This window comes from Pseudomonas sp. Ga0074129 (genome assembly GCA_001465025.1).
In the GTDB taxonomy this organism is placed as follows: Bacteria; Pseudomonadota; Gammaproteobacteria; order Pseudomonadales; family Pseudomonadaceae; genus Aquipseudomonas.
The window spans coordinates 1-57,625 of sequence record LNDO01000052.1 but is presented as its reverse complement, the minus strand read 5'-3'; the positions used below and the strand labels follow the sequence as shown (position 1 = coordinate 57,625).

Annotated in this window: 49 protein-coding genes, 2 tRNA genes and 1 pseudogene; 31 read left to right on the top strand and 21 right to left on the bottom strand. The window is 59.9% G+C overall.

All coding sequences use genetic code 11. From position 1 onward, the window contains the following. Positions 1 to 128: 128 nt before the first annotated feature. From AUK77_RS04790 to AUK77_RS04750, 9 genes are all read right to left on the bottom strand, one after another. On the bottom strand, positions 129 to 1,853 hold the full coding sequence (locus tag AUK77_RS04790; protein WP_296126759.1) for a GspE/PulE family protein: 1,725 nt from the start codon (positions 1,851 to 1,853) through the stop codon (positions 129 to 131). Further along, positions 1,853 to 3,214, bottom strand: coding sequence for a tetratricopeptide repeat protein (locus AUK77_RS04785; RefSeq protein ID WP_296126756.1), 1,362 nt, complete (start codon positions 3,212 to 3,214; stop codon positions 1,853 to 1,855). The genes AUK77_RS04790 and AUK77_RS04785 overlap by 1 nt, the downstream gene beginning before the upstream one ends. Beyond that, the gene (locus AUK77_RS04780) at positions 3,211 to 4,140 is read right to left on the bottom strand and encodes an AAA family ATPase (RefSeq protein ID WP_296126754.1); all 930 of its coding nucleotides are present in this window, start codon (positions 4,138 to 4,140) and stop codon (positions 3,211 to 3,213) included. Before AUK77_RS04780 ends, AUK77_RS04785 begins: the two co-directional genes overlap by 4 nt. 4 nt (positions 4,141 to 4,144) lie before the next feature. Next, positions 4,145 to 5,737, bottom strand: coding sequence for a pilus (MSHA type) biogenesis protein MshL (locus tag AUK77_RS04775; protein WP_296126752.1), 1,593 nt, complete (start codon positions 5,735 to 5,737; stop codon positions 4,145 to 4,147). Positions 5,738 to 5,742: 5 nt separating this feature from the next. Continuing rightward, positions 5,743 to 6,066: a Type II secretory pathway component gene (locus AUK77_RS04770; protein ID WP_296126750.1), complete on the bottom strand. Its 324-nt coding sequence runs from the start codon at positions 6,064 to 6,066 to the stop codon at positions 5,743 to 5,745. Continuing rightward, on the bottom strand, positions 6,059 to 6,739 hold the full coding sequence (locus AUK77_RS04765) for a type II secretion system protein GspM (protein ID WP_296126748.1): 681 nt from the start codon (positions 6,737 to 6,739) through the stop codon (positions 6,059 to 6,061). The genes AUK77_RS04770 and AUK77_RS04765 overlap by 8 nt, the downstream gene beginning before the upstream one ends. Continuing rightward, positions 6,732 to 7,340: a PilN domain-containing protein gene (locus AUK77_RS04760; protein WP_296126746.1), complete on the bottom strand. Its 609-nt coding sequence runs from the start codon at positions 7,338 to 7,340 to the stop codon at positions 6,732 to 6,734. Before AUK77_RS04760 ends, AUK77_RS04765 begins: the two co-directional genes overlap by 8 nt. Further along, a complete protein-coding gene (locus tag AUK77_RS04755) occupies positions 7,340 to 8,215 on the bottom strand; it encodes an MSHA biogenesis protein MshI (RefSeq protein WP_296126745.1) in 876 nt (291 codons plus the stop codon). The genes AUK77_RS04760 and AUK77_RS04755 overlap by 1 nt, the downstream gene beginning before the upstream one ends. 566 nt (positions 8,216 to 8,781) lie before the next feature. Further along, the gene (locus AUK77_RS04750; protein WP_296126742.1) at positions 8,782 to 9,213 is read right to left on the bottom strand and encodes a hypothetical protein; all 432 of its coding nucleotides are present in this window, start codon (positions 9,211 to 9,213) and stop codon (positions 8,782 to 8,784) included. On the opposite strand from AUK77_RS04750, the gene trmL reads away from it, so the two are divergent. Next, positions 9,212 to 9,676: a tRNA (uridine(34)/cytosine(34)/5-carboxymethylaminomethyluridine(34)-2'-O)-methyltransferase TrmL gene (trmL, locus tag AUK77_RS04745; RefSeq protein WP_296126739.1), complete on the top strand. Its 465-nt coding sequence runs from the start codon at positions 9,212 to 9,214 to the stop codon at positions 9,674 to 9,676. The two genes, AUK77_RS04750 and trmL, sit on opposite strands and share 2 nt — an antisense overlap. A 110-nt stretch (positions 9,677 to 9,786) precedes the next feature. On the opposite strand, the gene secB is transcribed toward trmL, so the two are convergent. From secB to AUK77_RS04730, 3 genes are read right to left on the bottom strand one after another with little or no spacing between them, the layout of a single operon-like run. Continuing rightward, entirely contained in the window at positions 9,787 to 10,278 is a 492-nt protein-coding gene (gene secB, locus AUK77_RS04740) for a protein-export chaperone SecB (protein WP_296126738.1), read from the bottom strand. Positions 10,279 to 10,319: 41 nt separating this feature from the next. Continuing rightward, complete coding sequence (grxC, locus tag AUK77_RS04735; protein ID WP_296126736.1) at positions 10,320 to 10,574, bottom strand: glutaredoxin 3; 255 nt, start codon at positions 10,572 to 10,574, stop codon at positions 10,320 to 10,322. A 1-nt stretch (position 10,575) separates the two neighbouring features. Then, on the bottom strand, positions 10,576 to 10,989 hold the full coding sequence (locus AUK77_RS04730) for a rhodanese-like domain-containing protein (protein ID WP_296126734.1): 414 nt from the start codon (positions 10,987 to 10,989) through the stop codon (positions 10,576 to 10,578). A gap of 145 nt (positions 10,990 to 11,134) precedes the next feature. Here AUK77_RS04730 and gpmI point away from each other — a divergent pair, with 145 nt between their 5' ends. The 3 genes from gpmI to AUK77_RS04715 all read left to right on the top strand — a co-directional run bounded on the left by gpmI (position 11,135) and on the right by AUK77_RS04715 (position 15,457). Continuing rightward, positions 11,135 to 12,670: a 2,3-bisphosphoglycerate-independent phosphoglycerate mutase gene (gpmI, locus tag AUK77_RS04725; RefSeq protein ID WP_296126733.1), complete on the top strand. Its 1,536-nt coding sequence runs from the start codon at positions 11,135 to 11,137 to the stop codon at positions 12,668 to 12,670. Between the two features lie 197 nt (positions 12,671 to 12,867). Further along, positions 12,868 to 14,109 carry a murein hydrolase activator EnvC gene (locus AUK77_RS04720; RefSeq protein ID WP_296126731.1) on the top strand — a complete coding sequence of 414 codons (1,242 nt, stop codon included), beginning with the start codon at positions 12,868 to 12,870 and terminating at the stop codon, positions 14,107 to 14,109. A gap of 46 nt (positions 14,110 to 14,155) precedes the next feature. After that, a complete protein-coding gene (locus AUK77_RS04715; protein ID WP_296126729.1) occupies positions 14,156 to 15,457 on the top strand; it encodes a S41 family peptidase in 1,302 nt (433 codons plus the stop codon). 79 nt (positions 15,458 to 15,536) lie between these two features. Here the strand turns inward: AUK77_RS04715 and AUK77_RS04710 are convergent, their stop codons facing one another. The 9 genes from AUK77_RS04710 to hisB all read right to left on the bottom strand — a co-directional run bounded on the left by AUK77_RS04710 (position 15,537) and on the right by hisB (position 22,391). Continuing rightward, positions 15,537 to 16,292, bottom strand: a complete 756-nt coding sequence (locus AUK77_RS04710) for an ABC transporter substrate-binding protein (RefSeq protein ID WP_296126728.1) — start codon at positions 16,290 to 16,292, stop codon at positions 15,537 to 15,539. Positions 16,293 to 16,366: 74 nt separating this feature from the next. Then, a complete protein-coding gene (locus tag AUK77_RS04705; protein WP_296126726.1) occupies positions 16,367 to 17,122 on the bottom strand; it encodes an ABC transporter substrate-binding protein in 756 nt (251 codons plus the stop codon). 99 nt (positions 17,123 to 17,221) lie between these two features. Then, entirely contained in the window at positions 17,222 to 17,959 is a 738-nt protein-coding gene (locus AUK77_RS04700) for a transporter substrate-binding domain-containing protein (RefSeq protein WP_296126724.1), read from the bottom strand. A gap of 251 nt (positions 17,960 to 18,210) precedes the next feature. Next, on the bottom strand, positions 18,211 to 19,167 hold the full coding sequence (locus AUK77_RS04695) for a stealth family protein (RefSeq protein ID WP_296126722.1): 957 nt from the start codon (positions 19,165 to 19,167) through the stop codon (positions 18,211 to 18,213). A 60-nt stretch (positions 19,168 to 19,227) separates the two neighbouring features. Next, a complete protein-coding gene (hisF, locus tag AUK77_RS04690) occupies positions 19,228 to 19,998 on the bottom strand; it encodes an imidazole glycerol phosphate synthase subunit HisF (protein ID WP_296126720.1) in 771 nt (256 codons plus the stop codon). Between the two features lie 125 nt (positions 19,999 to 20,123). After that, on the bottom strand, positions 20,124 to 20,861 hold the full coding sequence (gene hisA / locus AUK77_RS04685; protein WP_296126718.1) for a 1-(5-phosphoribosyl)-5-[(5-phosphoribosylamino)methylideneamino]imidazole-4-carboxamide isomerase: 738 nt from the start codon (positions 20,859 to 20,861) through the stop codon (positions 20,124 to 20,126). A gap of 36 nt (positions 20,862 to 20,897) precedes the next feature. After that, complete coding sequence (locus AUK77_RS04680; RefSeq protein WP_296126716.1) at positions 20,898 to 21,158, bottom strand: DUF2164 domain-containing protein; 261 nt, start codon at positions 21,156 to 21,158, stop codon at positions 20,898 to 20,900. After that, positions 21,159 to 21,797 (bottom strand): imidazole glycerol phosphate synthase subunit HisH, encoded by a 639-nt coding sequence (hisH, locus tag AUK77_RS04675; RefSeq protein WP_296126715.1) that lies wholly within the window; start codon positions 21,795 to 21,797, stop codon positions 21,159 to 21,161. It lies immediately after the preceding gene. Then, positions 21,798 to 22,391, bottom strand: coding sequence for an imidazoleglycerol-phosphate dehydratase HisB (hisB, locus tag AUK77_RS04670; RefSeq protein WP_296126713.1), 594 nt, complete (start codon positions 22,389 to 22,391; stop codon positions 21,798 to 21,800). It abuts the gene before it with no gap. A 132-nt stretch (positions 22,392 to 22,523) separates the two neighbouring features. On the opposite strand from hisB, the gene AUK77_RS04665 reads away from it, so the two are divergent. The 27 genes and pseudogenes from AUK77_RS04665 to AUK77_RS04535 all read left to right on the top strand — a co-directional run. Then, positions 22,524 to 23,798, top strand: coding sequence for a nitrate regulatory protein (locus tag AUK77_RS04665; protein WP_296126711.1), 1,275 nt, complete (start codon positions 22,524 to 22,526; stop codon positions 23,796 to 23,798). A 388-nt stretch (positions 23,799 to 24,186) separates the two neighbouring features. Then, entirely contained in the window at positions 24,187 to 25,518 is a 1,332-nt protein-coding gene (locus tag AUK77_RS04660; RefSeq protein WP_296126709.1) for a CmpA/NrtA family ABC transporter substrate-binding protein, read from the top strand. 31 nt (positions 25,519 to 25,549) lie between these two features. Next, complete coding sequence (gene ntrB, locus AUK77_RS04655; RefSeq protein ID WP_296126708.1) at positions 25,550 to 26,422, top strand: nitrate ABC transporter permease; 873 nt, start codon at positions 25,550 to 25,552, stop codon at positions 26,420 to 26,422. A 10-nt stretch (positions 26,423 to 26,432) separates the two neighbouring features. Then, positions 26,433 to 27,215 carry an ABC transporter ATP-binding protein gene (locus tag AUK77_RS04650; RefSeq protein WP_296126706.1) on the top strand — a complete coding sequence of 261 codons (783 nt, stop codon included), beginning with the start codon at positions 26,433 to 26,435 and terminating at the stop codon, positions 27,213 to 27,215. A 372-nt stretch (positions 27,216 to 27,587) separates the two neighbouring features. Next, positions 27,588 to 29,810 carry an AsmA family protein gene (locus AUK77_RS04645; RefSeq protein ID WP_296126704.1) on the top strand — a complete coding sequence of 741 codons (2,223 nt, stop codon included), beginning with the start codon at positions 27,588 to 27,590 and terminating at the stop codon, positions 29,808 to 29,810. Next, positions 29,807 to 30,886, top strand: coding sequence for an A/G-specific adenine glycosylase (gene mutY, locus AUK77_RS04640; RefSeq protein ID WP_296126701.1), 1,080 nt, complete (start codon positions 29,807 to 29,809; stop codon positions 30,884 to 30,886). The genes AUK77_RS04645 and mutY overlap by 4 nt, the downstream gene beginning before the upstream one ends. Next, positions 30,883 to 31,155, top strand: a complete 273-nt coding sequence (locus AUK77_RS04635) for an oxidative damage protection protein (protein WP_296126699.1) — start codon at positions 30,883 to 30,885, stop codon at positions 31,153 to 31,155. The genes mutY and AUK77_RS04635 overlap by 4 nt, the downstream gene beginning before the upstream one ends. Before the next feature lie 351 nt (positions 31,156 to 31,506). Further along, positions 31,507 to 31,582 (top strand) — tRNA-Phe (locus AUK77_RS04630). Between the two features lie 130 nt (positions 31,583 to 31,712). Beyond that, entirely contained in the window at positions 31,713 to 31,880 is a 168-nt protein-coding gene (locus AUK77_RS04625; protein ID WP_296126697.1) for a hypothetical protein, read from the top strand. Between the two features lie 96 nt (positions 31,881 to 31,976). Then, positions 31,977 to 33,488, top strand: a complete 1,512-nt coding sequence (locus AUK77_RS04620; protein WP_296126695.1) for a type I restriction-modification system subunit M — start codon at positions 31,977 to 31,979, stop codon at positions 33,486 to 33,488. Next, positions 33,481 to 34,635, top strand: coding sequence for a restriction endonuclease subunit S (locus tag AUK77_RS04615; protein WP_296126693.1), 1,155 nt, complete (start codon positions 33,481 to 33,483; stop codon positions 34,633 to 34,635). Before AUK77_RS04620 ends, AUK77_RS04615 begins: the two co-directional genes overlap by 8 nt. A 300-nt stretch (positions 34,636 to 34,935) precedes the next feature. Further along, positions 34,936 to 35,601, top strand: coding sequence for a YecA family protein (locus AUK77_RS04610; protein WP_296126691.1), 666 nt, complete (start codon positions 34,936 to 34,938; stop codon positions 35,599 to 35,601). A 325-nt stretch (positions 35,602 to 35,926) separates the two neighbouring features. Next, positions 35,927 to 37,873, top strand: coding sequence for an ATP-binding protein (locus AUK77_RS04605; protein ID WP_296126689.1), 1,947 nt, complete (start codon positions 35,927 to 35,929; stop codon positions 37,871 to 37,873). Then, positions 37,870 to 41,139 carry an HsdR family type I site-specific deoxyribonuclease gene (locus AUK77_RS04600; RefSeq protein WP_296126687.1) on the top strand — a complete coding sequence of 1,090 codons (3,270 nt, stop codon included), beginning with the start codon at positions 37,870 to 37,872 and terminating at the stop codon, positions 41,137 to 41,139. The genes AUK77_RS04605 and AUK77_RS04600 overlap by 4 nt, the downstream gene beginning before the upstream one ends. Then, positions 41,139 to 41,867 (top strand): SprT family zinc-dependent metalloprotease, encoded by a 729-nt coding sequence (locus tag AUK77_RS04595; RefSeq protein WP_296126685.1) that lies wholly within the window; start codon positions 41,139 to 41,141, stop codon positions 41,865 to 41,867. Before AUK77_RS04600 ends, AUK77_RS04595 begins: the two co-directional genes overlap by 1 nt. 246 nt (positions 41,868 to 42,113) lie before the next feature. Continuing rightward, positions 42,114 to 42,887, top strand: a complete 774-nt coding sequence (locus tag AUK77_RS04590) for an ABC transporter ATP-binding protein (protein ID WP_296126683.1) — start codon at positions 42,114 to 42,116, stop codon at positions 42,885 to 42,887. A gap of 19 nt (positions 42,888 to 42,906) precedes the next feature. Continuing rightward, positions 42,907 to 43,659, top strand: a complete 753-nt coding sequence (locus AUK77_RS04585; RefSeq protein WP_296126682.1) for an ABC transporter substrate-binding protein — start codon at positions 42,907 to 42,909, stop codon at positions 43,657 to 43,659. Between the two features lie 52 nt (positions 43,660 to 43,711). Next, a complete protein-coding gene (locus AUK77_RS04580; RefSeq protein WP_296126681.1) occupies positions 43,712 to 44,407 on the top strand; it encodes an ABC transporter permease in 696 nt (231 codons plus the stop codon). Then, positions 44,404 to 45,093 carry an ABC transporter permease gene (locus AUK77_RS04575; protein ID WP_296126680.1) on the top strand — a complete coding sequence of 230 codons (690 nt, stop codon included), beginning with the start codon at positions 44,404 to 44,406 and terminating at the stop codon, positions 45,091 to 45,093. The genes AUK77_RS04580 and AUK77_RS04575 overlap by 4 nt, the downstream gene beginning before the upstream one ends. 37 nt (positions 45,094 to 45,130) lie before the next feature. Further along, positions 45,131 to 46,405 (top strand): methyltransferase, encoded by a 1,275-nt coding sequence (locus AUK77_RS04570; RefSeq protein WP_296126679.1) that lies wholly within the window; start codon positions 45,131 to 45,133, stop codon positions 46,403 to 46,405. A 249-nt stretch (positions 46,406 to 46,654) separates the two neighbouring features. Continuing rightward, positions 46,655 to 46,730 (top strand) — tRNA-Thr (locus tag AUK77_RS04565). A gap of 546 nt (positions 46,731 to 47,276) precedes the next feature. Then, a complete protein-coding gene (locus AUK77_RS04560; RefSeq protein WP_363079361.1) occupies positions 47,277 to 49,001 on the top strand; it encodes a DUF927 domain-containing protein in 1,725 nt (574 codons plus the stop codon). A 419-nt stretch (positions 49,002 to 49,420) separates the two neighbouring features. Further along, positions 49,421 to 51,916: a class I SAM-dependent DNA methyltransferase gene (locus AUK77_RS04555; RefSeq protein ID WP_296126678.1), complete on the top strand. Its 2,496-nt coding sequence runs from the start codon at positions 49,421 to 49,423 to the stop codon at positions 51,914 to 51,916. Further along, the gene (locus tag AUK77_RS04550; protein ID WP_296126676.1) at positions 51,909 to 53,228 is read left to right on the top strand and encodes a restriction endonuclease subunit S; all 1,320 of its coding nucleotides are present in this window, start codon (positions 51,909 to 51,911) and stop codon (positions 53,226 to 53,228) included. The genes AUK77_RS04555 and AUK77_RS04550 overlap by 8 nt, the downstream gene beginning before the upstream one ends. A gap of 1 nt (position 53,229) precedes the next feature. Further along, on the top strand, positions 53,230 to 54,891 hold the full coding sequence (locus tag AUK77_RS04545; RefSeq protein ID WP_296126674.1) for a crosslink repair DNA glycosylase YcaQ family protein: 1,662 nt from the start codon (positions 53,230 to 53,232) through the stop codon (positions 54,889 to 54,891). Further along, positions 54,888 to 55,400: an MltR family transcriptional regulator gene (locus tag AUK77_RS04540; protein ID WP_296126672.1), complete on the top strand. Its 513-nt coding sequence runs from the start codon at positions 54,888 to 54,890 to the stop codon at positions 55,398 to 55,400. Before AUK77_RS04545 ends, AUK77_RS04540 begins: the two co-directional genes overlap by 4 nt. Positions 55,401 to 55,503: 103 nt before the next feature. Further along, a pseudogene (locus AUK77_RS04535) lies at positions 55,504 to 57,531 on the top strand (HsdR family type I site-specific deoxyribonuclease); the annotation flags it as partial. Between the last annotated feature and the right edge of the window lie 94 nt (positions 57,532 to 57,625).

Here is a 57,625-nt window from a genome sequence, read left to right as displayed (position 1 = left end):
GATTTCGCGGTTTATCGGTCGAAAGCGGCTCATACAGTCAGGTTCCAGGAGCGATGCGCAATTCTACCGGCGAGGGGAAAAGTCCGACAGGCTGCTAGGCTGCCGCGCCAAGGCGAGAACCGCCCGCATTAGCCCAGCGCCTCATCGGTGAGGGTGGCGCAGACTTTCAAGACCTCATCGACGCTGGTCACACCCGCTAGGGCGTAGTCCAGCGCACAGGCGGCCAAGGGGCGATAACCGGCGCTGATTTGCGCCGCCTCGGCAAAGCCTTGCGGGTCGCTGCGACGGAGGGCGGCGATCATGGCCTCGTCCATTTCCAGCAGTTCATACACGCCGATTCGGCCGGCATAGCCGGTGTTGTGGCATTGGTGGCAACCCGTGCCGCGCTTAAAGCTGCGGCCTTGCAGCGAAGCTTTGTAGAGCACTTCCAGCCAGGCCAGTTGGCGCGGCTCAGGGCTGTGGTCTTCCATGCAGTTCTCGCACACGCGGCGCACCAGACGCTGGGCCAGCACCGCATTCAGCGAGGTGGCCACGAGAAAGGGTTCGGCGCCCATGTCGATCAGGCGCATGGCCGAAGTAAGCGCATCGTTGGTGTGCAGCGTGGACAGCACCAGGTGACCGGTCAGCGCCGCACGCAGGCCGATTTCAGCGGTTTCCTGATCGCGCATCTCACCGATCAGCACGATATCCGGGTCCTGACGCAGGGCGGCGCGCAGCACGCGGGCAAAGCTCAGATCGATCTTGGCGTTGACCTGCACTTGGTTGATGCGCGGCAAGCGGTATTCCACCGGGTCTTCCACGGTGATGATCTTTTTCTCCGGGCTGTTCAGCTCGGACAGCCCGGCATACAGGGTGGTGGTTTTACCCGAGCCGGTGGGGCCGGTGACCAGCACCATGCCGAACGGCCGTTGCAGCAGGCGGCGAAAGCGCACCAGCATGTCGGGCGGCATGCCGCTGGCGTCTAGGTTGGAGACCCCGGCCGTCTGGTCGAGTAAGCGCATCACCACCGATTCGCCGTATTGCACCGGCATGGTCGAGACCCGCACGTCGATGGCGCGGCCCTTGACGCGGATGTTGAAGCGACCGTCCTGTGGCAGGCGTTTTTCCGAGATATCCAGCCCGGACATGATCTTCAGGCGCATCACCAGCGCCGAGGCCACGCGCGCCTCTTTCATCACCTGCTCGTTGAGCACGCCGTCGATACGCTGGCGGATGCGCACCACGCCCTCGTCCGGCTCGATGTGAATGTCCGATGCCTTCATCTGCACCGCATCCTCGAACAGCGTCTGCAGCAGGCGCACCACCGGTGCTTCGGTGTTGTTGTCGGCACCCAGTTTGGACAGGTCGAAGTCACTGTCCTTCAGCTCGCCTTCCAGCTCGCCGGCAATCGAGGCAATCTCGCTGGTGCGTCGGTACACGGTGTCGAGGGTGGCCAGCAGCTCGGCCTCGCGCACCACGGCCGGGTGCACGCGGGTCTTGAAGATGCGCTCCATCTCATCGAGGGCAAACAAGTCCAGCGGGTCAGACATGCCCACCAGCAAGCCATCGCCTTCGCGTGACAGCACCAGCGCGCGGAAGCGCCGGGCCATGGCTTCTTGCAGCCGTTGCACCAGTTCTTGATCAAAGCGGAAATGCCGGAGGTCGATAAACGGAATCTTCAACTGCTCGGACAGCGCGGTGAGCAGCTTGACCTCGGCGACGAAGCCGAGATCGACCACCGTACGGCCCAGTTTGGCACCGGTGCGTTTTTGCTCCTGCAGGGCCAGTTGCAGCTGTGCATCGCTCAGCAAACCGGCCTGAATCAGCAGGTCGCCCAGGCGCACCTTACGCTGGCGAAGATCTTCCTGACTCATCAACGGCCTCCCAGCGCCGTGGCGCGTTCACTGGCGAAGCGGCGGGCGCTGTCGTCCAGACCTGACCCTTGCAGGGCCAGACGATAATGGCGGCCTGCTTCGGCCGGTTGATCAAGCTGCTCCAGAGCAATCGCCAAACCCAGCTGCCAGGTCGACTGGCTCGGTCGTAAGGCAATCATGCGTTGGTACAGCTCGGCGCTGTTCTGCCACTGCTCGGTTTGCTGGTAGCTGGCAGCGAGCAAGGCAAAGTAAGTAGGGTCCTGCTCTAAACGTGGCGGATTTTGCTCCAACGTGGCGACGGCGCTGCGGGTTTCTCCAGCGTGCAATTGCGCACGCGCGAGCAGCAGGCGCAGTTCACTGTCGTGCGGCTGCTGCGCCAGTTGGGCGGGCAGCCAGTCGAGCAAGCGCTGCTGGTCACCGGCCGCCAGATAGGCGCGCGCCAGCCAGCGTTTTGCCTCCGGGTTGCTTGAGCTGTGCTGCAACGGTTCAAGCAAGTTGATGGCGCGTGCACTGTCACCGTCCTGCAGGGCCTGCCGCGCCAGCGCTATGGCATCCGGCTGATGCGCGGCAATCTTCACCTCAGCCTTACGGGCGGGCGCAACGGGTGCGGAAATCGGGGCCTCGGCGCGTATTTCAGGCACGCGGGGTTCGGCAGTGGGCGCAGGAACCGGGGCGCTGACCCAGGCAGGCAACGCCGGCTCGGCAGCGGGCATATCCGCTTGCGCCGTGGGCAGGTGACCCAACACCAGCGCGGGTTCAGCGGCCTGTGCAATGGGGTTTAACGGCACCTCAAGCCAAAGCATCCAGCGTTCACCGGCAGGCTCAAGGCGATCACGCACGTCAAGGCTGTCACCCAGACCCACCACTAGAATCTGCACATCCGAGCCGGCGTTCTCGACGCGCCAGGACAGGCTGCGACCGTCACGCTGCACGCGGCCACTTTGCACATCGCCCTGCCACTGCGCACCACTGAGGCGCAGGCTTACCGAACCGTTTTCTTCAACCCGCTGATAGGTCGTACTGCGATCCAGCAACACCTGCAGCACCAGGCCTCGGGCGTCATGCTGCGGCAGTATGTCCAGAACCTGCACTGACTGCAGCGCTGCGGAGGGTTCGATCACTGTGGGGATAACAGTGGTCTCCGGCGCTTCGCCGACCACACGCCCGTAGAGCAAGCTACCCACCACTAACAGCAGAATAAGCACCAGCACCGCGATGCCAATGCGGCGCAGGCGAGCGCTACGATCACGGCGTGCGGCGGCGCGCTCGTCCACGGCATACAGGCCATCAAGTTGCAGCCGTTCGTTAGGCGCAGCGCGACGACTTTCTAAATCGCGCAGCATGTCGTTGACCAAGCTCATGGCAACCACTCCCGCCACTGCTCAAGCCAAGGCCAGGCGCTCAGCACGGCAACCGACACCGCGCCGGCAGCCACACCCCACCTCAGCCAAGGCGAGCGGCGCTGCAGAAAAGGCTGCGCGCCGTCGGTATCGACCACCGCTCGCTGTACATGGTTGACGCTAACCTGACGCACGCCTTCGCCGTAAGCCACCATCAGCGCTTTGTGCGCGAGGATATTGAGCAAGCGTGGAATGCCACCACTGCCTTGCACCAGCCGACGCACGGCGGCGCCCTCAAACAATGGATCGCCCCGGTAACCGGCCACAGCCAGGCGCTCGTTGAGGTAGCGGCTGGCGTCTCGTTCATCCAGTGCGCGCAGTTGATAGGAAAAGGTGATGCGCTGGCGCAACTGGCGAAACTCCGGGCGGGCCAGGGTGGCCTCCAGCTCGGGCTGACCGAACAACACCACCTGAATCAGCTTGGTCGTTTCAGTTTCCAGGTTGGTCAGCAAGCGCAGCGCTTCGAGGGTATCGGTGGGCAAGGCCTGCGCCTCATCGATCAGCAGCACCGTGCTTTTTCCAGCGGAGGCCAGTTCGATCAAGCGCCGGTGCAACAGGTCCAGCAGCGCCTGCGCGTCGAGGCCGTCGATCTCGACAATACCCAACTCACGCGCCAAGGCTTGGCGCAAGCCCAATGGGCACATGCCCGGGTTGGGCAGGTAGGCGAGCTGAAAACGCTCTGCCTCCAACTCATTGAGCAGGGTGCGGCATAGCAGGGTCTTACCGGTGCCCACTTCGCCCGTCACCTTGATAAAACCTTCGCCCTCACCCAGCGCCACGCGCAGCAAATTCAGGCATGCCTGATAGGGCGCCAGTTGCACCAGAAAGCCGGTGTTGGGGGTCAGCGCGAAGGGTTTTTCGTGCAGACCAAAGAAGGCTTCATACATCGGCCTATCTCAGCTCTTTGTAAGTCTGCGCACTTTTGCGCAGCTCATTGAGCCAGACGTCCTCGCTGACCACTTGCGGACGCATCAGGATCACCAATTCGCTTTGCTGCAAAGCCTTGCGCTGTTGTTTGAACAGGTTGCCGACAATCGGCAATGTGCTGGCCCAAGGAATACTGGCATCGGTGTTTTCGTTGTTGCTCTGCAACAGACCGCCGATCACCACCACCTGGCCGCTGCGCGCCCGCACGATGGAGTCGGATTGACGTGTGGTGGAGAGGGCCAGCGGCAGGTTGAAGACGTTGTCTTCGCCCAGGGTGATGGTCTTGTTCTGGTCGCGAACCCGGCTGACGGTTGGCCGTACGTGCAGCGTCACCGTGTCGTTCTGGTCGATCTGCGGGGTCACGTCCAGGGAAATACCGGAGAAGAACGGCGTCAGGGTGATGTCTTGCGTCGGCTCGGTGACACCGCCAGCAGTAGCCGTCGAGCCGGTGGACGACACGTTGGTGACAAAAAACTCGTCCGTGCCAACCTTGATCACCGCCTTTTGGTTATTCAGCGTAGAAATGCGCGGGCTGGACAGCACACGCACCTCACCTTGAGTTTCCAGCAACTCAATCAAACCGGTGAAGTCGCCCAAACTAAGAGCCATACCAAATACGCCGTCCACGCCCCGCGGGCCACTTAATGCCGCGCCCCCCAGGCTGCTGCTGACATCGCCACCGATCTGGTCCCAACTGATGCCGGCCTGAAAACCATCGGAAAGCTGCACTTCAAGAATCTTGGTTTCCAGAATCACCTGACGCTGGAGATTGAGCTGGGCCTGCTCAAGAAACCGCGCAACGTTCTCCTGCGCCGCGCTGTGGGCGCGCACCACGAGCAGGCTGGCCTGCGGGTTGATCATGACGCTGCTGTTTTCGCCCGCCACAATCATCTCGACAACCTGGCGCACTTCATTCCAAAAATCGACATTGCTGGAAGTGCTCACCTGGCTGGCATTGAGGGTGGTGACGGTGTTGCTGTTACCACCGCCAGTGTTATTGCTGGTGTTGCCGCCGCTGTTATTACTGGTGCTTTCCACCTGCCCCGAACTCACGCGCGTGTCGGTTTGCCCCATACGTTGCAGGTTGAGGTAATTGATATCGTAACTGCGGGTGATCACCTGATTAGGCAGGATCTGATAACCGTAACTGGTACGGCGGAAGTCATAGCCATAGCTGTCGCGCACCGCCGCCAGGACTTCGTCGAGGGTCACGCGGCGCAGGCTGAAGGTGATGGTGCCACTCACGTCCGGGTGCACCACCAGGTTCTGCCCCGCGCCATCCATCAAGCTGAGAAAGAACTCACGCGCGGGCATATCTTTGGCGGCTACGTCAAAGCGCGGGCCGCTGCTGAAACCGCCATCCAGCGGTGGGATCAGCGCCGCTTGCACCGCCAGTGGCGGCATGACCTTGGGCGCGGCTTCGGCCTGTTTGAGACTTTCATCGAGCAACTTGTTGCTTTGCTCATACAGTTGCGCATCGCCATCCTTGAACGTCTGGCAGGCTGCAAGCAGGCAGGTCAGGCTCAACAGGCAGGCAGTGGGCAAAATTCTGTTCATGGGCATCATCGGCTCGGTTGCATAACAGGTTCGGCCAAGCGCAGCAGCACGCGCTGCCCCTGACGTTCGATCAATACGGAGTGCGCATGAATGGCCAGCACCCGGGCATCGGCATAGCGCTCGCCCACCCGCAGGCTTTGTCCGCCAATTACCGCACGGCTGCCGTTGGCGCTGCGCATGATGGCTTGTAGCACCAATGGATGGCTGTCAGTGGCATCAACCGGGGCGGTCGGCAGCAATGCGCTCGGTGGCAATGTTGGATCGAGGCCCACCGTCTCAGCCAGCGCGGCGCTGCTGAGTAGCAGGCTTAACAACAGGGCTCTAAACACCTACCCACCCCGCATGCCGACTTAAGGTATAGAGTTTTAGCCGGATACTGGCCTTGGCCGGCCCGGCCTCACCGACCTGATAATCCAGGCTATCCCAGTTCAACTGCCAACCGCTGGCCTGAACGGCTTGCAGGTAATTGAGCAAGTCGAAATAACCGCCCTCCAACTGCAATTCCAAACCGTGGCGGTAAAGGGTCACGGCCGGCGGCGTAGGCGCTTGTGCAGCCGCAGATGGCGCGGGCAGCGGTTCAGCGGCAACGAGCTGCACCGGCTCACTGAAACTGCTCATGGCCAGCACGCTTAACTGCGGCTGCTTGCGCAGCAGTTCTTGCAACACCGTTTGCATTTTCTGCGGGGTAACCAACTCGGCCGTGTATTGGTCGATCTGCTGGATCAGCGCTTCGCGGCTGGCAGATGCGGTCAACAATGCACTGCGGTACTGAAGATTCGGATCGGCCGCCAGGCGCTGCTGCAAGTCTTGCAGCGCGGTGGCCGCTGCCAGCTCACGCGCCTGCGCCTCTTGCCAGCTGCTTTGCTGCTGACTCAAACGCGCGCTGAGCGGATCGCCAATCAGCAGCACATACACCATGCCGAGCAGGCTCAAGCCGACCCCGTAAGCCAGCCAACGCTCGCGCTCCGCCAAACCCAACCAGCGCTGCAGCCACTTATTCATCGGCGTCCTCCTGATCTTTCTGCTGTGAGGACAGGTCGAAGTGCAGCAACTGATCGTCGCCGCGCTGTACGTCAAAACGGGCGAAGTCGCGGCCGCTAAACACCGGGCTTTGCCCCAGGCGCTGCAAATACTGCGGCAACAATTCTTGATCCTGGCTACGCCCTTGCAGACGGATGTGCCGCCCGCCTTCGCGCAGGCTAATGACGCTCAGCCACAAGCCGCTTGGCGGGTGCTGCGCCGTCAGGGCTGTCAGCGGTGCAACAAAGCCTGCGTTGCGTTGGCTGCTAAGCAATTGCAGGTGGGCAATCAGGCGCTGTAATTCGCGGTTATCGCGTTCACGGGCGGACAACTCTTCCGGCAAACGGGTATCCAACTGCGGCTCAACAAATTGGCTACGCACCGCCTCCAGCTGAACTTCTTGGCGTTCGGCTTGCGCCAGCATGGTCTGCAAGCGCTGCGTGCTCTGTTGCAATTGCCACAACTGCCAGCCGGCATGCACCCCGCACAGCAGCAAGACGATGCCTAAGCCCAGCCACATCTGCGCCGGTCGTGGGCCGGTGCGGCGCTTGCGGACGATCTGGAAGAGGTTAAGGTTTTGCATCAACCGACCTCCTGCCGCAGCGCTGCACCCACAGCCCCGATGCAATAGGCTTGCTCCTGCTCGGATAATTCAGCGCAAGGCTGCCCAGGAAAGAGCTCGCGTAAATCCAGCGCTTGCAACTTGACCGCCAAACCGTTGGTCAACGCCTCCAGGGCAACAGCGCCACTGCGCTTCATCGGCAACATCAGCATGCGGTTGATATAGCCCTTGCCCAACTGGCTTTCGTAGTAATCAAGCGAGCGTTGAATCTCCAGCGTCACAGCAGAAAATGTCTGATCGGCCTGGTCCAGCCCCTGCTCAATACGCCGTGCCATATAGAGGTCTGCACCATGCTGTACGGTGATGACCCCTTCGGTCGAGCGTAAACGCAGCAGCGCCAGGCTCATGCCCTCGCTGCCGGCCAGCAGCCCCAAGTTGCGAAAGGCCATCTCGGTGACATCAATGCTCGTCAGCTTCAGTTCGGCGTGACGGCACATCGTGTGCCATGCCTTCATCCGCTCCTTCTGCAGCACGGCGCAATAGGCCATGCGTGAACGGCCGCGGTAAGCGTCTTCGGGAAGGTTGAAGGCGTCGACGACGACGTTGTCGATGGGCTCGCTGATCAGCTCTTTAACACGCCAGCGCATGGCATCGCGCAACTCGCTGGCCGGTACATCGGGGCTATCGAGCAGCAGCATTTGATAGGAGATGGGATGCAGCAGCAGGTTGACGGGCATCCCGACAAAACCCAATTCATGAATCAATCGCTTAAGCAGCGCCGGCTGCGCGGAGACATCAGCTTTGTGAAACTGACATTCGAGCAGGCGCGGTTGCTGGCCAGGCTCGCGCAGCACGTGGGCCAGGGCAATACCTTCGGGGCTGGTTTCGATACCCAAAAGTCCCTTGGCAGTTTTTGTTGTTTTTCTCGTGAACCACTTCAACTGCACAACCCCCATCCACTGCAGCCCAAACTATGCAACACGACGTGCACGTGAGAATAGCTGCTTCGGCTCTATTTTGAGCCTGATCAAGCCACTGCATCACACTGTTCAAGTGATCACTGGACTCGCACGCTGATGCCCCAACCGCCTTAGCAAATAACAACAGCGCCCAAACAGCAAAAACCCTTATAAATAAACGACATCAAAAGGCCATGCGTCACAAGCAAACTGTATAACACAAACCGCAAGACACAAGCCCACCGCGCTAGCGCAGGCGTTGCAGCGCCTTAACATCCGCAACCGCAAAATGCGCCAACGCAATGCACCATCCGTGCACCCATGCACAGCTACGGTTCACCGCAATCGGTTTATGGCGCAGCCAAGGTGAACGATAAGTCGCCCGAAAGGCAGTGTTTACAAGGCTTAGAACCTGCGTAATAAAACTGGCACACAGTCTGCATAGACTCAAGCAATCCCAGTTTTGGGGACCTTGGTACAGGCAGACCGGGGATTCCCCTCTTTTATTGCTCGCTCAGGCTGACCACCAGCCGCCAATCGCCGTCCACCTGCTCAGCGTGCCACACGCTGCGCAGGGGACGAGCCGCCACTACCCGCAAAACCAAATCCCTTCGTTCACGCTCAAAGCGCCAGTTGGCCTGGCGACCATTGACGCTAACCTGACCTTTAAATTGGCGCCCGAAACTCTGAAACCGCAGGTTCACCACGCCGGTGGCATGTTCTTCAAGCACGCTGGGTTCGACGTTGAACCACAGGTGCAAGGACTGATCGACCACGTCGACACGCTCAAGCCACAGTGGGTCGGGCTGTAGTGCACGACCGATCATCAAACCGATCAAAAACCCAAAGATACCCAATGAAGCAATCACCCGAGCCCACGGCCGCGGGCGCGTGCCTGTAGAATACTGCTCGCCTTCACGCTCGGAGCCGCGCATGTTTCATGTCATCCTTTTTCAACCAGAAATCCCACCTAATACCGGCAACATTATCAGGCTCTGCGCCAACAGCGGCTGCCAGCTGCATTTGATCGAGCCGCTGGGCTTCGAGCTGGATGACAAGCGTTTACGCCGTGCCGGTTTGGATTACCACGAATACGCCACACTCAAACGCCACCCGGATTTGGCCAGTTGCCTGGCAAGCCTTGGTGAGCCACGCGTGTTTGCCTTCACCACCAAAGGCTCGCAGGCGTTTCACGAGGTCAGCTATCAGCCTGGCGATGCCTTTTTGTTCGGGCCGGAAAGCCGCGGTCTGCCTCAGGAAGTACGTGACAGCCTGCCACCCGAACAGCGTCTGCGCCTGCCGATGCGTGAAGGTTGCCGCAGCCTGAACCTGTCCAACACCGTTGCCGTAGCGGTCTACGAGGCCTGGCGCCAACAGGGCTTTGCCGACGCTACGTAACGTGACAATCAACATAACGACAGCCAAGGATGGCAGGCCATAAAAAAACGCCCCGAAGGGCGTTTTTTTATAAGCGGTGAAGCTTAAACCGCTCGCTTGCCAGCCGCCGCTTAGTGAGCGGTCGCCACTTCGCCGGCCTGAGCCTGCTGCATGCGTTGCAGTTCTTGCGCGTACAGGGCATCAAAATTCACCGGAGCCAGCATCAGCGCCGGGAACGAGCCACGAACAACCAGGCTGTCGAGGGTTTCACGGGCATACGGGAAGAGGATGTTCGGGCAGAACGCGCCCAGGGTGTGGCTCATGGACGCTGGATCAAGCCCTTTGATCAGGAAGATACCGGCCTGCTGCACTTCAGCAATAAAGGCAGTTTCTTCGCCGGTTTTCACGGTCACGGAAAGGGTCAGCACCACTTCAAAGAAGTCGCCATCAAGGGCTTTTTGACGGGTATTGAGGTCCATGGCAACGCTCGGCGCCCACTCCTGACGGAAGATTTCCGGGCTCTTGGGCGCTTCAAAGGACAGGTCACGGACGTAAATACGCTGCAAGGAAAACTGTGGGTTCTGTTCGCCCTGAGCGGCGCCGTTGTTAGCTTGTTCAGTCATGGCAAAGCCTTTTTCTTGAGGTTCTTAAACAGGGATTAGGGTTAAGCCTGAAGCAGCGTATCGAGTTTGCCGCTGCGCTCCAGCGCGTGCAGGTCATCACAACCGCCAACGTGGGTGTCGCCAATCCAGATTTGTGGCACCGAAGTACGCCCGGCTTTACGGGTCATCTCAGCACGCACATCCGGCTGACCGTCAACGCGAATCTCGTTGAACGTAACGCCTTTGCTGGTGAGCAACTGTTTGGCACGAATGCAGTAAGGGCACCAATCGCTGGAGTAAATAACGACGGGGCGCATATCACTTCACCAACGGCAGGTTATCGCCACGCCAGCTGGCCACACCGCCAGCCAGTTTGGCGGCGTTAAAGCCGGCCTTTTTCAGATCACGACATACCGAACCGGAATGCTGGCCCATCGCGTCAACCACAATCACGGTCTTGGCTTTGTATTTTTCCAGCTCACTCATGCGCGCAGTGATTTTTTCCAGCGGAATGTGCAGGGCACCGACGATATGGCCAGCAGAGAAATCTTTCTGCGCGCGAATATCCAACACCACGCCTTGCTCGCTGTTCACCAGTGCTGTCAGCTCGCGGCTGCTCAGGCTGGCGCCACCTTTGCGCGCCTCAGTAAAAATCAGCAACGCCAGCAAGGTGACAAACATTCCACTCAGTACATAGTGGGTAGTAGCAAATTCAATCAGGTTGGCAAGCATTGTGCGGTTCCGGGGCGGTAAAATGGGGGCCAGTATACACAGCCACACAGGTCGGCCAAACCCCGCACGGCAGTGACCTTTAACGCACTTGGCCGTAACATGTGCAGCCTTGTTTCCGCCCCTCGACCGACAGCGAGCCTGCTTTATGAGCGCCACGCCCAAACCCCTGGTACTGATCATCCTTGATGGCTTCGGCCACAGTGACTGCCCCGAGTCCAATGCCATCATGGCGGCCAACACGCCCGTTTATGACCACCTGCGCGCCACGCAGCCGCATGGGCTGATTTCCGGCTCTGGCATGGACGTCGGACTGCCAGACGGGCAAATGGGCAACTCTGAAGTGGGCCACATGAACCTCGGCGCGGGCCGCGTGGTGTATCAGGACTTCACCCGCGTGACCAAAGCCATCCGCGACGGCGAGTTTTTCCACAACCCTGCTATCACCGATGCGGTGGACAAAGCAGTGAGTGCTGGTAAAGCCGTGCACATTCTTGGCCTGCTCTCGGACGGCGGCGTGCACAGCCATCAAGAGCACATTGCGGCCATGGCTGAACTGGCGGCCCAACGCGGCGCAGAGCAGATCTACCTGCACGCCTTCCTCGACGGCCGTGACACGCCACCGAAAAGTGCCCAGCCATCCATCGAGTTGCTGGACGCCACCTTCGCCAAACTCGGCAAGGGTCGTATTGCCAGCCTGACCGGGCGCTACTTCGCCATGGACCGCGACAACCGCTGGGATCGCGTCGAGCAGGCCTATGGCTTGCTGGTTGACGGCAGCGCTCAGTTCAACGCTGCGACTGCCGTGGACGGCCTGAATGCAGCCTATGCGCGCGGCGAAAGCGATGAATTCGTCAAAGCCACCACCATTGGCACACCCGTGCGCATGGAAGATGGCGACGCGGTGATCTTTATGAACTTTCGCGCCGACCGCGCCCGCGAACTGACGCGCGCCTTCGTCGAGCCAGGCTTCAACGCATTCGAGCGTGCGCGCGTACCGCAACTGGCCGGTTTCGTCATGCTTACCCAATACGCCGCCAGCATCCCGACACCCAGCGCTTATAAACCCGAGGCGCTGACTAACGTACTGGGCGAATACCTAGCCAATAATGGCAAAACCCAACTGCGCATCGCCGAGACCGAGAAATATGCCCACGTCACCTTCTTCTTCTCCGGCGGCCGTGAAGAGCCCTTTGCCGGCGAAGAACGCATCCTGATCCCGTCGCCAAACGTCGCCACGTACGACCTGCAACCACAGATGAGCGCGCCTGAAGTCACCGACAAGATCGTCGATGCGATCGAAAATCAGCGCTATGACGTGATTATCGTCAACTACGCCAACGGCGATATGGTCGGTCATACCGGCGTCTTTTCTGCGGCCGTGGCCGCCGTTGAATGCCTGGACAGCTGCGTGGGTCGTATCGTCGCCGCGCTGGACAAAGTGGGCGGTGAAGCCCTGATTACCGCCGACCACGGCAACGTTGAGCAGATGGCCGATGAAAGCACCGGGCAAGCGCACACCGCGCACACCTGCGAGCCAGTGCCTTTTATCTATGTCGGCAAACGTGCCGCAACCGTCCGTGCAGGCGGCGTACTGGCCGATGTGGCACCCACCCTGCTGACCCTGATGGGCCTGCCTGTGCCGGCAGAAATGACCGGCACCAGCATCGTCGAGCTGCACTGATGCAACCCCGCCTGCCGGTTACACACCCGGCAGGCGGGTTGATCGGCATCAACCCGCAACGCCGAACCGGCTGCCCGCATCAGCAACCGGCGTCAGCGAATAAGCTGAACACAGCCCAATACCTGCAACATGTAACGGCTACATGGCCAATTTTTAGGCATACTAGCCGCGTTCCTCCTTCAGGTAGCGTCAGCCCCATGTTTCGTGCCTTCGCCCTTCTCTTCCTCGCCCTCGTGTTAACGCCGACCTTCGCCGACGAAAAAGCGGCTGCACAAAAGCAACTGGACGCTGCTCGCGCCGATATCGCTGAGCTCAAACAGTTGATGGAAAAACTGCAGCGGGAAAAATCCGGCGTGCAGAAAGACCTGAAAAAAACCGAAAGCGAAATGGGTCAGCTGGAAAACCAGGTTAAAGGCCTGCAGAACGACCTAAAAAAAAGTGAGGAGGAAATCCTTCGCCTCAACGATGAGAAAAAAAAACTGGAAGGCGCCCGACTTGAACAGCAGCGCCTGATCGGCATCCAGGCCCGCGCCGCCTACCAAAGCGGTCGCCAGGAATACATCAAACTGCTGCTCAACCAGCAAAATCCGGAAAAATTCTCGCGCACCCTGACCTACTACGATTACCTCAGCGAAGCGCGCATGGAACAACTCGACGCGTTCAACGAAACCCTGCGCCAACTGGCCAATGTTGAGATCGCGATTACCAACCAGCAAAGCCAGTTGCTGGAACAGAAAAGCGCCCTTGATGGCCGCCGCGAACAGCTGGCAGGCGTGCGCAAAGAGCGCCAGGTGGCCTTGGCCAAGCTCAATAAAGAATTTTCCGCTCGCGACCAGAAGCTCAAAGCACGGGAACAGGAACGTGCCGAACTGGCAAACGTGCTTAAAACCATCGAACAAACCCTCGCCCGCCAGGCCCGCGAAGCAGAAGCGGCGCGCCAGCAAGCCTTACTGGCCGAGCGCGAAGCACAACGTAGCAGCCCTCAAACGACGGCCAGTGGGCCATTGGTCAGCGCTGGCGCAAGCGTTGGCGGCCCTTTTGCTCAGGCCCGAGGCAAGCTGCCCTGGCCAGTCAACGGTCGCCTGATCGCCCGCTATGGCACTCCGCGCGGCGGCGATGCGCGCACCACCTGGGATGGTGTGCTGATTGATGCCGCTGCTGGTAGTCAAGTACACGCCATCCATGGCGGGCGCGTGGTGTTTGCCGACTGGTTGCGCGGCGCAGGGCTTCTGGTCATTCTCGATCATGGCAATGGCTATCTGAGCCTCTATGGGCATAACCAGAGCCTGCTCAAAGATGCCGGCGACGTGGTCAAACCTGGCGAAGCCATTGCCACCGTCGGCAACAGCGGTGGCCAGGAAGATACTGCTTTGTATTTCGCAATTCGCCAGCAGGGCCGAGCAATCGACCCTGCACAGTGGTGCCGCGCGCAGGGTTAGCTGTTTAGTGAGTGCCGCGATTACCGATTCAGGACAGGAGTAAGACATGCCGCATCTGTTCCGCCTCACCGCACTGGTGCTGGCCACGACCCTGCTGGGCAGCCAGGCTGCGCAGGCCACGCCGGACTTGGCGACGGATACCGTTAGCGATAGCGCGCCACTGCCCTTGGATGACTTGCGCACCTTTGCCGAAGTGATGGACCGCATCAAATCGGCCTATGTCGAACCGGTCAGCGATAAAACCCTGCTGGAAAATGCCATCAAGGGCATGCTCAGCAACCTAGATCCGCACTCGGCCTATTTAGAGCCAGAAGCCTTCCGCGATCTGCAGGAAAGCACAAGTGGTGAGTTCGGCGGCCTGGGTATTGAGCTGGGCAGCGAAGATGGCTTCCTCAAAGTTGTCTCCCCGATTGATGACACCCCGGCCTCGGCGGCCGGCATTCAGCCGGGCGATCTGATCATTAAAATTGACGGCCAACCCACCAAAGGCCTGTCGCTGATGCAAGCCGTGGAGAAAATGCGCGGCAAGCCTGGCAGCGAGATTGAACTGACGCTGGTGCGCGAAGGCGGCAGACCGTTCGACGTCGAACTCATGCGTGCCGTAATCAAGGTCAGAAGCGTGAAGAGCCAGTTACTCGATGAGGGCTACGGCTACATCCGCATCACCCAGTTCCAGGTCAACAGTGGCGAGGAAGTCGGCAAGGCGCTGGCCAAGCTGCGTAAAGACAACGGCAAGAAGCTGCGCGGCATTGTTCTCGACCTGCGCAATAACCCCGGCGGCGTGCTGCAAGCGGCGGTAGAAGTCACCGATCACTTCCTCAAGAAAGGCCTCATTGTCTACACCGAAGGGCGTATCGCCAACTCAGAACTGCGCTTTAATGCCGACCCAGCAGACGCCAGCGAAGGCGCACCGTTGGTGGTACTGATCAACGGTGGCAGCGCTTCGGCCTCGGAAATCGTTGCCGGCGCCCTGCAGGATCACAAGCGCGCCGTGCTGATGGGCACCGACAGTTTTGGCAAAGGTTCGGTGCAAACCGTACTGCCACTGAATAACGACCGCGCCCTCAAGCTCACTACGGCGCTGTATTTCACGCCCAACGGCCGCTCGATTCAGGCTCAAGGCATCGTGCCGGATATCGAAGTCGCACGCGCTAAGCTCACCCGAGAGCAGGATGAAAGCGGCATCAAAGAAGCCGATCTGCAAGGCCATTTGGGCAACGGTAACGGCGGCGCGGACAAACCCAGCAAGGGCAAAACCGACAGCCCAGCGCGCCCCCAGGATGATGACTACCAACTGAGCCAGGCGCTGAATCTACTCAAAGGCCTGAGCGTTACGCGCGGCGACTAGAGCACGCACGTACGAAACCGCCGTAACAAAAAGCCCGGCCTTGATCACTCGAGGCCGGGCTTTTTAATAGCGCCTGAACTTACAGGTAGTTATTGATCATCTCGTCGATAAAGCCTTCGGCGCGCATCTCATCCAGGGCTTTTTGCAGACGCTGCACCGCCTCATCAGGGGTGTCTTTGTTCAACGCAAGGAACAGTTCGGCCTCGTTAAAACGCAACGCCGTGTTCAGCCCGCTGACGCCTTCCTGTTTGGCCAGGTAACGCCCGACCGGGTCGGTGGTGGCCCACAGGTCAATCTTGCCGCTGAGCAGCTTTTTGATGTTTTCCTGATCACGCAGCGCATTGACCGGGCTCAGGCCCTGGCTTTCCAAGTTCTGGCTGACGGCATCGTTTTTATAGGCGCCAATCTGATATTGCGCAGCGTCTTTAAGACTGGAAACGGTGACGTTATTACCCGGCGCCGCCAACAACACCCAGCCCGTCTTTGCCAGCGGCCCAACCCATTTAAACAGGGGCTGACGCTCGGCGGTGAAGGTCGTGGAGAACAGGCCGTAATTGGGCTTATCGAGGGTCAAGCGGTAGAGCCGATCCCAAGGAAAGCGCAGCGTCAGGGTGTAGTTGATGCCCGCACGCTTGAACATTTCACGGACGATTTCGGCACTGATGCCGTCAATCCCATCGTCACGGGCGTAGTTCTTGTCATCCACCGCCATGTTGAACGGTGGGAAATTCTCGGTCAGCAGGACCACTTTGTAATCGGCGGGCAACTCCGCCTGCGCGGCGCAGGCACTGAACAGGAGCCCGAACAACAGGCTGGCTTTCATGGTTTTCAACATAGGGTTTCGCTCGCTTGAATTGTGATTATGGCTAGCGGCGGGCCCGCTTATGACAAGCCCGCTGATTCTCGGCGTTACAGGTAGTTGTTGAGAATTTCGTCGACAAACCCTTCACTGCGCATTTTGTCCAACTCGGCTTGAAGTTTTTGCACCACTTCATCCGGTACTTCCTTGTTCAGCGCTAGGTACAACTCGGCGCTGTCAAAACGCAGGATGGTTTTCAGTCCACTGATACCTTCCTGCTTGGCCAGGTATCGCCCAGCCGGATCACCCGTAGCCCACAGATCAATCTGCCCAGCCATAAGCTTTTTGGCATTTTCCGTATCGCGCAGAACGGTAATCGGCGACAGACCTTTCTCGACCAAATGCTCGGCAATCGCGTCACCTTTATACGCGCCTACCTTGTACTGTTTGGCATCCTCCAGACTATTGAGGGTGATGCTGCTGTCCGCCTGCCCCAGCAGAACCCAGTCATCCGGCCCAATTGGGCCGACCCATTTGAACAGCGCCTCGCGCTCGGGTAAGCGTGCCGCGACGAATACGCCATAGCCCGGTTTTTCCAGGGCCAGCTTGTAAATCCGATCCCAAGGGAAGCGCAGGGTCATGTTGTATTGAATGCCGGCGCGCTTGAACATTTCGCGGACAATATCCACGGCAATGCCGTCAATGTTGTCTTCTTGGGCGAAGTTCTTGCCATTAATCGCCATGTTGTAGGGCGGGAAGTTCTCGGTAAGCAGCACCATGCGGTAATTCGGATCGATTTCGGCACGAGCACTGCCTGCAAGCACCATAAACGTGCCAACGAGGGCGGTAAGGAATTGTTTAACCATGATTTCTCACATCTTTAGTTGGGCTTCGGGAACAAGCATACCCAGCACAGCGGACTAAGCCCAGCCTAGGGTCAGCGCCCTGCGTCTAAGCGGGGCCGTTTAGAAATAACTGTTTTTGATGGCGGCCAACTCACCTTGCGCGCGCATGGCATCGAGTGCCGTCTGTAACTTCTGCACCAGCTCATCCGGCGTTTCCTTGTTTAAGGCCAGATACAAATCCGCACTGTTAAAGCGATGCACCACCTTCAGTGCCCCGAGCGGTGACTGCTTGGCCATGTAACGCCCAGCCACATCGTCGGTGGCCCACAGGTCGATTTGATCTTTCTCCAATTTGCCAAGGTTTTCTTTGTCTTGCAGGCTGGTTTGTACGGTGAGGCCTTTATCAATCAGGAACTGCGAAATGGCATCGTTACGGTAGCCACCAATGCGATACGCACCTGCCTGCTCCAGCGAATCAAGGCTGATAGAGCTGTCAGCCTTGGCCAGCAGCACCCAGTCACTGACTGCAATAGGCCCGACCCACTTGAACAACGACTCGCGCTCCGGCGTACGAATGGTGGAAAAAAGGCCATAGCCTTTGTTATCCAGTGCCTGTTTGTACAAGCGATCCCAAGGAAAACGCAGAATAAACTGGCACTCCAACTCTGCCTTTTGGCACAGCGCGCGCACGGTGTCGCTGCTAATCCCTTGCACATCCGCATCTTTGGCAAAATTGCCACCACTGGCGGCCATGCTGAACGGCGGCAGGTTTTCGGTTAGCAAAACCAACGGCTGCGCATGCGCCAGACTGGCAACACACAACAGCCACAAAACGATTAAAAGTCGGATAGCAGGCATAGAAACTCCGCGCATGGGCAAGGCCACTTATAAGAACAAGCGCGCAGAACGCAGATGTGCCAACTTCGATCTGTGCGCAAACGGAATAATTCTAGCGGGCGATGCCACATATTGCTGTCGACTCGCCCGCAGCAGTGGCTGGCTGATCGACTGTGCCGCATCGTTACGGCTGGAGCGCTCAAGCAGATGAGTTTTAAAGTGCCCGCAGTCTGTCAGGGGGCACGCGCCGAAATCAGTAATCGGCTCAGCACTTATGCGTTAGCCGAAACCCGAAGGCCTGATGACTCGAAGTTACTTGGGCGGGGGAAAAGCTCGGTGCGGATTCGGTCGAGCCTATCGCGCATGGTGGCGATGTCTGAGCGATCGTCAGTTGTGTCGTTGATGCAAACGCACAGGTGATGCCCGAGCGAGTCCACCAGCGAGGCGACCGTTTCATTCTCCACATCATCGGTTAGCAGGTATCGGCATTGCTCCCAGCCAATGTCGGCCCGACCATGGGTCGCACACCAGTCAAGATAGAGGTTGGCCAGGATGCTCTGACCGGTACGGCGCCTGAATTTTTCCTGACGCACCTCTTCAAAAATCTCTGGGTGAGCATGCTCCAGTTCCATCATCCAGCTTTTACGGATGGCTTTCGGGGCGTGCTCGGGAATGAACTCAATGGTCGATGCACCATAGGTTTGCTGCATCCAATGCCGTGCGTTACTGGCATCGTTATGCCCCGAGAGTTGCAACTCTGCGTCAATCACCGGGATTCGCTCACGGGTCAAAAAAACCATAGCGCTAGCCGCACTGAAGAAGTCTTTTGATTGAACAGGCCGCATCAGCATTTGATCGTCATTGAACGAGACGAAATGCTCTGCCAAGTCGGGGATGTGGTGGAGCACTGATTCGATAGCACGCGACGAGAAAGTCGGCAGATAGTGTTCAGCGAGAATTTCAGAGTGATCGACAATGCGCAGCCGAGGATGATCGGCGATAAAGCCCGGTATCTGCTGGTCGGTGACAATGAAGATATTGCCATCAATGCCCCAAAACTTTTCCATTGAGCGCAGCAGAAACAGTAAGTCGTCGTTATCCCGGTAACGCCCCTCACCGTTTGAGGAGGGCAAAAGGTCGAGCTGAGGCTCACGTGAGTGATGTTGCCGCTTGGCACGCCAATCAGCATCACCCCCATTAACCCACGTGATCACAGCATCAATTTGCATTGTTAATCCAGTTATCCATCCACATCGCTGTTTTTAGCAGCCGTTAAAATCCAACCCGCGTCAGCGCACCACGATACCGCGGCTGGCCATATAGGCCTTGGCCTCGGGGATGGTGTATTCGCCGAAGTGGAAGATGCTCGCCGCCAACACCGCCGCCGCCTTACCTTCGATGATGCCGTCGGCCAGGTGTTGCAGGTTGCCGACGCCGCCGGAGGCGATCACCGGAATGCCGACCATTTCGCTGATGGCGCGGGTCACGCCCAGGTCGTAACCGCTCTTGACGCCGTCCTGGTCCATGCTGGTCAGGAGGATTTCACCGGCACCGAGGTCTTCCATTTTCTTCGCCCAGAGCACCGCATCCAGGCCGGTCGGCTTGCGCCCGCCGTGAGTGAAGATCTCCCAGCGCGGGGTTTCGCCAGGCAGCGACACGCGCTTGGCGTCGATGGCCACGACGATGCACTGCGAGCCAAAGCGCGAGGCAGCTTCGCCCACGAACTCGGGGGTGAATACTGCTGCAGTGTTGATCGAGACCTTGTCCGCGCCGGCATTCAGCAGGTTGCGGATGTCCTGTACGGTGCGTACGCCGCCGCCGACCGTCAGCGGGATAAACACCTGGCTGGCCATGCGCTCGACGGTGTGCAGCGTGGTGTCGCGACCGTCGACGCTGGCGGTGATGTCGAGAAAGGTAATCTCGTCGGCACCTTGCTCGTCGTAGCGCCGGGCGATTTCCACCGGGTCACCAGCATCGCGGATGTTCTCGAACTGGACGCCCTTGACCACGCGGCCATTGTCCACGTCGAGGCAGGGGATAATGCGTTTAGCCAAAGCCATAACTATGTTCTCGTTGGATGGGGCGGGCGGCGTTCCGCTGAGCGCAGCGAGACCTATCGTCGCGCCAACGGATGACTCCAACGGTGGGTTACGCCGCAGCGCGACTAACCCACCCTACGTTCAGATCAGCCTTTGAAGGCGTCGCAGAAAGCCTGCGCCTCAGCCACATCCAAAGTGCCTTCATAGATGGCACGCCCGGTGATTGCACCGATGATGCCCGGCGAGCGCGCCAGCAGCAGCTTCTCGATATCACTCAGGTTGTGGATGCCGCCGGAGGCGATCACCGGAATGCGGCTGGCGGCTGCCAGGGCAGCGGTGGCTTCGACGTTGCAGCCCTGCATCATGCCGTCTTTAGCGATGTCGGTATAAACGATGGCCGAGACGCCATCGGCTTCGAAGCGCTTGGCCAGGTCAGTGGCTTGCACAGTGGAAACTTCGGCCCAGCCGTCGGTGGCGACGAAACCGTCTTTGGCATCCAGGCCCACGATGACTTTGCCGGGGAAGGCTTTACAGGCATCGGTGACGAACTGCGGATCTTTCACCGCCTTGGTGCCGATGATCACGTAGCTGACGCCAGCACGCACGTAGTGCTCGATGGTTTCCAAGGTACGGATGCCACCGCCGATCTGGATCGGCAGGGTCGGGTAGCGCTTGGCAATAGCGGTGACCACTTCACCGTTCACCGGCTGGCCTTCAAAGGCACCGTTGAGGTCGACCAGATGCAGACGGCGGCAACCGCCCTCGACCCACTTGGCGGCCATGCTCACCGGGTCATCGGAGAACACCGTGGAGTCTTCCATGCGGCCCTGGCGCAAGCGCACACAAGCGCCGTCTTTCAGATCGATAGCGGGGATAATCAGCATCGGTTGAACCTGCTCAAGTCGTGTGAATTCGGTGGGTCAGCTTTTTTCCAGCGCCCAAAGGTCGCTTTCGATGCTCTCGAACCGTTCTTTCAGGTGAGTCTGCACATCGAAAATCGCCCGGTTGTAGTAGTGCGGCGCAATCTCGCGGGCAAACAGTTCGAGCACCTCGGCGGCCTCGAAACTGCCCAATTCCAGCTCAAAGCGTTCCGCCATAAAACGCTTAAGCACCAAGCAGGCTTCACGCTCCTGCTCGGCGTTCAAGGTCATCAGCGGCGGCTTTTGCTTGGGCCGGCTCATTTACCAGCGGCCATCCCAAGCGGCGAAATTCTGCAGCAACTGCAGGCCGTGGGTGTGGCTTTTTTCTGGGTGGAACTGCACGGCAAAACGCGAGCCTTCGGCCAGCGCAGCGGCGAAATCCTTGCCGTAGTGGCCGCGACCAACCACCTGCTTAGGATTGCCGGCCTCGATGTAATAGCTGTGCACGAAGTAGAAGCGCGCCAGGTCCGGAATGTTGTGCCACAGCGGATGTTTGACCGACTGCGCCACCTCGTTCCAGCCCATGTGCGGCACCTTCAGCGGCTCGCCATCCTCGACCATGTCTTTGCCGAAGAAACGCACCTTGCCGGGGAACTGGCCGATGCAATCGACGCCATCGTTCTCTTCGCTGTGCTCCATCAGCGCCTGCATGCCCACGCAGATGCCGAGAAACGGCCGATCCGCGCTGACTTCACGCACCAGGCTGTCGAAGCCCAAGCGCTTGATCTCGGCCATGCAATCGCGGATCGCCCCCACACCGGGGAACACCACGCGATCCGCTTCGCGAATCACCTGAGCGTCGCTGGTGATCAGCACTTTACCGGCACCGACGTGCTCCAGCGCTTTGGCCACCGAATGCAGGTTGCCCATGCCGTAGTCGATTACTGCAACGGTTTGCACTTACAAGCACCCTTTGGTCGACGGCATCTGCCCGGCCATACGCTCGTCCAGCGTCACCGCCATGCGCAGCGCGCGGCCGAACGCTTTGAACACCGTTTCAATCTGGTGGTGGGTGTTGGTGCCGCGCAGGTTGTCGATGTGCAGGCTGACCAGGGCGTGGTTGACGAAACCCTGGAAGAACTCCTGGAACAGGTCCACGTCAAAACCACCGACTACGGCGCGGGTGAACGGCACCTGCATTTGCAGGCCCGGACGACCGGAGAAGTCGATCACCACACGCGACAGCGCTTCATCGAGCGGCACGTAGGAATGACCGTAACGGGTCATGCCTTTTTTGTCGCCGATGGCCTGAGTAAAGGCCTGGCCGAGGGTGATGCCGACGTCTTCCACGGTGTGGTGATCGTCGATATGCAGGTCGCCCTTGCACTGGATATCCATATCGATCAGGCCATGACGGGCAATCTGATCAAGCATGTGCTCAAGGAACGGCACGCCAATATCAAATTTGGCTTTGCCAGTCCCATCCAGGTTGATCGAGACCTTGATTTGGGTCTCCAGGGTATTGCGCTCGACGGATGCCGTACGTTCGGCCATCACCAGCTCCAGAAATTGCCAACGGAAAAGGGCTGGCATTATAGGCGCAAAGCGCCAAGGGGGATACGCACCCCCGCCGGATGGACTGCATCTTGCAGATGCACGCCTATTTGACCTGCCAAGGCCGCGCCCATGCCGCATAAGAAAATGCCCGCCACCCTGCGTTTTATGCTCGCCGCACGGCGCAGCGAGTTGCTTGGCCTGGAGGATCTAGCGCAGACCTGCGCGCTGGTGACCCGCGTCAGCCAACTGGTGCACGCCCTGCAAAAGGAGCGCGGCTACTCCAACCTCTACCTGAGCAGCAGCGCCGCACACCAAGGCGCGCAACTGGACAGCCTGAGCCAGGCGTCCATCGCGCTGGAACGGCAATTTCGCGACACATTGGAGCAAATGAATCAGGACGGCCTGGGGGCCGCCGACAAAACCCGGCTGTTCACTCGCATCGCCCACGCCCTGCATAACCTGGATGAATTGCCCAGCCTGCGTCGGCGCATCCGCGAGCGACGGGTCAACGCGCAGGACGCCACCGCCGCCCTGGTGCGCCTGATCAGTGGCTTGCTGGCCGTGGTGTTCGAAGCCGCTGACAGCGCGGTAGACCCCGACATCACCCGCTGCCTGGTGGCGCTGTTCAACTTTATGCAAGGCAAAGAGCTGGCCGGACAGGAGCGGGCGCTGGGCGTGCACGGCTTAACCCATGGTTACTTTGAGCCTGAGCAACTGGAGCGTCTAAGCCACCTGCAGGAATACCAAGAACGCAGCTTCAGCACGTTTAATCGCTTTGCCGACCCCGCCAGCCAGGCCTTGTGGCAAACGCTCTGCTCCAGCACCAGCAACCTGCAGGCCTGTCGCCTGCGTGATATCGCCCACAGCACCCATGCCGGCGCCACCGTTGATCCGCAACTCGGCGAGCTGTGGTTCGAACTGCACACCCAGCGTATCGACCTGATGCAGACGATTGAAAGCCACCTTGAAGAAGACCTGCTGCAGCGCTGCCAGCAAGGCATGCAAGGCATCCGTGACGAGTTGCACAGCCATCGCCGCGTACTGGAAAACCTCAGCGAACGGCAGGCCGCCGAACAACTGCGGCTATTTAGCGTGCAAAGCAGCAACCTCGACAGCACACCAGAAGACGGCCTGAGCGGCAATCTGGCGCGCTCCACCCTAGACCTTCTGCAACACCAGTCGCAGCGCCTGCAGGTGCTACAAGACGAGTTGCGCGATGCACGTCAGGCCATTGAAGAACGCAAGGTAGTCGAGCGCGCCAAGCAACTGCTGATCAAACAGCACGGCTACAGCGAAAGCGAAGCCTATGCCCTGCTGCGTCAATCGGCGATGAATCAGGGTCTGCGCATTGAAGACATTGCCCAACGATTGCTCAGCAGCAGCGCCGCCCTAGCAGGCCGTTGAAGCATTCAGCCCACACTGCGTTTAACGCAGGATGATCGCGCCAGGCGCTGTTCATAGACCTGTATTACGCCGCAACAGGACAGCACTGAAGTAAGGCGAGTCGAGAAAGTTGCGCACCACAAAAGAGCATTGCAACGCACAGATTGTCACGCGACCCAGCCCTGCGAGCATGCGCAGAGCCGCGCAAGCGTCTGATCTTGCTCACACAACAGGATTATTACCACGCTCAAACCGCCTCATACCGAGAGGCTGGCACGCCTTTCGCAGTTACGCCTTCAAGCCCGGCTACATGGCGGGCACCACAACCCCAAATGGACAACGGTGTCCACGCCCGCCGGCTCAGCCGGTCAGCGTGACATCGTTTTTTTTGCCCCGAGGAAACCGAGCCATGACCGATAAGCCGACCCACGACGACACCAACAGCCCGCTGCTGGCCTCGCGCCGCCGCTTCCTCAAACAATCCATCGCGGCCGCCAGCGGCATCGCCCTGTTCGGCGGCATGGGCCTGAGCAGCCAAAGCAGCGTCTGGGCTGCTACCGGCGACGTGGAGACCACCAAGGCCAAGCTGGGCTTTATCGCCCTGACCGATGCCGCACCGCTGTTTGTCGCCGCCGAGAAGGGCCTGTTTGCCAAATACGGCATGACCGAGGTGGAAGTGCTCAAGCAATCGTCCTGGGGCACCACCCGCGACAACCTGGTGCTCGGCGCGGCGAATAACGGCATCGACGGTGCTCATATCCTCACCCCTATGCCCTACCTGATCAGCGCCGGCATCGTTACGCCGAACAATCAGCCGGTGCCAATTTCCATCCTGGCTCGCCTCAACTTGGCTGGCCAATGCATCTCGGTGGGCGAGGAATACCGCGACCTTAAGATCGGCGTCGACAGCACGCCGTTCAAAGCCGCCCTCGAAGCCAAGAAAGCCAGCGGCAAAAAGGTCAACGCCGCCATTACCTTCCCCGGCGGCACCCATGACCTGTGGATGCGCTACTGGCTGTCCGCTGGGGGCATTGACCCGAACAACGACATCAGCACCATCACCGTGCCGCCCGCGCAGATGGTTGCCAACATGAAAGTCGGCAGCATGGACACCTTCTGCGTGTGCGAGCCGTGGAACGCCCAGCTGATCAACCAGAAGATTGGCTACACCGCCAATACCACTGGCGAGTTGTGGCACAACCACCCGGAAAAATCCTTCGCCCTGCGCAGTGATTACGTGGCCGCCAACCCCAAGGCCGCACAGGCGCTGACCATGGCCATAATGGAAGCGCAGATGTTCTGCGAAAAACCGGAAAACAAAGAAGAAGTGGCGAAGATCTGCTCGCAGCGCCGCTGGATCGGCGCACCTTACGCCGACATCATCGACCGCATGAAAGGCAACTTCGCTTACGGCACCGGCAAGGTAGTGGAAAACCATCCCGAGCAAATGCGCTTTTGGGACGATTTTGCCTCCTACCCGTTCCAGAGCCACGACCTCTGGTTCCTCACCGAGAACAAGCGCTGGGGCTACCTGCCAGCTAACTTCGACAGCCAAACGCTGATCGCCCAAGTCAACCGCGAAGACATCTGGCGCGCAGCGGCCGCGGCGCTGAACCTGCCGGCCGAACAGATCCCCACTTCGACGTCACGCGGTATCGAGAAATTCTTCGACGGCAAGGTATTCGACCCGGAAAACCCGCAAGCCTACCTGGACAGCCTGACCATCAAGGCCATGGTTTGATCACCCGGCATTGCCTGCAAGGAGAAACATGATGAATGCCAAGGTAAAAATTGAGCCCGCCGCCGTGGCCAGTCCGCCGACTGACACCACGCCGTCAACGCTCAGTCGTATCGGCACGCGCCTGCAGCAGACCTTGCTGCAGGACCTGCTGCCGCCGCTGGTGATTCTGCTGATGCTCGGCCTGATCTGGGAGATGCTCTGCTCGGGCGCAGGCGCAGCACTGCCGCCGCCCTCTCAGGTGATCAGCGAAACCTGGGAGCTGATCGTCGACCCCTTCTACGATAACGGCGGCAACGACGTGGGTTTGGCCTGGCAACTGCTGGCCAGCCTGCAACGTGTGGCGGTCGGTTACTTGCTGGCGGTCGCCGCTGGCGTTGCGCTGGGCGTATTGATCGGCCAGTCCGACTGGGCCATGCGCGGCCTTGATCCGCTGTTCCAGGTGCTGCGCACGGTGCCGCCACTGGCCTGGCTGCCGCTGTCTCTGGCCGGCTTTCAGGACAGTCATCCGTCGGCGATTTTCGTGATTTTTATCACCGCCATCTGGCCGATCATCATCAACACCTCGGTGGGCATCCGTAACATCCCGCAGGACTACCGCAACGTCGCCCAAGTGCTGCAGCTCAACGCCTGGGAATACTTCCACATCATCATGCTGCCGGCTGCAGCGCCCTACATCTTTACCGGTCTGCGTATTGGTGTGGGCCTGTCGTGGCTGGCGATTATCGCCGCCGAGATGCTGATTGGCGGGGTCGGTATTGGCTTCTTTATCTGGGATGCCTGGAACGCCTCACGCATCAGCGACATCATTCTCGCGCTCGTTTACATCGGCATCGTCGGCTTCTGCCTCGACCGCCTGGTGGCCTTCGTCGGCAAGCGCATTACTCGCGGCATTCCCGCCGCCTGAGGAGTCGGACATGAGTTATCTCAGCGTTGAACAACTGGACATGAGCTTTACCCGTGGCAAGGTCTCCTCGCAGGTGCTCAAGGGCATCAACCTGCGCATCGACCAGGGCGAGTTCATCTCCATCATCGGCCACTCCGGCTGTGGCAAATCCACGGTGCTGAACATCATTGCCGGCCTGCTGGAGCCGAGCATTGGCGTGGTCATTTTGGATGGCAAAGAGGTCAACGGCCCCGGCCCGGATCGCGGCATGGTGTTCCAGAACCACTCGTTGCTGCCCTGGTTGACGGTGTTTGAAAACGTCGAAGTGGCGGTCAACAAGGTGTTTAAACGCAGCATGGATAAACGCGAACGCCGCGAATGGGTGGAGCACAACCTCAAGCTGGTGAACATGGCCCACGCGCTGAACAAATACCCGCAGGAAATCTCCGGCGGTATGAAGCAACGTGTCGGCATTGCCCGCGCCTTGGCCATGAAACCTAAGGTGCTGCTACTCGATGAACCCTTCGGCGCACTCGATGCCCTCACCCGCGCCCACTTGCAGGACGAGGTGATGCGCATCCAGAAAGACGTGGGCAACACCATGATGATGATCACCCACGACGTCGACGAAGCGGTGCTGCTCTCGGATCGCATCGTGATGATGACCAACGGTCCCTCCGCCACCATCGGTGAAATCCTCAAAGTCGATCTGCCGCGCCCGCGCGACCGCATCGCCCTGGCGGACGATCCGGAATACAACCGCTGCCGCCGCGCGGTGCTGAGCTTCCTGCACGACCGTCATCGCCTGCACTGACAGGCGAGGCCACATCAAACGCATACACGTGAAGATAAGGGCTGCACCAGCAAGCAACAGGCCTCTTTGTAACGGCCTGGGTAGACGTCGGTCGGCCCAGGCCCACCCCTCAAGCTTGAAAATTAATCACAGCAAACAGAGCTGCCGCCTCGCCGCCGGGGAACCGGCGGCCACTTTGCTGATCCAAGCCGCCAGGCTTTGTCAGCCTCGCTAGCCCGGGCCTCCCGCATGACGATTGCCAAGGCCGTGAGCAGCAGGAATGGCACACCACACAACCCTGAACCTCAGTGCGACCAGCAAGGCGAATTCGCTTGGCTGTCGGCGCTATACTCGCTTGCCTTAATTCCAGTCATTCGAAGCAAGGATTCGTAGATGAAAGCGCTCGGCAAAATCCTCGGCCTGTTTTTTCTTGGCCTGTTGCTGATCATCGTGGCGCTGGGCTTTGCCCTCACCCACCTGTTCGATCCCAATGACTACAAAGACGAGATCCGCCAGATCGCCCGCGACAAGGCCAATCTGGAGCTGACCCTCAACGGTGATATCGGCTGGAGCCTGTTCCCCTGGCTGGGCCTGGAGCTGACGGATGCCAGCCTGGCCAGCCTCAGCACCCCAGAACAACCCTTTGCCGACCTGCGTTTGCTGGGCCTGTCGGTGCGCGTATTGCCGCTGCTGCGCAAAGAAGTGCAGATGAGCGACATCCGCATCGACGGCCTCAACCTCAACCTGCAGCGCGACGAAAAAGGCCGCAGCAACTGGGAAAACGTCGGCAAACCGGCCAGCGCCGCACCAGCGACCGCCGACGCCTCAATACCCCCTAACAACGACGCGCCAAGCACCACCCCGACAGACAGCAGCGAACCGCTGAAACTGGACATCGACAGCCTGATCGTCAATGGCGCACGCATCAGCTATCACGACGTGCAGAAAGGCCAGCAATTCAGCGCAGAAAGCATCCAGTTGACCACCGGCGCGATCCGCGAAGGCGCAGGCATCCCGGTCAAACTCAGCGCCTTCTTCGGCCTTAACCAGCCCGTGCTGCGCGCCCGCAGCGAGCTGCAAGGCGAATTGCGCTTCGACCGCGCCCTGAAGCGCTACCAACTGGAAGACGCGCGCTTGTCTGGGGAAGTGTCCGGCGAGCCTTTCGACGGGCAAACCCTCACCTACTCCGCTCAAGGCCAACTTCTCGTCGACCTCGCCGCCCAAGTGGCGGAATGGAACGGCCTGAAACTCTCCGCGAACCAGCTGCGCGCTTTAGGCGAGCTGAAAGTGCGCGACCTGGATAAACAGCCACAACTGAGCGGCGGCCTGTCAATTGCACCCGTCAACCTGCGCGAGTTCCTCGCCACCATCGGCCAAAAACTGCCGCCGATGAGCGACGCCAAAGCCCTCAACCAGTTCGAGCTGGTCACCCGCCTCAGCGGTACAGCCAACAGCCTGACCCTTGAAGACCTCAAACTGACCCTCGACGACAGCCACTTCAGCGGCCAACTGGCCCTGGCCGACTTCGCCAAGCAAGCGCTGCGCTTACAACTCAAAGGCGATCAACTGAATCTGGATCGCTACCTGCCCGCACCTGATAAAAACGCCAAAGACACCAACGCCGCGCGCACCGCCGAGGTCAAAGCCAGTGTCGCCAGCGCGGGGTCATCGGGCAGCACACCGTTGCCCGACGCGCCCACTCAGCACGCCTGGAGCAGCAGCGAAGTGCTGCCGATCGATACCCTGCGCAAGCTCGACATGCAGCTCGACCTGAGCCTCGATCAGCTCACCGTGCAGCAACAATCTATCAACGCTTTCAGCCTCAAGGCCCAAGGCAAAGGCGGCCTGCTAAGCCTGCAGGATGTGCGCGGCACCTTGGGTAATGGCAGCTTCGAGGGCAAAGGCAGCCTCGACGTGCGCCCGGCCGTCCCGCTGCTAAACGTACAAAAAACCCTCAAACGCATCCCACTGGAACCCTTCCTGAAAAAGCCTGAGCAGCCTTCGCCGATCAAAGGCCTGCTCGACCTAAGCGCCAACCTCAGCACCAGCGGCAACAGCCAGCGCGCCTGGGTTGATGGGCTCAACGGCAGCGCCAACTTCCAACTCAATGACGGCGTACTGCTCGACGCCAACCTGGAACAGCAATTGTGTCGTGGCATCGCCACCCTCAACCGCAAAGCCCTGACTACAGACCCGCGCGGTAAAGACACGCCGTTTGAAACCCTGCAAGGCAGCCTGAAGCTGATCAACGGCGTGGCCAGCAACCCGGATCTCAAGGCACGCATTCCGGGCCTAGCGGTCAGTGGCAAGGGCGATCTGGACCTGCGCATCCTCAGTCTCGACTACCGCATCGGCGTCAGCATCCTCGGCGACCAACGCGAAATGCCCGACCCAGCCTGCCAGGTCAACGCGCGCTATGTCGGCATCGAATGGCCGGTGCGCTGCCGTGGCCCACTGGAAATGGGCGGCAAAGCCTGCCGTTTGGATCAGGAAGGGCTTGGCAAAGTCGCCGCCAAACTGGCCGGCAACAAGCTCAACGATAAGATCGAAGAAAAGCTCGGCGACAAAGTCAGCCCCGAACTGAAAGACGCACTCAAGGGCCTGTTCAACCGATGAGTCCTGAGCAGTTTTCTAACGCGGTACTCAACTGGTACGACAGCCACGGGCGCAAAGACCTGCCGTGGCAACAGGGCATCACGCCTTACCGCGTGTGGGTGTCGGAAATCATGTTGCAGCAGACTCAGGTCAGCACCGTGCTCGGCTACTTTGACCGCTTTATGGCCGCCCTGCCAACGGTGCAGGACCTTGCCGGCGCGCCGGAAGACGAAGTGCTGCACCTGTGGACGGGGCTGGGCTACTACACCCGCGCCCGCAACCTGCAGAAAACCGCGCAGATTGTGCTGCGTGAACATGCCGGCGAATTCCCCCGCGATGTCGAACAACTCACCGAGCTGCCCGGCATTGGCCGTTCCACCGCAGGCGCCATCGCCAGCCTGAGCATGGGCCTGCGCGCGCCGATCCTTGATGGCAACGTCAAGCGCGTCCTCGCCCGCTATGTCGCGCAGGAAGGCTATCCGGGCGAACCGAAGGTGGCGAAACAGCTTTGGGATGTGGCCGAGCGCTTCACCCCGCAGGCCCGCGTCAATCACTACACACAAGCCATGATGGATCTGGGCGCAACGCTCTGTACCCGCAGCAAACCCAGCTGCCTGCTCTGCCCACTGAAAAGCGGCTGCCAGGCGCACCTGCTCGGCCTGGAGATTCGCTACCCCATCCCCAAGCCGCGCAAAACCCTGCCGCAGAAGCGCACCTTGATGCCCATTCTGGCCAACAGCAACCACGAAGTGCTGCTCTACCGCCGCCCTTCCAGCGGCCTCTGGGGCGGCCTGTGGAGCCTGCCGGAGTTGGACGACCTAAACGATCTGGACAACCTAGCCAACCGTCACGGCCTGCAATTGGCGCAAGCACAAGCGCTGGCCGAACTGACCCATACCTTCAGCCACTTCCAACTGGCCATCGAACCGCACCTGATTCGCGTCAACAGCGCGCCCGCCGCCGTGGCCGAGGCCGATTGGCTCTGGTATAACCTCGCCACCCCGCCGCGCCTGGGCCTCGCCGCCCCGGTTAAAAAACTACTGAAACGCGCGGCCGATGCACTGGCTATCCCACAGAACACTGGAGAACAACCATGACCCGCACCGTGCAGTGCCGCAAACACAAGCAGGAACTCCCCGGCCTGGAGCGCCCGCCGTATCCGGGCGCGAAAGGGGAAGACATCTTCAACAATGTATCCAAGCAAGCCTGGGACGAATGGCAGAAGCACCAGACCCTGCTGATCAACGAGCGCCGGCTGAACATGATGAACGCCGAAGACCGCAAATTCCTCCAGGGCGAAATGGACAAATTCCTCTCCGGCGAAGAATACGCCCAAGCCGAAGGCTACGTGCCGCCGAGCGAATAACTCGGCCACACCGTGGGAGGCGTTGGGCGGCATTGCGCTTTAGCGGCGACATCGCGCCCCGTCGCGGCTAAAGCCCCTCCCACATCCAAACGCCACAGCATGTGCAAATCCTACCTGTGGGAGGCGCTTTAGCGGCGAAAAGCGCTAACAGCAATCCCGCCGCCACCGCGCTGTAGCCCGGATGAAATCCGGGGAAAACCGCCACCGGTGAAAGCACCTCAGGATTGTATTCGGGCTACCCATAGCGTCGGTCTTTGCCCACCAGCCGAACCTAACCACCCGTAATAGTTAAATATTTTTCAAAATCACGCTTGACACTCCCCCTTCAAATCCGTCTAATAGCCGCCGTTGGCCCGGGTAGCTCAGTCGGTAGAGCAGGGGATTGAAAATCCCCGTGTCGGCGGTTCGATTCCGTCCCCGGGCACCAAATACAGAAAAGGCTCACAGCGATGTGGGCCTTTTTTCTATCTGCAGAACGCCAACTGCAGAAAAAGCTGGCGACCTCGCTCGCCGTGCGCCATGTTCGGCACCCTCAGCCACCAGGGACGCCCGCTGCCATGCATGATCCGATTCGCAACAGCACCGACGACGGCAAGCTCACCCTGCAACTGCGCGCCAGCGCCTGGGCAACTCAGCAGGCATTCGCCCAGCGGCTTATCAGCCTCCCCATCAGCAGCACGCCCAGTCGATACGCAGCGAGCCCCGCAGCTATCAAGCAACCCTGATCGTTCAGCCCATGGCCAGCCGCCAGATCAGCCGCCGCATCCAGCGCAACACAGCACTCACCGTCCGCCACCCCTGATTCAGCCAAGAAGAAGCCCATGAGCCATAGCCCCATCAGCCAGGACGACATCAACGCCATCATCTGGAAGTCCTGCGACACCTTCCGTGGCAGCGTGGATGCCAGCGACTACAAGAACTACGTGCTGACCATGCTGTTCCTCAAGTACCTGAGCGACGTCTGGCAGGACCACTACGAGGGCTACCAGGCCAAATACGGCAATGAGCCGGCGCTGATCGCCGCCATGATGAAGACCGAGCGCTTTGTGCTGCCCGAGTCCGCCAACTTCTACAGCCTGCATGACAAACGCCACCTGCCCGGCAATGGCGAGCGCATCGACGAAGCGCTGCACGCCATCGAAGACGCCAACAGCGCCAAGCTGCGCGGCGTGTTCCAAGACATCAGTTTTAACGCCAACAAGCTCGGCGAAGAAAAAAGCAAAAACAACCTGCTGCGCCACCTGCTGGAAGACTTCGCCCAGCCCGACATGAACCTGCGCCCCTCGCGCATCGGCAGCCAGGACATCATCGGCAACGCCTACGAGTTTCTCATTTCGCGCTTTGCCGCCGGTGCCGGCAAAACTGCCGGCGAGTTCTACACCCCGGCGCAAGTCAGCGACCTGCTGGCCGAATTGCTCGACCCGCAACCCGGCGAGCAGATTTGCGACCCGGCCTGCGGCTCGGCCTCGCTGCTGATGAAATGCGGGCGCAAGGTGCTGGAGAAAACCGGCTCGCGCAATTACGCCCTGTTCGGCCAAGAATCCATCGGTGCCACCTGGGCCTTGGCGAAAATGAACCTGTTTCTGCACGGCGAAGAAAACCACGACCTGCGCTGGGGCGACAGCATCCGCCATCCGCAACTGCTCGACGCCAGCGGCGGCCTGATGCACTTCGACGTGGTGACCGCCAATCCACCCTTCTCCCTGGAGAAATGGGGCATCGAACAGGCCGAGCACGACAAATTCGGCCGCTTCCAGCGCGGCATCCCGCCAAAAACAAAGGGCGACTATGCCTTTATCCTGCACATGATCGAAACGCTTAAACCGGGTACAGGCCGGATGGGCGTGGTGGTGCCCCACGGCGTGCTGTTCCGTGGCGGCAGCGAAGGCAAAATCCGCCAGGCGCTGATCGAAGAAAACCTGCTGGATGCGGTGATCGGCCTGCCGGAAAAGCTGTTCTTCGGCACCGGCATCCCGGCGGCGATTTTGCTGTTCCGCAAAACCAAGAGCACGCAAGACGTCATCTTTATCGACGCCTCCCGCGACTTTATGGCCGGCAAAAACCAGAACCAGCTCGGCCCGCAGCAGCTAGAACGCATCGTCAGCGCCTACCGCGCCCGCCAGCACCAGAGCCGCTACGCCGAATGCGTCAGCCTGCAAGCCATCCGCGACAACGACTACAACCTAAATATCCCGCGCTATGTGGACACCTTCGAGGCCGAGGACGAGATTGATTTGCTGGCGATCAAGGCTGAGCGTGAGGGATTGGAAGGGGAGTTGATTGAGCTGAAGCGGGAGATGGGTGGGTATTTGCGGGAGCTGGGTTATGAATAAGCTGCCAGCAGGCTGGAAATTATCGCGACTGGAAGAGCTCGCGACTGTTGAACGAGGAAAGTTTTCAGCGCGCCCAAGAAACGATCCTAAGTTCTTTGGTGGCGATATTCCCTTTGTGCAGACAGGAGAGGTCAGCGCTGCCGGCACTTATCTTATCAATCACAAGCAGACCCTCAACGAACTAGGCAAGACAGTCAGCAAGGTTTTCCCCAAAGACAGCATTCTAATAACAATTGCAGCAAATATCGGCGAAACAGCCATCACCACCTATGAAGTGGCGTGCCCAGACAGCGTAGTGGCAATAATCCCAAAGCCTGCAAAGGCTCACGTTTTCTGGCTGAAAAAAGTTTTAGAAACACTGAAAGATGACCTTGATTCCAAGGCCACACAAAATGCTCAGAAAAATATAAATTTGGAAGTTTTAAGGCCTCTAGAAATAGCAACTCCTCCAATTGAAGAGCAAACCAAGATCGCTCAAATCCTTTCCGCGTGGGATAAAGCCATCACCACCACCGAGCGCTTGCTTGCCAATAGCCAGCAGCAGAAGCAGGCCCTAGTGCAGCAGTTGCTGACAGGGCAAAAGCGCTTTGCGGGGCTGCACGGAAATTGGCAGATCGCGGATTTTCCATCGTTGTTTCTTGTAAAAAATGACAAGAAAACTCAAACGATATCCAGCAACTATCTAGAGCAAGGCAAAACCCCTGTTGTCGATCAAGGGCAAGCATTAATCGCAGGCTATACCGACAGCGATCAGGTCTATCGCGATGTCCCTGTAATCGTTTTTGGCGACCACACTCGCGCTATCAAATGGGTTGATTTTGAGTTCTCGCCGGGTGCTGATGGCACGCAAATTCTGAAAGCATCCGATCTGCTAGAAGCCCGCTTCGCTTATTACCTTCTGTCCAATGCGGATATCCCGAACCTTGGGTACAGCCGACATATGCGCGAGCTCAAGGAAATCGAGTTCCGCTACCCGACGGACAAAGCCGAACAACAAAAAATCGCCCAGGTCCTCTCCACCGCCGACGCCGAAGTCGCCAATCTGCAAGCGCAACTGGCCACGCTCAAATTGGAGAAAAAAGCCCTGATGCAACAACTGCTCACCGGCCAGCGCCGGGTCAAGCCGGACGCCGATGCGGCAGCCTGACCTCGACGCAGCGCCGTAGCCCGGATGCAATCCGGGGCCGCCTGCATAAACACCCCGGATTACATCCGGGCTACCACAACAGATCCGTAGGGTGGGTTAGGCGCCCGTCACGGTCGCAAAGGCCACGGCCAAACCCGCGCGCCGTAACCAACCATGGCGGCCTACCGATAAACCGCAACGGTGGGTTACGCCGCGCATAACCTGCGCGGCGCGGCTAAACACCACGGCCCGCGCCGCTAACCCACCCTACGTCGCGCCCAACCGCCCGGCGCAATCCAACCCGAACCACGAGACCCACGAATGAAAAGCGACCCACTCAGCGACGCCGAACTGGATTATGTCGAGAGCATCCTGCTCAAGTACGGCAACGATGATTCGATCCTGGACGCCAGCGAGCTGGATGGCTTTTTTACCGCGCTGATCTCCGGCCCCGAGATATTGCCACCCAGCCGCTGGCTGCCGGCGTTGTGGGGCGGCACCCCGCCCAAGTTCGGCAAAGACGCCGAGCTGCAACGCTTTATGACCCTGCTGATTCAGCACATCAACAACTGCGTATTGATGCTGATGGAATACCCAGCCGAGTTCGCCGCGCTGTTCAGCATCCGCGAGTACGAGGGCGAAACCCTGACCATCGTTGAGGAGTGGTGCTTCGGCTATATGCGCGGCGTAAGCCTGGGCCAATGGCCGGCGCTGCCAGAAGCTGAGGCCGCGCACCTGGCGGCCATCGAGTTGCACGGCAGCGAAGCCAACTGGCCGCGACTGGAGCAGATGAGCCAGGCCGAGCACCAGCAATCGGTCACGGCCATCGAACCCGCCGTACGCGCCCTGCACGCGTATTGGTTGGCACAGCGCAGCCAAGCGGCCAGCCCTGCACAAACCCCAGTGCAGGCCGCGCCCAAAGCCGGTCGCAATGACCCCTGCCCGTGCGGCAGCGGCAAAAAGTTCAAGCAGTGTTGCCTGCACTAAGCGCACCGCAATCCGTGGGCGGGGGCGGGCGGCGCTCCGCTTTAACCGCGAGGGTTTACTGCCATGCACGCAGTCGCGGCTAAAGCCCCTCTCACAAAAGCCTCAGCAGCCCCGTAGCCCGGATGCAATCCGGGGCGGCACGCATCTACCACCCCGGATTGCATCCGGGCTACCACGGCACTAGCGGCAACACCGCCACACTCGGCCTGGCTGGCGGCCTCTGGTATCGTCTGCCCATGCCCACGCAAGGAAGCTCCATGCCGCTCGCCAGCGTTCCGCCAACCAACAGTGCCCACGCCCGCGCACCACGCAATGGAGGCGTCCCATGTTGATGCAATCGGTTGCATCCCTTTTGGCCGAACTGCGCGCCCTCGACGAACACCCGCGCATCGAGGCCAAGCGCGCCAGCCAGGCTGGCAGCTCAATCATGCAAAGCCTCTGCGCCTTCGCCAACGAACCGGGGCTGGGCGGCGGTTATCTGCTGCTGGGGGTGTGCGAGCCGGATGCACTACACGATGCGTTCTGGCTGGAAGGCGTGGCCGATGTCGACAAACTGCTGAACGAGATTCAGGGCAACTGTCGCGAGCAGTTCGAAACGCCGATCCCGATACACAGCCAAACGGCGCTCATTGAAGGCCAGCGGATTATTGCGCTGTATGTGCCGGAGCTGGATGCGGCGGCCAAACCCTGCGTGTTCAAGGGCAAGTTCGACAGCAAGCACAAACGCAAAACCGGGGTTTGGCGGCGCGGCCTGAATGGCGATTACGAGTGCTCGCAACACGAATTGGAGCCACTGCTACTGGCCAAGTCGGGCATGAGTTTTGAGCAGGTGATTCTGCCGGACGCCGAGTGGGACGACCTGGACAGCGGCGCAATTGCCCTCTATCGGCAACTACGCACCCGCGTGCGCCCGCAGGCCGAGGAGTTGCTGGCCAGCGATGAGGAGATGCTGCGCGCGCTCAATCTGGTCAAGCAGCTCGACGGGCGCTGGCGGCCGAATGTGGCGGGCTTGCTGCTGTTGGGCAAACCGCTGGCGCTGCGTCGCCTGTTGCCGGCCGTGCGGGTCGACTATGTACGCATCCAGGGCACGCAGTGGGTCGAAGACCCCGAGCAGCGCTTCGCCACCACCCAGGATTTTCGCGAGCCGCTGCTGCGCCTGATCGCCCGCCTGGAGGCGACCATTCTGGACGATATGCCCCGGCACTTTCGTTTGCGTGAAGGCGAAACCCAGCGCTCCGACCAACCCTTGCTGCCGCAGAAGGTGATTCGCGAAGCGGTGGTCAATGCCCTGATGCACCGCGACTATCAGGTCAACCAACCGACCCTGGTGGTGCGTTACAGCAATCGTTTGGAAATCCGCAATGCCGGCTATTCGCTCAAGCCCACCGCGCTGCTCGGCGAGATGGGTTCACTGCTGCGCAACCCGGTCATTGCCGGGGTGCTGTATGACCTGGAGTTCGCCGAGACCAAAGGCACCGGCATCCGCACCATGCGCCGCCTGCTGCAAGAGTTGGGGCTAACCGCGCCAGTGTTCAGCAGCCATCAGCTGGAAAACCAGTTCAGCGCCATCTATTTGCTGCACCAGTTGCTAGGCGAGGCGCAATTGCGCTGGCTGCAGCAGTTCAGCCATCTACAGCTGACCGCCGACGAGGCCAAGGCGCTGATTCTGGCGGCAGAAACCGGCGCGGTGGACAACGCCGCCCTGCGCGCCATCAGCGACCTCGATACCCTGGCTGCCAGCCAGATATTGGGCCGCCTGCACCATCAACGCGGCTTGCTGGTAAAAGGCGGCGCGGGACCGGCAACCTACTACCAGCTGGCGGAGTTACCGGGCCTGCCGCTGTTCCCGGCAGAAGGCCCGGATGGCAGCGAGCTCGACGCAAATACGAGTGACCTCAGGGCAAATACGAGTGACCTCGGCGCAAATACGGGTGACCTCGACGCAAATACGGGTGACCTCGGCGCAAATACGGGTGACCTACCCGGGCCATTGCGCCATGCGCTGGCGACACTTTCACCCAAGGCGCGTCAGGACAAGTTGTGGCCGCTGATTCTCTGGCTGTGCGCCCTACGCCCACAACGTGCAGAGCAACTGGCCCAGCATTTGGGTCGACAAGTGAAAACCCTGAAAAGTAGCCACTTGAACCCGCTGCGTGAACAACAGGGCCTGCTGCAGTACCGCCATCCCGAAGTGATCAATCATCCGCAACAAGCCTATGTGACCAGCGCTGCCGGTCGCCTATGGTTGGCCGAACAAGGAATAGTGCTGTGACCACTGCCGTTGCCCACCCCAAGTTTCAGGAAGAATTCAGCGCCAAGATCCCCGCTCTGGCGCTGCTGGCCAACCTCGGTTTTACCTACCTGAGCCCAAGCCAGGCGCTGGCGTTACGCGGCAGCAAGGAGCGCGTGGTGCTGGCCCCAGTGCTGCGTGCCGAGCTGGCTAAGCGACGCTTTTTCAGCAATGGTGTGGAGCATGGCCTGAGTGAGGCGGCGCTGAACAAACTGGTGGCCGAGATCAGCCATCCGCCACTCAATGAGGGCTTGCAGGCGGCCAACCAGCGTCTGTCCGATCAGTTGCTGTACGGCGTGAGCGTGGGCGACTTTGTGGCCGGGGCCAAGGTCAACCCGACCATTGCGCTGATCGACTGGAACACGCCGAGCAATAACAGCTTCCACCTCACTGAGGAGCTGGGCGTAGGCTGCACCAGCGGTATCGGCCAGCGCATCCCGGACATCGTGCTGTATGTGAACGGCCTGCCGCTGGTGGTGATTGAGGCCAAGCGGCCGGACTCCAACAGCGGTAAAGACCTGATCCAACAGGGCATCTCGCAGATGCTGCGCAACCAACGCGCCGATGAAATCCCCCAGCTGTTCGCCTTTAGCCAGTTGCTGCTGGTGGTCGATGGCAGTGGCGGGCGTTACGGCACGGTCGGCACCACGGAGAAGTTCTGGGCGGCCTGGCGTGAGGAAGAAATTGGCGAGGTGGAATTCGCCGAGCTAAAGAATCGCCCGCTGGCTGCCGCCCAGGAGCAGGCGATATTCGCCCAGCGCTGCGCCGCCAGCCTGGCCTGGTACCGCAGCTGGCTGGCCGGCGGTCTGGTGGCCAGCCAGCAAGACAAACTGTTGGCCAGCCTGTGCCGGCCGGATCGCCTGCTGGAGCTGGTGCGCTTTTACACCTACAGCGACAGCAAGCACGGCAAGATCGTCGCCCGTTACCAGCAGGTGTTTGGCATCCGCGCGCTGATTGCACGCATTCAGCAGCGCGATGTGCGCGGCGCACGCCAAGGCGGGGTGATCTGGCACACCACCGGCTCGGGCAAGTCGATCACCATGCTGCTGCTCTCCAAGGCGCTGATCTTCCACCCAGAGCTGCAGAACTGCCGGGTGCTGGTGATCACCGACCGCACCGACCTGGAAGCGCAGCTGAGCAAGACCTTCGCCAGCGCCGGGGTGTTGACCGAGCGCGATCAGCAGGAGGCCCTGAGCCAGTCCGGCCGGCACCTGTCCCAGCAGATCGGCAAGGGCACGGCGCGGGTGATGTTTAGCCTGATCCAAAAATTCAACTCGGCGGCCAAGCTGCCGGAATGTCGCAACGACAGCAGCGACTTTATCGTGCTGGTGGACGAAGGCCATCGCTCGCAAGGCGGCGAAAACCATGTGCAGATGCGCCTGGCCCTGCCCAACGCGGCCTTCGTCGCTTTTACCGGCACGCCGTTGCTGCAAAACGAGAAAACCCAGAACAAGTTCGGCCCCATCGTGCATGCCTACACCATGCAGCGAGCCGTGGAAGACGGCACGGTAACGCCGCTGCTGTACGAGGAACGCCGCCTGGAGCTGGACGTCAATGATCGCGCCATCGACAGTTGGTTCGAGCGCCATACCCAAGGCTTGAGTGAGGCGCAGCAGGCCGATCTGAAGAAGAAATTCGCCAAGAAGGGTGAACTGTACAAGGCGCTGGGGCGCTTGGAGCTGATCGCCCATGACATCAGCGAGCACTTCAGCAGTTCGGTGCTGGAGGGTTTGAAAGGCCAGGTGGCCTGCGACAGCCGAGTGTCGGCGATTCGCCTGAAGGGCTTTCTCGATGAGATCGGCAAGGTCAGCTCGGCGCTGGTGATGTCCGCCCCAGATAGCCGCGAGGGCAATAGCGACAGCGACGAGGACAGCAAGTCGGTGGTGCAGGCTTGGTGGGATAAGCATGTCGGCAAAGAAGACGGCACCGTCTACAAGCAGCGCATGATCGATGCCTTCGCTCAGGATGACGGCCCCGACCTGCTGATCGTTATCGACCAGTTGCTGACCGGCTTCGACGAGCCGCGCAACGCGGTGCTGTATATCGACAAGAACCTCAAGCAGCACAACCTGATCCAGGCCATCGCGCGGGTCAATCGCCTGCACCCGAACAAGAAACACGGCCTGCTGATCGACTATCGCGGCATCCTCGGCGAGCTGGACATCACCATCGCTCAGTACCAGGACCTGGCCACCCGCACCCAGGGCGGTTACAACATCGAAGACCTGGACGGCTTGTATAGCCCGATGAGCACCGAATACAAAAAACTGCCGAGCCTGCACCAGCAATTGTGGGCGATCTTCGCCGAGGTGAAGAACACCCAGGACATCGAGCAGATGCTGGCGGTGCTACTGCCGCGCCTGCAGGAACTGGACGGCACGCAGGTGGATACGCGGCAGAAGGCCCGCGATGACTTCTATGCGCTGCTCAGCGAGTTTGCCGCTTGCCTGGCGATTGCCCTGCAGTCGCAGGCGTTCTTTCAAGACAAGAGCGTTAGCGAACAGACCCGCCGCCAGTACAAAGAGACGGTCAAGCAGCTGTCCAACCTGCGCCAGCGCCTCAAGCAGGCCACTGGCGATACCGTGGATTACGACGAGTACGCGGTGCAGGTGAAGAAGCTGATGGACAAGCATGTGCTGGGCATTGGCGTGCGCGAGTCCAAGGGTGCCTATGTAGTCGGCGATATGGGGGCGCACAAACCCGAGACTTGGAGCGAGGAAAAAACCCGCAACGAGAAGGACATCATCCAAACGCGGCTGACCAAGGAAATCGACCAGCTGCTGGACGATCCCTATGCGCAGAAACGCTTCTCCGAGCTGCTGCGCCAGGTGATTGCCGAGGCCGACGCGCTGTTCGACAACCCGCTCAAGCAGTTTCTGTTGTTCAAGGACTTTGCCGAGCAGGTGCAACAACGCCAACTCGACGAACTGCCCGACGCGGTGCGCGGCAACCCCCATGTGCAGGCGTATTTCGGTGCCTTCAAGCTGCTGCTGGATGAACAGCGCGTGGTCGCCGAGACCATCGACACCGCGCAATGGGTAGCGCTTGCCGAGCAGACCGACGCCGTCGTCAGCCAGGCGGTGCGCGAGTTTTCCATCAACCCGTTGAATATCGAGGCCGCCGTGCGCCAGCAACTGCTGCCGCTGTACTTTATGGCGCTGAAAGCCCTGGGATTGGGTATGGATCAGGTGCAGGCGCTGGTGGAACAAGTGGTGCATATCGTCCGCGCCGGGGCGCGCAAAGCCTGATGGCCAGCCTGTATTACGGCGGCGAGACAATTGCCTATAGGGTGCAGTACGCGCCACGCCCGGCACGCAAGCTGACCATCAAGGTGCAGCCCGATGGCCAGGTGCTGGTGCTCGCCCCGCAGGACGCCAGCGCCGAACAGGTCACCACTGGAGTGAACAAGCGCGCCCGCTGGATCTGGGAGCAGCTGCAACCCATTCGCGAACGCCTGCTGCATGTGCGACCGCGCCAGTACATCAGCGGCGAGAGCCACTTTTATCTGGGCAAGCGCTACCCGTTGAAAGTGCTTGAAGATGCCAGCGCGCCGCAGCAGGTCAAGCTGCTGCGTGGCACGCTATGCGTCACCCTGCGGCAGAACCGCCCGGCTAAAGTGCGTGCCTTGTTATTCGCCTGGTACAAGGTGCGCGCCCGTGAGCAGTTCAAGCAACGCCTGGCGCGCTTGACCCCGCAGGCCCGCTGGCTGGAGCAAATACCGGCCTTGCGCCTGCTGACCATGCAGACGCAATGGGGCAGTTGCTCGCACTCCGGCACCCTGACGCTCAACCCGCATCTGGTCAAAGCTCCGCCCGAATGCATCGACTATGTGCTGCTGCACGAGCTTTGCCACCTGGCCGAGCACAATCACTCAGAAGCCTTTTGGCGTTTGCTCGATCAATTGATGCCGGACTGGCAGCCGATCAAGGCGCGCCTAGATGAGATGGTCGAGCTGTATTTGAACGATGTGCGTTAAGCCATGCTTTATAGCCTGCCATCCATGGCGGCCACCCTTCGGGCCGTCGCTGCGCGACGTGAAAAATGTTTCCCGTCCATTTTTTGCATCTACGCGTCAGCAAACTGCAGCCAAGCGACAGCGTGACCGGGTGAGCGCCCGCAGGCCGGTAAACGGCTTGGCGGTCAGCGAATCGCTATGCTAGCTTGACGCCTCGCCAGGGAGGCCGTGTAACGCCGTCATGCATTTATAAGAAGAGGACACCCAATGGCCGAGGCCACGCCCGCGCTGGAAATTCGCGACCTGCACAAACGCTACGGCGACCTTGAGGTACTCAAGGGCATCTCCCTCACCGCTCGCGATGGCGATGTGATTTCCATCCTCGGCTCTTCCGGCTCCGGCAAGTCGACCTTCTTGCGCTGCATCAACCTGCTGGAAAACCCGCACAAAGGCCAGATCATCGTGGCCGGTGAGGAACTCAAGCTAAAGGCCGCCAAGAATGGCGATCTGGTCGCCACCGACAATCGCCAGATCAATCGCCTGCGCAGCGAGATCGGCTTCGTCTTCCAGAATTTCAATCTGTGGCCGCACATGAGCGTGCTCGACAACATCATCGAGGCACCACGCCGCGTACTCGGCAAGAGTAAGGCTGAAGCCATTGAGATGGCCGAGGCACTGCTGGCCAAGGTCGGCATTGCCGACAAGCGTCACGTTTACCCCAATCAGCTTTCCGGCGGCCAACAGCAGCGCGCCGCCATCGCGCGCACCCTCGCGATGCAACCGAAAGTCATCCTGTTCGATGAGCCCACCTCGGCGCTCGATCCGGAGATGGTACAAGAAGTGCTTAATGTGATCCGCGCACTCGCCGATGAGGGGCGCACCATGCTGCTGGTAACTCACGAGATGAACTTTGCTCGTCAGGTGTCCAGCGAGGTGGTGTTCCTGCATCAGGGGCTGGTTGAAGAGCAAGGCTCCCCGGAGCAGGTCTTCGACAACCCGAACTCGGCGCGCTGCAAACAATTCATGTCCAGCAACCACTGAAAACACGGAGCAACTACGCATGCAGAACTATAAGAAGATCCTGCTGGCCGCGGCCGCCACATTGGCCTTCGGCACCAGCGCCGTCGCCGCCGACAAACTGAAACTGGGCACCGAGGGCGCTTACCCTCCTTTCAACCTGATTGATGCCAGCGGCCAAGTCGGTGGTTTTGACGTGGAAATTGGCCAAGCCCTGTGCGCCAAGATGAAAGTTGAATGTGAAGTGGTCACCTCTGACTGGGACGGCATCATTCCGGCGCTGAACGCGAAGAAATTCGACTTCCTGATCGCCTCGATGTCGATCACCGAAGAGCGCAAGGTTGCTGTGGATTTCACCAACCCTTACTACACCAACAAGTTGCAGTTCGTTGCCCCCAAAGGCAAAGAATTCAAGACTGATAAAGCCAGCCTGCAAGGCAAAGTAATCGGCGCTCAGCGCGCTACCATCGCGGGCACCTGGCTGGAAGACAACCTGGACGGCGTGGTTGAACTGAAGCTGTACGACACCCAAGAAAACGCCTACCTGGACCTGTCCTCGGGTCGTCTGGACGGCATCCTGGCAGACAGTTTCGTACAGTGGGAATGGCTCAAGAGCGATGCCGGTAAAGGCTTCGAATTCAAGGGCGACCCTGTGTTCGACAACGACAAAATCGGCATTGCCGTGCGTAAGGGTGATGAACTGCGCGTGAAGCTGAATGCTGCGCTGGCTGAAATCGTCGCCGACGGCACCTACAAGAAAATCAACGACAAGTACTTCCCCTTCAGCATTTACTAAGCTGCCGGCACTGCGTCGCCCGCCCCAGGGCGGCGCAGGCTTCTGAGCCCCTATGAATTTCGACCTCTACGGATTCGGCCCAGCCCTGGCTGCTGGCACCCTGATGACCATCAAGCTGGCGCTCAGCGCGCTGTGCCTGGGTCTGGTGCTTGGCTTGCTCGGCGCTCTCGCCAAAACTTCCCCGTACAAGCCGCTGCAATGGCTTGGCGGTACGTATTCGACCATCGTGCGCGGCATTCCCGAATTGCTCTGGGTCTTGCTGATCTATTTCGGCACGGTGCAGCTAATGCGCAATCTGGCAGACCTACTCGGTATCGAAAGCCTTGAGCTGAATGCCTTTGCCGCCGGCACCATTGCCCTTGGCCTGTGCTTCGGTGCTTACGCCACGGAAGTATTCCGCGGCGCCATTTTGGCCATCCCCAAGGGCCACCGCGAAGCCGGCCTGGCCTTGGGCATGTCCAAGCCGCGGATTTTCTGGCGACTGATTCTGCCGCAAATGTGGCGCATCGCCCTGCCCGGCCTGGGCAACCTGTTTATGATCCTGATGAAAGACACTGCACTGGTTTCGGTCATTGGCCTGGAAGAAATCATGCGCCGCTCGCAAATCGCCGTGACCGCCAGCAAAGAACCCTTCACCTTCTACATGGTGGCTGCATTCATTTATCTCGGCCTGACCGTACTCGCGATGATCGGCATGCACTTCCTTGAAAAACGCGCCAGCCGTGGCTTTGTCAGGAGCGCCTCATGAACTGGGAAGTGATCATCAAATGGCTGCCGCGCCTGGCTGAGGGTGCGATGCTGACTCTGGAACTGGTGGCCATCGCCGTTATCGCCGGGCTGATTCTGGCGCTGCCGATGGGTATCGCACGCGCTTCACGGCACTGGTATGTGCGCGCACTGCCCTACGGCTACATCTTCTTCTTCCGCGGCACACCGCTGCTGGTTCAGTTGTTTTTGATTTACTACGGCCTGGCGCAGTTCGATGCCGTGCGCGAAGGCCCGCTGTGGCCCTACCTGCGCTCCCCATACTGGTGCGCCGTACTGACCATGACGCTGCACACCGCTGCCTATATTGCCGAGATTCTGCGCGGCGCGATTCAGGCCGTGCCGCCGGGTGAGATTGAAGCGGCGCGCGCACTGGGCATGTCGCGAGCCAAGACGATGTTCTATATCGTCCTGCCGCGCGCGGCGCGCATCGGCTTACCGGCTTATAGCAACGAAGTCATCCTGATGCTCAAGGCCAGCGCCCTGGCCAGCACCGTGACCTTGCTGGAGCTGACGGGTATGGCACGCACGATCATTGCACGCACCTACTTGCCGGTAGAAATCTTCTTCGCGGCAGGGATGTTCTACCTGCTGATCGCCTTCCTGCTAGTACGCGGCTTCAAGCTGCTGGAACGCTGGCTGCGCGTCGACGCCTGCCAAGGCCGCTGATGAGCTGAGGGCCATGCGCCCTCAGCCCTGACCCACCATGCCGACCAGCACACACCCGCCAATTTTGGAAAATGCCGACCTGTTGGCGCGCTTCAACGCACTCGACGCGTTTCTCGACGAGCACGCGGGGCTGTGGCGGCCTCGACCTTTCGTGCATTACCCCGCACTGCCTTGGGAAGCCCAACACCCGCAATTAGCGGCTTGGCTCAGGGCACAAAGCCTGGAACACGCAGAAGCGGCGCATAACCAGCCGCATTTATTGCCCGCGCCTGCGCCCTTCCCGCAACTGGCCACCCAGGCACACGCATTAAGCTTGATCGGCGAACTGCCACAACGGCCCGCCCTGAGCATACCTGCGCAATTCAAAACCGACGTTCCGGGGCGTAAATGGCAACAGATTGATGCCTTTGCACGCAGCCTGAACTTCAACCAAACACCGCAGCACTGGCTGGACTGGTGCGCGGGCAAAGGTCATCTTGGCCGCCGGCTGGCCCACGATGGCGGCGCGCTAACGTGCCTGGAATACAATCCGCAACTGGTGAGCAGCGGCGAAAAACTCAGCAGCAAACTCAGCATTCACGCACAGCACATTGCGCAGGATGTGTTGGCCGACACTGCCGCCGCCCTACTGCATGCGCAACACACGCCCGTGGCATTGCACGCCTGTGGCGACCTGCATGTGCGTCTGCTGCAACTGGCCAGCCAGACCGGCTGCCAGCAATTGGCCGTTGCGCCGTGCTGTTACAACCGCATCAGTAGCTCGCATTACCAAGCACTGTCGAAACGCGCACAGGCTTCGACACTGCAACTGTCGATTGACGACCTCGGCCTGCCCTTGAGTGAAACCGTCACGGCCGGTGCACGCGTGCGTCGTCAACGCGATCTTTCCATGGCGCGCCGACTGGCTTTTGACGGATTACAGCGACACATTCGCGGCATAGATGAGTACCTGCCAACGCCGTCCCTACCAGCCGCTTGGCTAGACAAACCCTTTGCCGACTACTGCAAAGACCTCGCCGCGCTCAAACAACTGCCGTGCCCCGGCGCGCAAAACTGGCAAGAGCTTGAGCAGCAAGGCTGGCAACGCCTGGCTCATGTGCGCAACCTAGAGCTATTACGCGGCCTATTCCGCCGCCCACTGGAACTCTGGCTGCTGCTCGACCGCGCGCTCTTCCTGCAAGAACAGGGCTATGAGGTGCGTTTGGGCACCTTCTGCGCACCCGAGCAAAGCCCACGCAACATGCTGTTACTGGCAGAACGCCATTCAATCTTACCCACAACATCTGTGGATAACTCTGTTGACAGATTCTGAGCAAACGCCGCGAACGCGCACCGTTACACGCCAAAAAGCACTTGATCACTTTTTAGCCGAATAAATAATCTCATTAAAAACATGAGCTTATAAAAATCAGTGAACCAACGCACAAACACTGCGCACAGTCACACAGCACGCCCCGCGAATGTGCATAAGCCAAATCAGGGTGATAACCGAGACTGCAAATATCTAGCGACAAGTGGCTTTACTCAGCCAAATGAATAGATATAATGGCGACCCTCAAAGGCCGGTATAGCTCAGCTGGTAGAGCAACTGACTTGTAATCAGTAGGTCCCGGGTTCGACTCCTGGTGCCGGCACCATATAAATCAACGACTTAGGCTCACCGCAAGGTGGGCCTTTTTCGTTTTTGCTCAACACTTTGCTCAACACTTCCCAACAGCTACCCGCTAACCCCTGCCCCGCCCGCCCCCGCAATCAGTCCTAAAACTGACAAGGAAGTGGTCGAATAGCCGCCCAAATCGCTTTCTAGAAATGTCACTTTACTTCCAGATCAACACTGGAGGTACGCCAATGACACACCCCTTCCACACAAACGACGAGTTCTGCGGGATTCTTCGCTGCAGCCCTACAACGCTTTGGCGTCTGCGCCGCACCATCCCCGGCTTTCCCCAGCCATTCCGTATTGGGCGCCGACTGCTATGGAGTCACGATCAGGTTGAGCAGGCCATCAGCCTGATCTGCTAATCGCCTGCCCTCTAATCGAGTTCTGACCCTGCATTAGGGGGCTCCCCTTTCCAAAATTTTCCAGACCTATGAATGGTTTGCGGGCGTTAGTACGCCTTCGAATCAGGGGATCGTTTATGCAAAAAAATGATAGCGACGCTCACCACGCCCAACCAAGCCCTCTGGCAAGCAGCATTAACACGGTCTTTTCGCGGCCTTGCTACCAGGTGTTTGACAACCCCACTCCCCTGGATGGGAAGCTCTTGAAACCAGGCGTTTGGCATCTTGGCAAGAAATCCAGCCGAGGCGAGGAGGAAGCGCCAACTCATGAGTGGCTGTGCGGGCCATTGCATGTTGATGCCATTACGCACAGCCAGTCTCAAAACGCAGACTATGGCCGCTTACTCCGAATTCAAAATCGAGACGGTCACTGGCTTACCTGGGCAATGCCCGAAGAACTGCTGGCAGGTCGTCCACAGACCATTTTGGCCAAGCTTTACAGCATGGGGCTTGAAATCGACTACCAGAGCCATCGCCAGGTGATGCTCTATATTGCCAGTCAGGCACCAGAGCAACGCATCATCTGCACCCCAGTCACTGGCTGGCATGGTGCATCCCTGTTCGTCACTCCATTGGAGTGCATTGGCCAGGGCCAAGCCATCTATCAAACTGGGGACGAAGCCGTTGGCGAATATGACAAGGCCGGCACTCTGGACGGCTGGCGTGAAACTATCGGAGCAGCGCTATCAGGTAACCCCCTGCTGCAACTGGGCATCGGAACTGCGCTGGCGGCCACGCTGCTGGCCCCGCTGAACCTTTACTCAAGCGGCGGCTTCCACCTGCTGTGGGACAGCTCCAATGGGAAAACCGTCGTTGTCCAATGTGCCGCATCTGTGTGGGGACATGGCGTTCACTTCACATTGAAATGGAATGCGACGGCCAATGGGCTGGAAGGCATCGCCGCCCTGCGTAACGACTGCCTGCTAGCACTGGACGAGTTAGGCCAAGCTGACCCGCACTCGGTCGGCGATGTGGTCTATAGCATGGCAGATGGTATTGGCAAACAACGCGCCGGCAGCTCGACTGCTGCAAGGCAAGTACGCCGCTGGCGGGTCATGCTGCTATCGAGTGGCGAAGTGACACTCGAAACGAAAATGGCCGAAGCAGGTAAACGCACTCGTGCGGGGCAAGAGGTGCGGCTAGTAACCCTATCGGCCGGGAGAACCCATGGGGCGTTTGACAACCTGCACAAACACCCAGATGGTGCCACCTTTGCAGAAGCATTGGTGCTCGCCAGCGTCAGCAACTATGGCCACGTCGGCCCAGAGTTTGTCCGCCGCCTGATTGCCAGCGGCGACATGGAAAAGCTGGCGACAATGCTAGCCACCATTCGCGCTAATTTCCCCGCCAATACAGGCCAGTCAGCACGTGTTGCAATGCGTTTCGCGCTGGTTGCCCTTGCACTGGAGTTGGCCGTAGACATGGAGTTGTTACCGATTGCCAGCGGCGAGGGAACTAGCAGCATGATTGAGCTGTTCAAGAACTGGCTGGCAGAGCGTGGGGCTGGCCCCTGCGAGGATAAACAAATACTGCGCGCTGTACGCGACTTCATCGACCGCCACGGCAGCACCCGTTTTCAGTCGCTGATAACGGGTGAAAAAGGTGTGCGTGACCGTGCCGGCTACCTGGAGAACGGCCCCAACGGCCGCTGGTACCTATTCAACCGCAGCGGCCTAGAAGAGGCGACTCGCGGCTTTGAACTGACCCGCGTCACCCGCACCCTGGATAAGGTGGGTGCGCTTGTTAAAAAAGAACCAGGCAAAATGCAGCACAAAAAGCGCCTCCCAGATGGCAGCAGCCCGGGGCTGTATTGGATCGACCCGACCCGCCTGGAGCCATCAGACTGATTGCTCCTTAGCGTTTCGGACAGGGAACACAGCGAACAGCGGTAACAACCCAGAGCCATAAGCTCTCCAGCTGTTACCTAGCCGGATACAGCTCAGGGAACTGGGGGAACACCAGTGCGAACTGTTCCCTTAGTTCCCTACCAAGGAAAGAGCCAGGGAACAACTACAGACTGCCCCATGCTTGTCCTGTCCCTCTGCTCCCGCTGTTCCCTACGCGAAATCAGGGGGCGCATCACCATTTATCTGATAGACGAAAGAGCCCGGCAAAAGCCTATAAGGCCCTCCAGTACTTTCACCCAGTGAATCAGTACATTCGCCCCACCCACCTGCAGCCCACCACCCAGCCTGGGATACAATCTCCGGCATTTATGCCGTCAGAATCGGCACCCTGCCCTAGGGTGCCCACTAGGGATTCCGCAATGCCTCTCACGCTGCAACAACTGGAACGCCACCTGTTCAAGGCCGCCGATATTCTGCGCGGCAAAATGGATGCCTCGGAATTCAAGGAATATATTTTTGGCATGCTGTTCCTGAAGCGCTGCTCCGATGTATTCGAGGAGCGCTATGAGCAGGTCGTGGCTGAAGAGATAAACGCCGGCAAGAGCAAGGCCGAGGCTTTTGTCACGGCGGAAAATCCGCGCTGGTATAAACGCGATGGCAATTTCTGGGTGCCCAGCCAGTCTCGATTCAAGCATCTGGTCAACGAAGCGCATATCAACGTCGGCGACCTGCTGAACAAAGCGCTGGGCGGCATCGAGGAAAATAACGCCTCCCTGGAAGGGGTGCTTGAACACATTGACTTCACCCGCAAGGTCGGCCAGAGCAAGATTCCCGACCAGAAGCTGCGCCAGCTCATCACCCACTTCGGTGAAGTGCGCCTGCGCAACAGCGATTTCGAATTCCCCGACCTGCTGGGGGCTGCCTACGAGTACCTGATCGCCGAGTTCGCCGACTCAGCCGGCAAGAAAGGCGGCGAGTTCTATACGCCGCGCTCAGTGGTGCGGTTAATGGTGCATCTGCTCAAACCGACCCTGGCCCACGATGTCTACGACCCCTGCTGCGGCTCGGGCGGTATGTTGATCGCGGCCAAGGAGTACATCGACGAGCACGGCGAGGACGGTCGCAAGGCCAACCTGTTCGGCCAGGAATTCAACGGCACCGTCTGGTCCATCGCGCAGATGAACATGCTGCTGCACGGGATCAGCAACGCCTGGCTGGAGAACGAAGACACCCTGGCCGACCCTCGGCATATCGAAGGGGGCGAGCTACGCCGCTTCGACCGCATCCTCACCAACCCGCCGTTCTCCATCAACTGGGGCCATACCGAGAAAAACCCGGATGGCAGCCTGGCCTGGAACCCGACCTTCCGTGAGGAGCGCTTCCGCTTCGGCGAAGTGCCTTTGGGATCGAAAAAGGCCGACCTGATGTTCCTCCAGCACATGCTCGCCGTCACCCGCGACGAGGGCATGATCGCCACCGTACTGCCCCACGGCGTGCTATTCCGTGGCGGTGAGGAACGCGGCATCCGCGCCGGCATCATCGAGAACGACCTGCTTGAAGCGGTGATCGGCCTACCGGCCAACCTGTTCTATGGCACCGGCATCCCGGCCTGCATCCTGATCCTGCGCCAACAGAAGCAGGAAGGCGCCAACCGCATCAGTGCCAAACCAGCCGAACGCCAGGGCAAGGTGCTGTTTATCAACGCCGACCGCGAATATTTCGAAGGCCGCGCGCAGAACTACCTGCTGCCCGAGCATATCGAGAAGATCACCACCGCCTTCGACGAATTCCGCCGCATCGACGGCCTCAGCGATGTGGTGGACATCGCCACCCTGCGCGCCAACGACTACAACCTGAATATCCGCCGCTATGTGGACAACGCCCCGCCGCCCGAGCCCCATGATGTGCGCGCCCACCTGCTCGGCGGTGTGCCGAAGGCCGAAGTTGAAGCGAAAGCCCCGCTATTCACCGCCCACGGCCTCGACCCGCACGACCTCTTCGTCGCGCGCGATGCACAGTATTTTGATTTTCGCGATGAGCTAAGCCGCCGCGCCGACCTCAAGCCGGCCATCGAAGGCAATGCCGGCATGCAGGCCAAGGAAGCCGCCCTGCGTGAGGCCTTCGAGCAGTGGTGGAATGAACACAGCCCGCGTATCACCGCCCTGGTTGGGAAGCTGGATAACAGCGCCGCCCTGGTCGAACTGCGCGGCGAACTGCTGGCCAGCTTTAGCCAGACACTGGAAGGCATCGGCCTGCTCGACCCCTTCCAGGTCCGCGGCATCGTCGCCGGCTTCTGGTACCAGAGCAAATACGACTTTCTCGGTTTGATGGCCCGCGGCAGCCGGGGCGTAATCGATGCCTGGCGCACCAGTATCATCACCGCTCGTGAAGACAAGGCCAGCAAGCAGAGCCCGCTGGAGCACAAGCTGGTGAAGTTCCTGCTTGGCGATTTCGTGGCCGAGCTGGCCGAGCTGGAAGCTAAAAAGGCCGAACTGGACAGCCAGCTCAAGGCCGCCGCCCCAACCAAGGGGGAAGATTCCGACGAGGCCGACGGCGAGGCAGATGCCGACAACGAGGAAAACCCCATCGACGAAGTCCAGCTGAAGGCATGGAAGGCCGAGTTGGCCAAGGTGAAAAAGCAGCTCAAAACCCAGCAGGAAAACTTCGCCAACCATCTAAACCAGGCAGTCGACGGCCTGGACGAGCCCCAGGCCGCCGAGCTGCTGCTGACCATCCTGCATAACGATATGAAGGACATTGTCGAGCGCTATATCGCCGCCCAGCGCAAGCAGATAGTCGCTGCCTTCGAGAACTGGTGGGACAAGTACCGGGTGACGCTGAACGAGATCGAACACAAGCGTGATGCGGCGGCCGAAGCGTTGCAGGGGTTCTTGAAGGGGTTGGGGTATGTCTGAAACTCTGTATGAGCAGCGTCCTTTAGGGGACGCAGTAGAACGGCATATTGGCGGCGGTACGCCCTCACGGCAGGTGCCGTCCTACTGGAAAGGGGAAATTCCCTGGGCCTCAGTCAAGGACTTCCCTGAGCAGAAGGGCGTGATTCAGGACACCGAGGAGCACATTTCCTCTGCAGGCCTTCATGCCAGTGCCAGCAACCTGATTCCTGCACAAACGCCGCTGGTCTGCACTCGGATGGCGGTCGGCAGGGCTGCGCTGCCGGTGATCCCCATGGCGATCAATCAGGACGTGAAGGCGCTTTTTCCTGCCTTGGGTGTATACGCCGAGTACTTATTGAAACTGATTCAATACATCCAGCCGCTTGCCGAGGGCAGGGCCGTTGGTTCCACGGTGAAGGGCATCCGTATTCAGGACTATCTGAATATTCCCGTGCCACTGGCGCCTCAAGCAGCCCAGCCTGTCATCGCCCAAATCCTCGACACCCTCGACACGGCCATCCGCGAAACTGAGGCGCTGATCGACAAGCTCAAGGCCGTCAAACAGGGCCTGCTGCACGACCTGCTGACCCGCGGCATCGACGCCAAAGGCCAACTGCGCCCACCACAGAGCGAAGCACCGCAGCTCTACAAGGAGTCGCCGTTGGGGTGGATTCCGAGGGAGTGGGAGGTAGTGAAGTTGGGGGCAGTACTCAGCGAGCTTGGTCAAGGATGGAGTCCTGACTGCCCATCCGAGCCAGCTGGCGCCGGTGAGTGGGGTGTTCTTAAGACGACCTCGGTTGTATGGGAGGGGTATAACGAAGAGGAAAATAAGCAGCTACCCGTCCCGTTTAAGCCACGACCTGATCTTGAGGTCAAAAGTGATGACATTCTGATTACCCGCGCAGGCCCAAAAAGTCGCGTTGGAGTTGTGGTTCATGTTCCATCCACACGCCCTCAACTGATGATCTCAGACAAGATTTATCGCTTGCGGCTGCTTAGCTCTGAGGTGCCTGCTTACTTTGCCTTGGCGTTATCCGCAGGGTACATGCAGAGTGCAATCTCTCGAACAGTCAGTGGTATGGCTGAGTCGCAGACAAACATATCTCAAGGTGTAATCAAGGGGCTTGCGATCCTACGTCCCATACGAGAAGAGCAACACGCAATCGTTGCGCATGCCCGGGCTTTTGATGAGAGGCTAAGAGCCGAAGCACTCTGCTTGTCGAAATTGCAGGCACAGAAAAATGGCCTAATGGACGACCTCCTCACCGGCCGCGTGCGCGTCACCCCGCTGCTGGAATCTGTGCAGCAAGCTAATGCAGCAACGGGAGCCTGACATGACCCAGCGCCTGCCGCCCCGCGAGTCCCTAACCGTCGAGTTCAAAAGCGACCGCAGCAAGCTCCCCGATCGCGAGCTGATCGAGGCGCTGGCCTGCCTGGCCAATGCCGAAGGCGGCGAACTGTGGCTGGGCGTGGAGGACGACGGCATACCCAGCGGTCTGCATACCGAGCATCGGATGCTGGAGGGCCTGGCCGGTATGGTCGCAGCGCGCACCTCGCCGTCGCTGAATGTGCAGGTCGAGGCGGTCGAGCTGGACGGCGTGACTGTGGCGCGCATCCAGGTGCCCAAGGCTCAGGGCGAAGTAGCCACTACCGGCGGTGTCTACCTGCGCCGCCGCCTCAAACATGACGGTACACCCGAGTGCGTGGCCATGCTGCCCCATGAGCGCAGCAGCCGCGCGAGCAGCTTCGGCCTGCTCGATGTCTCCGCCCAGCCGGTGGCCGGCGCCACCCTGGCCGACCTCGACCCGCTGGAGCGCGAACGCCTGCGCCAGGCCGTGCAGCAGTACGGCGGCGACCGCGTGCTGCTGGAACTGGACGACGAAGCCCTCGACGGCGCGCTGCTGCTCACCGCGCGGCAAGCCGATGGTACGCGCGTGCCGACCCTCACCGGTCTGCTGCTGGTCGGCCGGGAAACCTCGCTGCGGCAACTGGTGCCCACCCACGAGTTCGCCTTCCAGGTGCTGGCCCAGCAGGCAGTGCGCTTCAACGAATTCCGCCGCTTCCCGCTGCTCAAAGCGCTGGACTGGCTGGAAACCAACTTTCGCCCCTATAACCCCGAGGAAGAACTGCAGGTCGGCCTGTTCCGCGTGCCGGTGCCCAAGGTCGACCTCGGTGCCTTCCGCGAAGCCGTGGCCAATGCCCTGGTCCACCGTGACTACCACGGTCGCGGCGCGGTTCATGTGCGCCTGGAGGACGATGCCTTGGTGGTCAGCAACCCCGGCGGCTTGGTCGATGGCGTGACCCTGGCCAATCTGCTGGTGACCGAACCGCGCCCGCGCAACCCGGCCCTGGCCGATGCCATGAAACGCATTGGCGTGGTCGAACGCTCCGGCCGTGGCGTGGATAAGATCTTTCGCGGCATGCTCAAGTTTGGCCGCCCGGCGCCGGATTACAGCCACACCAGCGCGCAGAGCGTGGTGCTGCGCCTGCCCACCGCAGAGGCCGACCTGGACTTCCGCCGCCTGGTGGTCGAGCACGAACGCGCCACCAATGCCGAGCTGCCCATCGACAGCCTGATCGCCCTCGCCGCCCTGCGCGAAAGCAAGCGCGTCACGGCTGATGAGTTGGCCGTGCAGATCCAACGAGACACCACCAGCGCCAAACGCACCCTGGAAGCCCTGACCGAAGCCGGTCTGGTGGAAGCCCATGGCTCCACTCGCGGTCGCAGCTACACCCTGTCGGCCAGCCTGTACCAGGCTGTAGGCGACAAAGCCGCCTATACCCGCCAGGCAGGCTTCACACCGATTAAGCACGAGCAAATGGTGCTGAGCTACGTTCGCCAGCATGGTTCAATTAAGCGCGCCGAAGTGATGGAGCTTTGCCGTCTTTCTGCTGAGCAGGCAAAGGAGTTGCTTACAAAGCTTCGCGATGAGAATCGCTTGATTCTGCAAGGTGAAAAACGTGGCAGCCACTATGTGCTGGGGCCTGACGCATGAGCAGTCAGCGCGACGAGTTGATCGCTGAATTCGCAAAACTTCAGGAGTTCTCTCAGGCGTTCAACTACGAGCACGACAATGAGCGTGAAATTGCGATTGTTGGCTGTGCGTATATCGAGAGCCTGCTCGGCGACATTCTGGTTGCGACTTTTCTGGATGATCGCTCCGAGGTGAAATACCTGATTGGTGAGGCTGGCCCACTCAACGGTCTTGTAGCCAGAGCCCGCCTGCTCTATCTGCTAGGCGTTATTCATGAGCTGGTCTACAAAGACATCAAGATCATCGGGAAGATCAGGAATGAATTTGCACACAAGGTTTCTGCCTCGTTCGCGGATGACAGGATCAAATACCTGTGCAGAAACCTGAAATGGCATGAATTCAACCTCTTTATGAAGCCACCCGCTGAGGCTACAGCTCGGGATATTTACCAAGTAGGCGTCAACCAGGTGGTTGCTCATCTAGGCGCCCTTCCTGGCCTACAACGTTATAACCGAGCCCAGCGCGACTAGCTTTGGCGTATCCATTCGGCAGTATTGGGGCCGTTATGGGAGTTATGGGGACTTATGGGGGATCTGCCCCCATAAAATCACCCAATTAGACAAGGAGTGGCCTGTGGGCTGGGAACTGGAAGACGTCGAAAAACCCTTTGTGGCTCAGTTGCAGGGGCTGAACTGGCAGCATACCGAGGGTAGCCTCGACGATCCGGCCATCACCGGCCGCAGCAGCTTCAGTGAAGTGATTCAGCGGGCTGCGCTGACCGAGCGCTTACGAGCCATCAACCTGCGCGACGGTCAGCCCTGGTTGGATGATCAACGCATTGCCGAAGCCTTCGCCGCCATTACCCGTGTGGGTGCCGGCAAACTGATTGAGGCCAACCAGAGCGTCACAGAGCTGCTGCTCAAAGGCATCACCGTCGACGGCCTCCCTGGCTGGGAAGGCGGGCGCGGCCAGACCATCCAGTACATCGACTGGGACACCCCAGCCAATAACCACTTCAGCGTGATCAACCAGTACCGCGTCGATTGCCCGCCGGGCTACAACAGCGGTAAGAAATTCATCGTCCCGGATCTGGTGTTGCTGGTTAACGGCATCCCGCTGGTGGTGGTGGAGTGTAAAAGCCCTTCTATTCCTGAACCGCTGGCCGAGGCCGTCGATCAACTGCGCCGTTACAGCAACCAGCGCAAGGCGGCCTTCGAGGTCGAGGAGAACGAGGGCAATGAGCCCCTGTTCGCCAGTGTGCAGTTGCTGATCGCCAGCAGCTACGACGAAGCCCGGGTGGGCTGTATTGGCGCCGGCTTCGCGCATTTTTCCCAATGGAAGACCGTGGTAGGCCCGGATGGCAGCGGCAGCGAGCAAGCCGTGGCCGAGCAGCTGGGCAAAGCCAAATTGTCCGAGCAGGAGCGCCTGGTGGCGGGCATGCTAGCGCCTGCCCATCTGCTCGATCTGATCCGGCATTTCATGCTGTTTATGCAGGTTGGCGGGCAGACCATCAAGACGGTCTGCCGCTACCAGCAGTACCGCGCGGTAAACCGCACGGTGACCCGCATGAAACACGGCCAGACACGCCTTGAGCATGGCGAGAGCGACCAGCGCGGCGGCATCGTCTGGCATACCCAGGGTTCGGGCAAAAGCCTGACCATGGTGTTTCTGGTGCGCAAGATGCGCACCGATTCGCAGCTGCGCCGTTTCAAGATCATCGTGGTCACCGACCGCAAAGACCTGCAGAGCCAGCTCGCCGCCACCGCCACGCTAAGCGGTGAACTGCCGGAGGTCGCCTCTAATATCGAGGGCGTTAAAGCCCTGGCACGGCGCCAAGGCCCAGGGCTGGTATTCGCCACCATCCAGAAGTACCGCAACCCTGAGCAGGACGAAGATGGGGCGGCCGCTCGCCCTGCGCAAGACGCAGCGCTGGTGAAAGCCGCGGAAAAACGCGCTCCCTACCAGGGAAGCAAACCGTTCGAGGTGCTCAACCACGACGAGAGCATTCTGGTACTGATCGATGAGGCACATCGCACCCAAGCCGGCGATCTGCACGCGAATCTGCTGGCAGGCCTACCCAACTGCGTGCGCATCGGCTTTACCGGCACGCCGATCATCATGGGTGACAAAAAACGTACCCACGAAATTTTTGGTGCGTTTATCGACAAATACACCATCAAGGAGGCCGAGGCGGATGGCGCGACTGTACCCGTGCTCTACGAAGGACGCACGGCACAGGGTGCGGTGAAAGACGGGGCGAGCCTGGATGAGCTGTTCGAGGATTTATTTCGCGAGCATAGCCAGGACGAACTGGAACTGATCAAGAAAAAATACGCCACCAAGGGCCATATCTTCGATGCCCCGGCCCTGATTACCGACAAGGCCCGCGACATCCTCCGCCACTACGTGACCAATATCCTGCCCAATGGCTACAAGGCGCAGGTGGTGGCCTACAGCCGGATTGCGGCCATCCGCTATTTCCATGCGCTGCAGGCCGCCCGTGATGAGCTGCTGGCGGAGGCTGACGCACTGCCCGCTGTCGATAAAGACCTCGACGATGAAGCCCTGTGCCAGCGACCGCCCAAGCTGCAGGCGCGCGTGCAGGCGTGGCGCTATCGCAACACGCTACGCAGCCTGGAATTCGCACCGATTATTTCCGGCCTGAATTCATAGAATAAGTGCAACGCTTGAAACGATAGGCAGAGGGCCAGCCACCGGTAGAATCCAGGCTCTCACACCAAAGGATTCAAGCGCA

Bases quoted from the DNA above. Each gene is read 5' to 3' on its own strand.
- AUK77_RS04625 (WP_296126697.1), top strand. From the start codon at position 31,713: ATGCATGATCCGATTCGCAACAGCACCGACGACGGCAAGCTCACCCTG.
- AUK77_RS04695 (WP_296126722.1), bottom strand. From the start codon at position 19,167: ATGCAAATTGATGCTGTGATCACGTGGGTTAATGGGGGTGATGCTGAT.
- AUK77_RS04790 (WP_296126759.1), bottom strand. From the start codon at position 1,853: ATGAGTCAGGAAGATCTTCGCCAGCGTAAGGTGCGCCTGGGCGACCTG.
- AUK77_RS04575 (WP_296126680.1), top strand. From the start codon at position 44,404: ATGAACTGGGAAGTGATCATCAAATGGCTGCCGCGCCTGGCTGAGGGT.
- hisF (WP_296126720.1), bottom strand. From the start codon at position 19,998: ATGGCTTTGGCTAAACGCATTATCCCCTGCCTCGACGTGGACAATGGC.
- AUK77_RS04585 (WP_296126682.1), top strand. From the start codon at position 42,907: ATGCAGAACTATAAGAAGATCCTGCTGGCCGCGGCCGCCACATTGGCC.
- AUK77_RS04710 (WP_296126728.1), bottom strand. From the start codon at position 16,292: ATGTTGAAAACCATGAAAGCCAGCCTGTTGTTCGGGCTCCTGTTCAGT.
- AUK77_RS04610 (WP_296126691.1), top strand. From the start codon at position 34,936: ATGAAAAGCGACCCACTCAGCGACGCCGAACTGGATTATGTCGAGAGC.
- AUK77_RS04580 (WP_296126681.1), top strand. From the start codon at position 43,712: ATGAATTTCGACCTCTACGGATTCGGCCCAGCCCTGGCTGCTGGCACC.
- AUK77_RS04715 (WP_296126729.1), top strand. From the start codon at position 14,156: ATGCCGCATCTGTTCCGCCTCACCGCACTGGTGCTGGCCACGACCCTG.
- AUK77_RS04780 (WP_296126754.1), bottom strand. From the start codon at position 4,140: ATGTATGAAGCCTTCTTTGGTCTGCACGAAAAACCCTTCGCGCTGACC.
- AUK77_RS04705 (WP_296126726.1), bottom strand. From the start codon at position 17,122: ATGGTTAAACAATTCCTTACCGCCCTCGTTGGCACGTTTATGGTGCTT.
- AUK77_RS04635 (WP_296126699.1), top strand. From the start codon at position 30,883: ATGACCCGCACCGTGCAGTGCCGCAAACACAAGCAGGAACTCCCCGGC.
- AUK77_RS04760 (WP_296126746.1), bottom strand. From the start codon at position 7,340: ATGCAAAACCTTAACCTCTTCCAGATCGTCCGCAAGCGCCGCACCGGC.
- gpmI (WP_296126733.1), top strand. From the start codon at position 11,135: ATGAGCGCCACGCCCAAACCCCTGGTACTGATCATCCTTGATGGCTTC.
- AUK77_RS04660 (WP_296126709.1), top strand. From the start codon at position 24,187: ATGACCGATAAGCCGACCCACGACGACACCAACAGCCCGCTGCTGGCC.
- secB (WP_296126738.1), bottom strand. From the start codon at position 10,278: ATGACTGAACAAGCTAACAACGGCGCCGCTCAGGGCGAACAGAACCCA.
- AUK77_RS04775 (WP_296126752.1), bottom strand. From the start codon at position 5,737: ATGAACAGAATTTTGCCCACTGCCTGCCTGTTGAGCCTGACCTGCCTG.
- hisB (WP_296126713.1), bottom strand. From the start codon at position 22,391: ATGGCCGAACGTACGGCATCCGTCGAGCGCAATACCCTGGAGACCCAA.
- AUK77_RS04555 (WP_296126678.1), top strand. From the start codon at position 49,421: ATGCCTCTCACGCTGCAACAACTGGAACGCCACCTGTTCAAGGCCGCC.
- AUK77_RS04590 (WP_296126683.1), top strand. From the start codon at position 42,114: ATGGCCGAGGCCACGCCCGCGCTGGAAATTCGCGACCTGCACAAACGC.
- AUK77_RS04765 (WP_296126748.1), bottom strand. From the start codon at position 6,739: ATGAATAAGTGGCTGCAGCGCTGGTTGGGTTTGGCGGAGCGCGAGCGT.
- AUK77_RS04570 (WP_296126679.1), top strand. From the start codon at position 45,131: ATGCCGACCAGCACACACCCGCCAATTTTGGAAAATGCCGACCTGTTG.
- AUK77_RS04620 (WP_296126695.1), top strand. From the start codon at position 31,977: ATGAGCCATAGCCCCATCAGCCAGGACGACATCAACGCCATCATCTGG.
- hisA (WP_296126718.1), bottom strand. From the start codon at position 20,861: ATGCTGATTATCCCCGCTATCGATCTGAAAGACGGCGCTTGTGTGCGC.
- mutY (WP_296126701.1), top strand. From the start codon at position 29,807: ATGAGTCCTGAGCAGTTTTCTAACGCGGTACTCAACTGGTACGACAGC.
- trmL (WP_296126739.1), top strand. From the start codon at position 9,212: ATGTTTCATGTCATCCTTTTTCAACCAGAAATCCCACCTAATACCGGC.
- AUK77_RS04545 (WP_296126674.1), top strand. From the start codon at position 53,230: ATGACCCAGCGCCTGCCGCCCCGCGAGTCCCTAACCGTCGAGTTCAAA.
- AUK77_RS04605 (WP_296126689.1), top strand. From the start codon at position 35,927: ATGTTGATGCAATCGGTTGCATCCCTTTTGGCCGAACTGCGCGCCCTC.
- grxC (WP_296126736.1), bottom strand. From the start codon at position 10,574: ATGCGCCCCGTCGTTATTTACTCCAGCGATTGGTGCCCTTACTGCATT.
- AUK77_RS04785 (WP_296126756.1), bottom strand. From the start codon at position 3,214: ATGAGCTTGGTCAACGACATGCTGCGCGATTTAGAAAGTCGTCGCGCT.
- AUK77_RS04700 (WP_296126724.1), bottom strand. From the start codon at position 17,959: ATGCCTGCTATCCGACTTTTAATCGTTTTGTGGCTGTTGTGTGTTGCC.
- AUK77_RS04665 (WP_296126711.1), top strand. From the start codon at position 22,524: ATGCCGCATAAGAAAATGCCCGCCACCCTGCGTTTTATGCTCGCCGCA.
- AUK77_RS04615 (WP_296126693.1), top strand. From the start codon at position 33,481: ATGAATAAGCTGCCAGCAGGCTGGAAATTATCGCGACTGGAAGAGCTC.
- AUK77_RS04650 (WP_296126706.1), top strand. From the start codon at position 26,433: ATGAGTTATCTCAGCGTTGAACAACTGGACATGAGCTTTACCCGTGGC.
- AUK77_RS04540 (WP_296126672.1), top strand. From the start codon at position 54,888: ATGAGCAGTCAGCGCGACGAGTTGATCGCTGAATTCGCAAAACTTCAG.
- AUK77_RS04730 (WP_296126734.1), bottom strand. From the start codon at position 10,989: ATGCTTGCCAACCTGATTGAATTTGCTACTACCCACTATGTACTGAGT.
- AUK77_RS04645 (WP_296126704.1), top strand. From the start codon at position 27,588: ATGAAAGCGCTCGGCAAAATCCTCGGCCTGTTTTTTCTTGGCCTGTTG.
- AUK77_RS04595 (WP_296126685.1), top strand. From the start codon at position 41,139: ATGGCCAGCCTGTATTACGGCGGCGAGACAATTGCCTATAGGGTGCAG.
- AUK77_RS04550 (WP_296126676.1), top strand. From the start codon at position 51,909: ATGTCTGAAACTCTGTATGAGCAGCGTCCTTTAGGGGACGCAGTAGAA.
- ntrB (WP_296126708.1), top strand. From the start codon at position 25,550: ATGAATGCCAAGGTAAAAATTGAGCCCGCCGCCGTGGCCAGTCCGCCG.
- AUK77_RS04720 (WP_296126731.1), top strand. From the start codon at position 12,868: ATGTTTCGTGCCTTCGCCCTTCTCTTCCTCGCCCTCGTGTTAACGCCG.
- AUK77_RS04750 (WP_296126742.1), bottom strand. From the start codon at position 9,213: ATGCGCGGCTCCGAGCGTGAAGGCGAGCAGTATTCTACAGGCACGCGC.
- AUK77_RS04680 (WP_296126716.1), bottom strand. From the start codon at position 21,158: ATGAGCCGGCCCAAGCAAAAGCCGCCGCTGATGACCTTGAACGCCGAG.